This is a genomic window from Clostridium autoethanogenum DSM 10061, from assembly GCF_001484725.1.
In the GTDB taxonomy this organism is placed as follows: Bacteria; Bacillota; Clostridia; order Clostridiales; family Clostridiaceae; genus Clostridium_B; species Clostridium_B ljungdahlii.
Genome location: NZ_CP012395.1, coordinates 1211102 through 1268772 on the forward strand (window position 1 = coordinate 1211102; position 57671 = coordinate 1268772).

Annotated in this window: 57 protein-coding genes, 1 tRNA gene, 4 pseudogenes and 2 riboswitches (2 of these 64 running past the window's edge); of the genes and pseudogenes, 24 read left to right on the forward strand and 38 right to left on the reverse strand. The window is 30.3% G+C overall.

Features of this window, described 5'->3' with window-relative positions:
• The 9 genes from hemC to pdxR all read right to left on the reverse strand — a co-directional run.
• On the reverse strand, window positions 1–68 hold the 5' end (the start) of the coding sequence (gene hemC, locus CLAU_RS05355; protein ID WP_023162149.1) for a hydroxymethylbilane synthase. The gene continues 805 nt to the left of window position 1, outside the view; 68 of the gene's 873 nt are visible here — the first part of the coding sequence; its start codon is at window positions 66–68; the stop codon falls past the left edge of the window.
• Entirely contained in the window at window positions 65–727 is a 663-nt protein-coding gene (locus CLAU_RS05360) for an NAD(P)-dependent oxidoreductase (RefSeq protein WP_023162150.1), read from the reverse strand. The genes hemC and CLAU_RS05360 overlap by 4 nt, the downstream gene beginning before the upstream one ends.
• A gap of 21 nt (window positions 728–748) precedes the next feature.
• Complete coding sequence (locus CLAU_RS05365; protein ID WP_023162151.1) at window positions 749–1987, reverse strand: pyridoxal phosphate-dependent aminotransferase; 1239 nt, start codon at window positions 1985–1987, stop codon at window positions 749–751.
• 32 nt (window positions 1988–2019) lie between these two features.
• Window positions 2020–2973 (reverse strand): adenosylcobinamide-phosphate synthase CbiB, encoded by a 954-nt coding sequence (gene cbiB / locus CLAU_RS05370; protein ID WP_029702205.1) that lies wholly within the window; start codon window positions 2971–2973, stop codon window positions 2020–2022.
• Between the two features lie 50 nt (window positions 2974–3023).
• Window positions 3024–4541, reverse strand: coding sequence for a cobyric acid synthase (locus tag CLAU_RS05375; protein WP_023162153.1), 1518 nt, complete (start codon window positions 4539–4541; stop codon window positions 3024–3026).
• Window positions 4542–4717: 176 nt separating this feature from the next.
• Window positions 4718–4890, reverse strand: a riboswitch (cobalamin riboswitch).
• 111 nt (window positions 4891–5001) lie between these two features.
• Complete coding sequence (locus CLAU_RS05380; RefSeq protein WP_023162154.1) at window positions 5002–5727, reverse strand: energy-coupling factor ABC transporter ATP-binding protein; 726 nt, start codon at window positions 5725–5727, stop codon at window positions 5002–5004.
• Window positions 5724–6530 (reverse strand): energy-coupling factor transporter transmembrane component T family protein, encoded by an 807-nt coding sequence (locus tag CLAU_RS05385; RefSeq protein ID WP_023162155.1) that lies wholly within the window; start codon window positions 6528–6530, stop codon window positions 5724–5726. The genes CLAU_RS05380 and CLAU_RS05385 overlap by 4 nt, the downstream gene beginning before the upstream one ends.
• Before the next feature lie 100 nt (window positions 6531–6630).
• Window positions 6631–7179: an NUDIX domain-containing protein gene (locus CLAU_RS05390; RefSeq protein ID WP_023162156.1), complete on the reverse strand. Its 549-nt coding sequence runs from the start codon at window positions 7177–7179 to the stop codon at window positions 6631–6633.
• Window positions 7179–8627, reverse strand: coding sequence for a MocR-like pyridoxine biosynthesis transcription factor PdxR (pdxR, locus tag CLAU_RS05395; protein ID WP_023162157.1), 1449 nt, complete (start codon window positions 8625–8627; stop codon window positions 7179–7181). The genes CLAU_RS05390 and pdxR overlap by 1 nt, the downstream gene beginning before the upstream one ends.
• A gap of 204 nt (window positions 8628–8831) precedes the next feature.
• Between pdxR and CLAU_RS05400 the strand changes: the two genes are divergently transcribed.
• Both CLAU_RS05400 and CLAU_RS05405 read left to right on the forward strand, forming a co-directional pair.
• On the forward strand, window positions 8832–10994 hold the full coding sequence (locus tag CLAU_RS05400; RefSeq protein ID WP_013239837.1) for a YhgE/Pip domain-containing protein: 2163 nt from the start codon (window positions 8832–8834) through the stop codon (window positions 10992–10994).
• A gap of 51 nt (window positions 10995–11045) precedes the next feature.
• A complete protein-coding gene (locus CLAU_RS05405; RefSeq protein WP_013239838.1) occupies window positions 11046–13205 on the forward strand; it encodes a YhgE/Pip domain-containing protein in 2160 nt (719 codons plus the stop codon).
• 165 nt (window positions 13206–13370) lie between these two features.
• Here the strand turns inward: CLAU_RS05405 and CLAU_RS05410 are convergent, their stop codons facing one another.
• Window positions 13371–14402 carry a phosphatase domain-containing putative toxin gene (locus tag CLAU_RS05410; RefSeq protein WP_013239839.1) on the reverse strand — a complete coding sequence of 344 codons (1032 nt, stop codon included), beginning with the start codon at window positions 14400–14402 and terminating at the stop codon, window positions 13371–13373.
• Between the two features lie 523 nt (window positions 14403–14925).
• Window positions 14926–15747: a MetQ/NlpA family ABC transporter substrate-binding protein gene (locus CLAU_RS05415; RefSeq protein WP_013239840.1), complete on the reverse strand. Its 822-nt coding sequence runs from the start codon at window positions 15745–15747 to the stop codon at window positions 14926–14928.
• 135 nt (window positions 15748–15882) lie between these two features.
• Window positions 15883–15990, reverse strand: a riboswitch (SAM riboswitch).
• A 249-nt stretch (window positions 15991–16239) separates the two neighbouring features.
• On the opposite strand from CLAU_RS05415, the gene CLAU_RS05420 reads away from it, so the two are divergent.
• Together CLAU_RS05420 and alr are read left to right on the forward strand one after the other, a co-directional pair.
• Window positions 16240–17130 (forward strand): D-alanine--D-alanine ligase, encoded by an 891-nt coding sequence (locus CLAU_RS05420; RefSeq protein WP_013239841.1) that lies wholly within the window; start codon window positions 16240–16242, stop codon window positions 17128–17130.
• 165 nt (window positions 17131–17295) lie between these two features.
• Window positions 17296–18462, forward strand: coding sequence for an alanine racemase (gene alr, locus CLAU_RS05425; protein ID WP_013239842.1), 1167 nt, complete (start codon window positions 17296–17298; stop codon window positions 18460–18462).
• Between the two features lie 519 nt (window positions 18463–18981).
• On the opposite strand, the gene CLAU_RS05430 is transcribed toward alr, so the two are convergent.
• The 3 genes from CLAU_RS05430 to CLAU_RS05440 all read right to left on the reverse strand — a co-directional run bounded on the left by CLAU_RS05430 (window position 18982) and on the right by CLAU_RS05440 (window position 22921).
• Window positions 18982–20043: a DMT family transporter gene (locus tag CLAU_RS05430; protein WP_013239843.1), complete on the reverse strand. Its 1062-nt coding sequence runs from the start codon at window positions 20041–20043 to the stop codon at window positions 18982–18984.
• A gap of 23 nt (window positions 20044–20066) precedes the next feature.
• On the reverse strand, window positions 20067–20339 hold the full coding sequence (locus CLAU_RS05435; RefSeq protein ID WP_013239844.1) for a metal-sensing transcriptional repressor: 273 nt from the start codon (window positions 20337–20339) through the stop codon (window positions 20067–20069).
• Window positions 20340–20443: 104 nt separating this feature from the next.
• Window positions 20444–22921 carry an MBL fold metallo-hydrolase gene (locus CLAU_RS05440; RefSeq protein WP_013239845.1) on the reverse strand — a complete coding sequence of 826 codons (2478 nt, stop codon included), beginning with the start codon at window positions 22919–22921 and terminating at the stop codon, window positions 20444–20446.
• 150 nt (window positions 22922–23071) lie between these two features.
• Between CLAU_RS05440 and CLAU_RS05445 the strand changes: the two genes are divergently transcribed.
• Together CLAU_RS05445 and CLAU_RS05450 are read left to right on the forward strand one after the other, a co-directional pair.
• The gene (locus CLAU_RS05445; RefSeq protein WP_013239846.1) at window positions 23072–23578 is read left to right on the forward strand and encodes an amidase domain-containing protein; all 507 of its coding nucleotides are present in this window, start codon (window positions 23072–23074) and stop codon (window positions 23576–23578) included.
• Between the two features lie 76 nt (window positions 23579–23654).
• On the forward strand, window positions 23655–24374 hold the full coding sequence (locus CLAU_RS05450) for a DUF554 domain-containing protein (RefSeq protein ID WP_013239847.1): 720 nt from the start codon (window positions 23655–23657) through the stop codon (window positions 24372–24374).
• Window positions 24375–24982: 608 nt separating this feature from the next.
• Here CLAU_RS05450 and CLAU_RS05455 read toward each other — a convergent pair.
• Window positions 24983–25555: a nitroreductase family protein gene (locus CLAU_RS05455; protein WP_013239848.1), complete on the reverse strand. Its 573-nt coding sequence runs from the start codon at window positions 25553–25555 to the stop codon at window positions 24983–24985.
• Between the two features lie 170 nt (window positions 25556–25725).
• Here CLAU_RS05455 and CLAU_RS05460 point away from each other — a divergent pair, with 170 nt between their 5' ends.
• Window positions 25726–26706 (forward strand): D-isomer specific 2-hydroxyacid dehydrogenase family protein, encoded by a 981-nt coding sequence (locus CLAU_RS05460; protein WP_013239849.1) that lies wholly within the window; start codon window positions 25726–25728, stop codon window positions 26704–26706.
• Between the two features lie 120 nt (window positions 26707–26826).
• On the opposite strand, the gene CLAU_RS05465 is transcribed toward CLAU_RS05460, so the two are convergent.
• Complete coding sequence (locus tag CLAU_RS05465) at window positions 26827–27054, reverse strand: DUF3892 domain-containing protein (RefSeq protein WP_013239850.1); 228 nt, start codon at window positions 27052–27054, stop codon at window positions 26827–26829.
• A 392-nt stretch (window positions 27055–27446) separates the two neighbouring features.
• Here CLAU_RS05465 and CLAU_RS05470 point away from each other — a divergent pair, with 392 nt between their 5' ends.
• Window positions 27447–28202, forward strand: a complete 756-nt coding sequence (locus CLAU_RS05470) for a hypothetical protein (RefSeq protein ID WP_013239851.1) — start codon at window positions 27447–27449, stop codon at window positions 28200–28202.
• 55 nt (window positions 28203–28257) lie between these two features.
• On the opposite strand, the gene CLAU_RS05475 is transcribed toward CLAU_RS05470, so the two are convergent.
• Window positions 28258–28869 carry a DUF975 family protein gene (locus tag CLAU_RS05475; RefSeq protein ID WP_013239852.1) on the reverse strand — a complete coding sequence of 204 codons (612 nt, stop codon included), beginning with the start codon at window positions 28867–28869 and terminating at the stop codon, window positions 28258–28260.
• Window positions 28870–29062: 193 nt separating this feature from the next.
• On the opposite strand from CLAU_RS05475, the gene CLAU_RS05480 reads away from it, so the two are divergent.
• Entirely contained in the window at window positions 29063–30283 is a 1221-nt protein-coding gene (locus tag CLAU_RS05480; protein WP_023162158.1) for a multidrug efflux MFS transporter, read from the forward strand.
• 45 nt (window positions 30284–30328) lie between these two features.
• Here the strand turns inward: CLAU_RS05480 and CLAU_RS05485 are convergent, their stop codons facing one another.
• Window positions 30329–30889: a phosphatase PAP2 family protein gene (locus CLAU_RS05485; protein ID WP_013239854.1), complete on the reverse strand. Its 561-nt coding sequence runs from the start codon at window positions 30887–30889 to the stop codon at window positions 30329–30331.
• Between the two features lie 382 nt (window positions 30890–31271).
• Here CLAU_RS05485 and CLAU_RS05490 point away from each other — a divergent pair, with 382 nt between their 5' ends.
• The 5 genes and pseudogenes from CLAU_RS05490 to CLAU_RS21460 form a co-directional block, all read left to right on the forward strand.
• Window positions 31272–31628 (forward strand): winged helix-turn-helix transcriptional regulator, encoded by a 357-nt coding sequence (locus CLAU_RS05490; RefSeq protein WP_013239855.1) that lies wholly within the window; start codon window positions 31272–31274, stop codon window positions 31626–31628.
• Window positions 31629–31716: 88 nt separating this feature from the next.
• Window positions 31717–32133, forward strand: coding sequence for a pyridoxamine 5'-phosphate oxidase family protein (locus CLAU_RS05495; RefSeq protein ID WP_013239856.1), 417 nt, complete (start codon window positions 31717–31719; stop codon window positions 32131–32133).
• A 482-nt stretch (window positions 32134–32615) separates the two neighbouring features.
• Window positions 32616–32856 (forward strand): annotated as a pseudogene (locus CLAU_RS21455) (lysostaphin resistance A-like protein).
• A gap of 133 nt (window positions 32857–32989) precedes the next feature.
• The gene (locus CLAU_RS05505) at window positions 32990–33286 is read left to right on the forward strand and encodes a hypothetical protein (RefSeq protein ID WP_013239858.1); all 297 of its coding nucleotides are present in this window, start codon (window positions 32990–32992) and stop codon (window positions 33284–33286) included.
• Window positions 33287–33406: 120 nt separating this feature from the next.
• Window positions 33407–33673 (forward strand): annotated as a pseudogene (locus tag CLAU_RS21460) (transposase); the annotation flags it as partial.
• Window positions 33674–34438: 765 nt separating this feature from the next.
• Here CLAU_RS21460 and CLAU_RS21310 read toward each other — a convergent pair.
• A complete protein-coding gene (locus CLAU_RS21310; protein ID WP_023162160.1) occupies window positions 34439–34570 on the reverse strand; it encodes a hypothetical protein in 132 nt (43 codons plus the stop codon).
• Window positions 34539–34835, reverse strand: coding sequence for a hypothetical protein (locus CLAU_RS05515; protein ID WP_013239859.1), 297 nt, complete (start codon window positions 34833–34835; stop codon window positions 34539–34541). Before CLAU_RS05515 ends, CLAU_RS21310 begins: the two co-directional genes overlap by 32 nt.
• 870 nt (window positions 34836–35705) lie before the next feature.
• Here CLAU_RS05515 and CLAU_RS05520 point away from each other — a divergent pair.
• From CLAU_RS05520 to CLAU_RS19955, 9 genes and pseudogenes are all read left to right on the forward strand, one after another.
• On the forward strand, window positions 35706–36008 hold the full coding sequence (locus tag CLAU_RS05520; protein WP_081442083.1) for a DnaD domain-containing protein: 303 nt from the start codon (window positions 35706–35708) through the stop codon (window positions 36006–36008).
• Between the two features lie 122 nt (window positions 36009–36130).
• A pseudogene (locus CLAU_RS05525) lies at window positions 36131–36455 on the forward strand (TfoX/Sxy family protein).
• Window positions 36456–36526: 71 nt separating this feature from the next.
• Window positions 36527–36967 (forward strand): hypothetical protein, encoded by a 441-nt coding sequence (locus CLAU_RS05530; RefSeq protein ID WP_013239862.1) that lies wholly within the window; start codon window positions 36527–36529, stop codon window positions 36965–36967.
• Window positions 36968–37051: 84 nt separating this feature from the next.
• Window positions 37052–37480 carry an N-acetyltransferase gene (locus tag CLAU_RS05535; RefSeq protein WP_013239863.1) on the forward strand — a complete coding sequence of 143 codons (429 nt, stop codon included), beginning with the start codon at window positions 37052–37054 and terminating at the stop codon, window positions 37478–37480.
• Between the two features lie 40 nt (window positions 37481–37520).
• Complete coding sequence (locus CLAU_RS05540; protein ID WP_013239864.1) at window positions 37521–38291, forward strand: class I SAM-dependent methyltransferase; 771 nt, start codon at window positions 37521–37523, stop codon at window positions 38289–38291.
• Between the two features lie 602 nt (window positions 38292–38893).
• Window positions 38894–39115: a sigma-70 family RNA polymerase sigma factor gene (locus CLAU_RS05545; RefSeq protein ID WP_144289727.1), complete on the forward strand. Its 222-nt coding sequence runs from the start codon at window positions 38894–38896 to the stop codon at window positions 39113–39115.
• 217 nt (window positions 39116–39332) lie between these two features.
• A complete protein-coding gene (locus CLAU_RS19950) occupies window positions 39333–39497 on the forward strand; it encodes a YvrJ family protein (protein ID WP_023162161.1) in 165 nt (54 codons plus the stop codon).
• Between the two features lie 83 nt (window positions 39498–39580).
• Window positions 39581–39805 carry a DUF1659 domain-containing protein gene (locus CLAU_RS05550; protein ID WP_013239867.1) on the forward strand — a complete coding sequence of 75 codons (225 nt, stop codon included), beginning with the start codon at window positions 39581–39583 and terminating at the stop codon, window positions 39803–39805.
• Window positions 39806–39839: 34 nt separating this feature from the next.
• Entirely contained in the window at window positions 39840–40007 is a 168-nt protein-coding gene (locus CLAU_RS19955; RefSeq protein WP_013239868.1) for a DUF2922 domain-containing protein, read from the forward strand.
• 105 nt (window positions 40008–40112) lie between these two features.
• Here the strand turns inward: CLAU_RS19955 and CLAU_RS05555 are convergent, their stop codons facing one another.
• Window positions 40113–40412 (reverse strand): metalloprotease family protein, encoded by a 300-nt coding sequence (locus CLAU_RS05555; RefSeq protein WP_023162162.1) that lies wholly within the window; start codon window positions 40410–40412, stop codon window positions 40113–40115.
• Between the two features lie 699 nt (window positions 40413–41111).
• On the opposite strand from CLAU_RS05555, the gene CLAU_RS05560 reads away from it, so the two are divergent.
• Complete coding sequence (locus tag CLAU_RS05560; protein ID WP_013239870.1) at window positions 41112–42011, forward strand: DMT family transporter; 900 nt, start codon at window positions 41112–41114, stop codon at window positions 42009–42011.
• A gap of 714 nt (window positions 42012–42725) precedes the next feature.
• Here CLAU_RS05560 and CLAU_RS05565 read toward each other — a convergent pair.
• From CLAU_RS05565 to CLAU_RS05645, 17 genes and pseudogenes are all read right to left on the reverse strand, one after another.
• On the reverse strand, window positions 42726–42968 hold the full coding sequence (locus CLAU_RS05565; protein ID WP_049781900.1) for a hypothetical protein: 243 nt from the start codon (window positions 42966–42968) through the stop codon (window positions 42726–42728).
• A gap of 3 nt (window positions 42969–42971) precedes the next feature.
• Window positions 42972–43730, reverse strand: a pseudogene (locus CLAU_RS05570) (Abi family protein); the annotation flags it as partial.
• Between the two features lie 253 nt (window positions 43731–43983).
• A tRNA-Leu gene (locus CLAU_RS05575) sits at window positions 43984–44070 on the reverse strand.
• A 103-nt stretch (window positions 44071–44173) separates the two neighbouring features.
• On the reverse strand, window positions 44174–45205 hold the full coding sequence (locus tag CLAU_RS05580) for an epoxyqueuosine reductase (protein WP_023162163.1): 1032 nt from the start codon (window positions 45203–45205) through the stop codon (window positions 44174–44176).
• 99 nt (window positions 45206–45304) lie between these two features.
• On the reverse strand, window positions 45305–45946 hold the full coding sequence (locus CLAU_RS05585) for a DUF3786 domain-containing protein (protein ID WP_013239905.1): 642 nt from the start codon (window positions 45944–45946) through the stop codon (window positions 45305–45307).
• A gap of 142 nt (window positions 45947–46088) precedes the next feature.
• Entirely contained in the window at window positions 46089–46454 is a 366-nt protein-coding gene (locus tag CLAU_RS05590; protein ID WP_013239906.1) for a MarR family winged helix-turn-helix transcriptional regulator, read from the reverse strand.
• Window positions 46455–46559: 105 nt separating this feature from the next.
• Window positions 46560–47501, reverse strand: coding sequence for a hydroxyacid dehydrogenase (locus CLAU_RS05595; RefSeq protein ID WP_023162164.1), 942 nt, complete (start codon window positions 47499–47501; stop codon window positions 46560–46562).
• A gap of 6 nt (window positions 47502–47507) precedes the next feature.
• Window positions 47508–48950, reverse strand: coding sequence for an MFS transporter (locus CLAU_RS05600; RefSeq protein WP_023162165.1), 1443 nt, complete (start codon window positions 48948–48950; stop codon window positions 47508–47510).
• A gap of 393 nt (window positions 48951–49343) precedes the next feature.
• A complete protein-coding gene (locus CLAU_RS05605; protein WP_013239909.1) occupies window positions 49344–49724 on the reverse strand; it encodes a DUF2178 domain-containing protein in 381 nt (126 codons plus the stop codon).
• Window positions 49711–49926 (reverse strand): helix-turn-helix transcriptional regulator, encoded by a 216-nt coding sequence (locus CLAU_RS05610; protein WP_013239910.1) that lies wholly within the window; start codon window positions 49924–49926, stop codon window positions 49711–49713. The genes CLAU_RS05605 and CLAU_RS05610 overlap by 14 nt, the downstream gene beginning before the upstream one ends.
• A gap of 388 nt (window positions 49927–50314) precedes the next feature.
• The gene (locus tag CLAU_RS05615) at window positions 50315–50740 is read right to left on the reverse strand and encodes a YjdF family protein (RefSeq protein WP_013239911.1); all 426 of its coding nucleotides are present in this window, start codon (window positions 50738–50740) and stop codon (window positions 50315–50317) included.
• Between the two features lie 176 nt (window positions 50741–50916).
• Window positions 50917–52065 (reverse strand): MFS transporter, encoded by a 1149-nt coding sequence (locus tag CLAU_RS05620; RefSeq protein WP_023162166.1) that lies wholly within the window; start codon window positions 52063–52065, stop codon window positions 50917–50919.
• 255 nt (window positions 52066–52320) lie between these two features.
• Complete coding sequence (locus tag CLAU_RS05625) at window positions 52321–53892, reverse strand: HAL/PAL/TAL family ammonia-lyase (protein ID WP_013239913.1); 1572 nt, start codon at window positions 53890–53892, stop codon at window positions 52321–52323.
• A 22-nt stretch (window positions 53893–53914) separates the two neighbouring features.
• Window positions 53915–54457 carry a hypothetical protein gene (locus tag CLAU_RS05630; RefSeq protein ID WP_013239914.1) on the reverse strand — a complete coding sequence of 181 codons (543 nt, stop codon included), beginning with the start codon at window positions 54455–54457 and terminating at the stop codon, window positions 53915–53917.
• Window positions 54458–54479: 22 nt separating this feature from the next.
• Complete coding sequence (locus CLAU_RS05635; RefSeq protein ID WP_013239915.1) at window positions 54480–54716, reverse strand: hypothetical protein; 237 nt, start codon at window positions 54714–54716, stop codon at window positions 54480–54482.
• On the reverse strand, window positions 54716–56119 hold the full coding sequence (locus CLAU_RS05640; RefSeq protein ID WP_013239916.1) for a sodium:solute symporter family protein: 1404 nt from the start codon (window positions 56117–56119) through the stop codon (window positions 54716–54718). The genes CLAU_RS05635 and CLAU_RS05640 overlap by 1 nt, the downstream gene beginning before the upstream one ends.
• Before the next feature lie 202 nt (window positions 56120–56321).
• Window positions 56322–57671 carry the 3' portion of a sigma-54 interaction domain-containing protein gene (locus CLAU_RS05645; RefSeq protein WP_013239917.1) on the reverse strand. It continues 294 nt past the right edge of the window, so only the last 1350 of its 1644 coding nucleotides appear in the window; its start codon lies beyond the right edge, outside the window; it ends in the stop codon at window positions 56322–56324.

Genomic DNA, 57671 nt, shown 5'->3' on the forward strand with positions numbered 1-57671 from the left:
ATATCCATTACTATTTCAGTTTGAGTCTGGGCTAATTTGCTCTTTCTAGTTGCAATTTTAAAATTCAAATGTTATCACCATCCTGTGTTATCCTTAAATTTGCTGTTGTAAAAAACATATTTATTACATCTAATGCCTTTCCCTTTTTATAAAAAAAGTAAAAATCATCTGTACATATAAACTTCATAATTTTTTTCTTATCATTTATACTGCAAATACTGTTTCTTATATGAGAAGTAAATTCTACAAATTCATCATAGTCTTTTATATAATCTACCAGCTTATTTGCAATAAACACAGAAGTTACAGGTGATACTCCTTTTGTATTTATCCCAATTGAAATATTTTTAGTATTTCTCTGGCAGGGTGTAATGCAATTTCCATTTTCAGGTTTAGTTGCATCTATATATATTTTACATAACTTTCTACAATCCTCTGCTATACTGTAGTTTACTTTCACATCGTCTGTAGCTATTACTACAAGGTGCTTGTCTTCTATATACTTCTTTTCATACTCTGCATTAATTATATCTACATTAGGGAGACCGGCTATATTTTCAAAATCATCCATAAACTTTTTAGACAATATATAAACCTGGCATCCTTTTTTTGAAAAGGTTTTTGATTTAATGTAAGCTGCATGTCCTCCCCCTAATATAATCACTTTTATTTTAGGAGATAGCAGCGACACAAGCATATTATTATTTTCTAAATTGTTTATCTTCATCTCTCCTTCTCCCCTTAAAACTTAAGTAGTTACATCTTTACTTATTTTTTTTAACACCTGTAGTATTCTTTCATTTCTCCGCCTATCTTTTACCGCTAATCTTATAAATTTACTATCAAGTTCCTTAAAATTACTGCATCTTCTTATAAGAACATCTTCCTTTAAACATCTATCATATAGCTTCTGACAATCTTCATATTTCATTTTACATAATACAAAATTGCTGTAGCTATCATACACTTTTTCAAACAAAGGGATTTCTTTTAACTCATCTAACATAAATCTTCTCTCTTTTTCTATCCAGCAAATGGAGTCTTCTATGTATTTCTTATCTTTAAAAACATTCTCAGCTGCTGTTTCTGCAAAGGAGTTTATGTTCCATGGATTTTGTTTGGATTTTATACTTTTTATTAAATTTTCATTTTTACAAAGTCCATATCCCATTCTTATTCCCGGAAGTGCAAAAAATTTAGTAAGAGCTCTAATTAAAAATACACATTTATATTTCTGCACTTCTCTTAAAAAAGAACATCCTCTTTTTCCTGTAAACTCCACAAAAGCTTCATCTATAATTATAGTTTTATGATTTTCCTCACAGTAATCAAGTATTTCTTTAAACTTATCTTTATCTATTACGCCGCCATTTGGGTTATTTGGATTACCAATAATTAATGCTTCTGACTTTGCTATTTTTTGTCCGATATCTTTATAATCATACTCCATATTCTCTTTCAAATGTGAATGTATTATTTGGCAGTTCCATTTTGCTGCATTTTTTTCATATTCTATAAAAGAAGGTACTACAATACAGATGCTTTTAAAACAGCTGATTACAAAATCTATTATTTCTGCAGCTCCATTACCTAATACAATGTTTGTATCTTCCATGCTGCTTGATATTTTTTCTTCTTCAATGTAAACAGAGTTCTTGGCATCAGATGGAGTTTTTGACTCCACTTGATACTTAGAAATCGTTATCCAGGGACGTAGCTGCTCTTTATTCCCACTTGAAGAAGTGGGAATATTAGAGCAGGTAGTCATCGGATAAAAGTAATTTAAGGAGAAATTTATATACTCTTTTATTGAATTTTTAAGTTGTCTATACTCCACATCAGGATACTTTTCTACATCTTTTAATGCTTTCTCTATATTTTCTTTGAAACTTAAAGGTACTCCTAGTGGATTTATATTTGAACTGAAATCCAAAAGCTTTCTTCCCTTTAAAAGTCCCTCTGTATATATATCTCCACCATGTTCCATAATAACACATCCTATATCATTGATTTTCTAAATTACGCTCTGGGTAACCCAATTATAACTATTCCACATAAAATCATAAAAAGTATTTCGGTAAAATACATAATTATTATGCACTGTCCTATATGTTTAAAACTTAGTTCCATAAGTTTATCCCCTATAGTAGGTTTATATACTACTTGGCCAAAATAAACATTTGTGCCACCAAGCTGTATTCTCATAGCTCCAGCTGCTGCTGCCTCAGGATAAGCACAATTAGGACTCTTGTGGTTTTTCCTGTCCCTTATCATTATTTTAAAAGACTTAAAAGGATTTCCTTTTACTACAAAAGCAGATATACACATAAGTACCCCTGTAATTCTAGAAGGTATAAAATTAAATACGTCATCTACCTTTGCAGGAAAAAATCCTATATACCTGTACTTTTCATTCATATATCCAAGCATGGAATCCATAGTATTTATTCCCTTATAGAGCATAGCAAGTGGTGCTCCAAAAATAGCTGCATATATAAGTGGTGCTATTACTCCATCGGAAGTATTTTCCGCCACAGTTTCCACATCTGCCCTTATTATTTCCTGACTGCTTAAAGAGGATGTATCCCTTCCAACTATATAAGAAAGCTTGGTCCTTGCATCTTCAATATCTTCTTTTTTAAGGGCATAGGATACTTTTTTCGCCTCTACAGCAAGGCATCTAGCAGAAATAGTAGTCCAAATAATAAGTGTATTTAATATGTTGTATAAAATAATATTTTTTCTACAAAGCATCAGCACTGCAAAAGGAACAATAAAGCTAACCATTGCTACTAGAAAAACTATCAAGCCACCAAAGGCCTTTAAGCTCTCATTTTTTTTACAAAGCTTTCTTCCCTTTTTATCTAAATAAGATATAAGTTTTCCTATATATATAACGGGATGGGGAAACCAATAGGGATCTCCAATTATCCAATCAATTACAACTGCTATCACAATATCTATTAAATTCATAAATACAAAAGAACTGGACAAATTTAACCCCTCTTTTCTAAATTTAATTATTATCTTTTAATGCACATAATGCTATATATCTTATCTATATCTAAATTCTTTCGCACTATGCTTGCTAACTTATCCAATTCTCCTTCTCTGAGATTTTCATATGCTTTTGATTTTTTATACCCTAATCCTTTATTTTCTCTTATTTTATTCACAATGAATTCTCTAAAGTCAATTCCATCAAAAACTCCATGTATATAAGATCCAATTACATTTCCTGACATATTTATGGCACCATCTTCTGTGTCAACCTTTTCACCATTTTTATCAGTTATATTAAATAATGGTCTTGCATCTTTTCCATATTTGCATATCCCCATATGTATTTCATATCCGTATACATCCAATTTTCTATTAGTTAAGGATTCGCCATCCTTTTTCATTGGGAAGTCAATTTTACTTTTTGCATTTACTCTAGTTGTAACTTTTTCTTTTTCAAATATAGTTTCTATGTCTAAAAGTCCTATACCCTCTACTTTTCCTACATCTGTCTCCACTCCATAAGGATCTTCTATAACTTTACCAAGCATTTGGTATCCACCGCACAGTCCTATGACAAATCCAGTTTTACTATATTCTTTTATTCGATCTTCAAGGCCGCACTGCCTAATTTTAAGTAAATCTTCTATAGTATTTTTACTTCCTGGAATAATGACTAAATCCGGATTTCCAAACTCTTCTACAGATGTTATAAATCTTACGGAAACGTCTTCTTCGCTTTTAAGTGCATCTAAATCTGTAAAATTAGATATATGAGGTAGCTTTATTACAGCTATGTCAATAGGTGCTGTAACCTTTTTATTGAATTCTACAGCTCCATCTTCATCCTCAAGGGCCAATCTAAAATGAGGTATGACACCAAGGCAAGGTACCTTTACTATATCCTCAAGCATCTTAAGGCCAGGCTCCAGTATATCTTTGTCTCCTCTAAATTTATTTATTATAGTACCCTTTACTCTTTTTTTCTCATCCTCTGTAAAAAGCAACATTGTTCCTGCAATGGATGCAAATACTCCTCCTTTGTCTATGTCTCCTGCTAAAAGTACTGGTGCATCTACTGATTCTGCCATACCCATATTCACAATGTCTCTATCTCTTAAATTTATTTCTGCAGGACTTCCTGCCCCTTCCATTACTATTATGTCAAATTTCTTCTCCATTTTTTCAAAATGTTCTTTAAGCATATCCCTAAATTCCAGCTTCATATTATGATATTGCATAGCAGTGCTGTTGCCATACACTTTTCCGTTAACTATGATTTGGCATTTCTTATCTGAAGTTGGTTTTAATAATATAGGGTTCATATATGCTTCCGGCTGCAATCCAGCTGCATAAGCCTGAAGTACCTGAGCCCGTCCCATTTCTTTGCCATCTAATGTTATATAGGAATTCAATGACATATTTTGAGATTTAAAAGGACACACTGAATAACCATCTTGTTTAAATATTCTACAAAGGGCTGAAACAATTATACTTTTTCCTACAGAAGAACCAGTTCCCTGAATCATAATTTTTGCCATAACAATTACTCCTCCCAAAACTTCCTAAATATAATAAAAAGTTTACTTTTAATTAATACACACATATCTATATTAAAGCCAAAAGGCAGTAAGCTTTAGAAAGCTTACTGCCTTTAACATAAAAACCTCAGCTTAAGCTGAGGTTAAACACACTAAAAGTTTCTCTCCCTCCGAAAGCATATAATAACAATCAGGCAGGTCTCCTGGCTTATGATTCATATTTACTTTAACCTTCCTCTTTTACGAGTGGTAACTAAAGTTCATCATCACATACAGTAGCGGGGGCTGCTACGGAGTTTAACCGTATTCCCTTTTCACCTATAAAGGCACCTGAGTCTTCTATTTAATTTATACTCTAAGTTTATTATAATTAGAGTTTTATGTCAACTTGAAATGTCCAATATATTACATAAAGCAAATAAAAATTTCATGCAATTCTAAAGTTTTACAGTTAATAACACTATTTGATATTATATTTCACCAAAAATTCAGTATCTTCCATTACTTTGTTGTAAGAGTCATCCCTTATTATATGATGATCTTCAGAAAATACAAGAACTCGTTTAAAAAGTCCATTAACATATTCAAAATCATGTGTTGAACATATTATAGTTTTCCCTGCTTTATTTAATTTGATAAAAAGATCATTTAAGAATTTCTTTCCCTTAGGGTCTATTCCACTCATAGGTTCATCTAAAACCAGAACTTCAGGATTGAGAGCAAGTACAGCAGCTATAGCCACTCTCTTTTTTTCTCCCCCACTTATGTTATAAGGCTCCCTGTTTTCTAAATCTTTCACATTTAAAAGTTCTAGACAGTCATTTACCCTTTTATTTACTTCATCTTCATCCATTCCCATTTGCCTTGGTCCAAAAGCAACTTCCTCGTATACACTAGAGCAAAAAAGTTGTGCATCGGAGTTTTGGAATACAAACCCTACTTTTTTATGGAACTTCTTTGAGAAATTACCTTTTTCCAATTCATTTTTGCATATTTTCACATCACCAAAATAGTAATTTCCTTTTGTGGGAAATACCACTCCATTTAATAATTTTAAGAAGGTAGATTTACCGCTTCCATTTGCACCTATAAGTGCTATGGATTCTCCTTGTTCTATAGTTACATTTATATCTTTTAATACTTCATTATTTTTATATTTAAAAAAAGCGCCCTCAATTTTTATCATCTTAATCCCACCCTAGATATGTAAAAATACATAGTTATGATAAGTACATTAACTATTAAATATATTAGATCAAAAAACTTAAATTTAAATTTTTTGTGAGACACATACTCTCCTGTAAATCCCCTGCATTCCATAGCACAATACATTTCATCTCCCATTTCTTTTGATTTTAAAAATAAACTTCCAATTATCTTTGAAATAGAAGAATACTTTTTACTATTTCTTCCGATAGATCTAAGTTTTAGTGCATAAAACATGTCCAAAGAAAATTCACCCAATATATAAATGTATTTTAAAGTTATGTCAAATACCAAAATAAATATGTCTGGTATAAAAAACATCTTTAGTGCCTTAGTTATATCATGCCATTTAGTTGTATAAGATAAAACATTTATTGAAATTATAGTACCAGCTACTTTTAGTAAAAGCATTTCACTATTTCTAATGTTCCCCATAAGTATGGAAGGTATGAGCATTATAAATGTAAAAAATGGAATAGAAATGCTTAAAAGCAGTATCCTTTTTATATCTTGAACATCCAAAAAACTTAGAATTAGTAGAAAATAAACATCTACAAGCATTATATAGGTAAAATTTTTAGACAATGATAAAAATAATATATTTAGGATAGTAAAGGAAAGTTTTAACATAGGATTTAAATTGTACATAAAGCTATTATTTACTTTATTGTTTCTTTTAATAAGGGATAATAGATGTAATATAGAAAATATACTTTTATCTATAAATTTATCTTTATCCCCTTCGGGAACGTATTCATCTTTTTTAAAAAGCCAATCCTCCATAAATTACACCTTCAATTCTAATTTTTTAATTTTCACACTTCCTTGTTAAAAATATATCATACTAACAATTATTATTCAACCAAATACAAAAACATTCTTGTTAGTTTAATCCATAAAAAACATACCATACACCCATTCCTATAGCAGTTCCACTTGCCTGTTCTTTAATTAAAAAGTCTTTAAGTTCTTCTCTGTGAAGTGCAATTACCTGTATATCTTCCTCTGGCTCCAACTTCTGTATAGGAATTTGATTTTCAATTAAATCTTCATATATATCAACCCTTGCTAATGTAACTTTATCTGTTAAAAGCGCAGGATTTGAATAAAGCAAAGGACTCATTGACTTTACTTCTCCCTTATATCCAGTTTCTTCTTCTAACTCTCGTAGTGCATTTTCACCTATGTCATCTCCTTCTACAAGACCTGCTGGAAATCCAATAACGTATTTATCTATAGCAGCTCTGTATTGTTTGATAAATATATACTTATTGGATGGTACAAGTTTGCTAATTATTACTACTGTATTTGTAGTATTGGTTCTCTTTATTCTTTCCCACTTTAAGTCCTCATTATTTTTTCCCTTATAAGTTATTTCCTGTAATTGAATCCACTTTCCTTTATACAGTGTTTTTTCCGATATCTTTTTCATCAAGTCCATCCTCCTATTTTTTTAGCCTCCTGGCCTATTATCATAATTCCTTTTTTTATATCTTCTTCACTGACCCTTGAAAATCCAAGCCTAAAAGTATCATATCCCTCATCATTTACATAAAATACATCACCAGGAGTAAATATTACTCCTCTCTTACAGCACCTTTCTAAAAGCTGCCTGGAATTTATATGCTTTAGCTTTATAAATATATGCATACCACCCTCACCCAATATCTCTTCGCAAGGAATATACTCTCTTGCACACTTTAAGGTAAATTCATATTTTTCCTTATATACTCTTCGAGCTTTCTTTATGTACTTTTCAAAATTTCCCTGATTTAAGTAATCACAAAAAATTGCCTGATCCAAAGAAGATGTGTGAATATTTCTAGCCCTTTTATAACTCTCTAAATAGTTTATAAGCACTTTATCCGCAAGTATCCATCCTATCCTTATTCCAGGAAATAATACCTTTGAAAAGCTTCCTATATATATAATACTATTTCCACTACCGCTAAACGCAGCTATAGGTGATACATGTGTTCCTGAATACCTAAGCTCTTCATTAAATCCATCTTCAATTATAGGGACATTATAACTTTTAAGTATATTATACAATTTCACCCTATTTTCAGGAGGCATGACAATACCTGTAGGGTTTTGATAGGATGGAATAAAATATGATATCTTAAATTTATTTTTGCTAAGCTCTTCACTAAGATCTTTTAAACATACTCCATCTTTTTCAACTTTTACTCCAGTTATATTGAGTCCATGTAGTTTCATAATTTTAATTGCAGTATTATGAGTTGGATTTTCACACAGTATATTATCTCCCCTTTCCGTAAGACAAGATAATATTAAATCAAATCCTTCTGTAAATCCATTTGTTATGAGTATATCCTTTTCTTTTGTACAAACTCCTTTACTTTCCATATATTTAAGTAAATATTGAATAAGGGGTCTATAACCTTTAGCATACCCATAATTCAACACTTTTTCTCCTTCTATGGACATACGATTTAAAAAAGCTTTTTTAAATTCATCTACATTAAAAAGTTTTTCATCAGGAGCTATACTTTTAAAGGATATCATTCCTTTTTCCCATTTTGCTTCATGTTTTATTATATCTAATCTTTCGGAAAGTTTTCCATATTGATTTATTTTGTCTTCCCAATCTATACTCCACTTTTCCTGAAAATCTACTTTTACATCCGATACAAAGGTACCTCTTCCTTTTTTCATGTATACAAATCCTTCATCTTGCAAAAATTCATAAGCATACATTACACTATTTCTGCTTATTTTTAGCATTGAAGCCATCTCTCTTGTGGAAGGAAGTTTTTCTCCACTTCTAAGCATACCCTTAAGTATCATATCTTTAATATAATCTTTTAGCTGTATATATACAAGCCTATCTTTATTTATCTTAAGTTCCGAAAACATAACAAGTTTCACCTCAAATATATTCTTGCACAATTTTACTAATAAATAAAGAATAATATTAATAAATAAGTTATTGACATATAGTAAAAAAAATGTTTCAATAATACTGACTAGTCAGTTAATATTTAAATATTATATAATTTCATTATTGAGAATAATTTTCCATATATTTATTTTAGATATTTATTTTAGGAGGATTCATATATGCTAAGAAATATTATACAAGTTTTTAAAAGAGATATGAAAAGTATTGTTAAAAATAAAATGACAATGTTGATTGTTGCAGGTGTATGCATACTTCCATCTCTCTATGCATGGGTCAATATAAAAGCATGTTGGGATCCTTATGGAAATACAAGCAGCATTCCTGTAGCCATAGTTAATGAGGACAAGGGTACGAACTTTAACGGAAAAAATTTAAATACAGGAAATGAAATCGTAGAAAAATTAAAAGATAACCATAAAATAGGCTGGAAATTTGTAAACGCTAGAAACGCGGATATGGGTATCATAGATGGTACATACTATGCCATGATAAAGATTCCAGAAGATTTCTCAAGGAATATTACAAGCATAACATCAAATACTCCTAAAAAAGCTGAGATCATTTATAAAGTGAATACAAAAAATAGTCCTGTAGCTCTTAAAATAACTGATGCAGCAAGAAACACGCTAGCAGAACAAATAAAATCAAATTTTATATATACAGTAAATCAAACTATATTTTTTTCTTTGAACATTTTTGGTAAAAATGCAGAAAATGATAAACAAAACATTATAAATTTGAAGGATGCAATAATAAAATTAAGTGACAATATGGATGTTATAACAGATGTTCTTGGAGGCATAAGTGATGATTCAAATGATTTTAATTCAACGCTTTCTCAAATTAAATCAGGTATTCCTATGATAAATTCAAGAATAACTACTTTAGAAAATGGTAATGACACAAACAATTCATCTGTGCTATCCCTTCAGTCTTCCATGAACAATACCTTTGATAACATTGCATTTAATTTAAATACCTCAAAGACTGATATATATAGGATTCAAAATTCGATCTTAAATTTTAATTCAGTAGTTTCAAATTCCAAGTATTCAAATATAGATACCACTGTAACTAAAATCAATTATGAGATAGATATATTATATAATAAAATCAATTCAACCATTAACATTCTTGAAAAATTTAATAATTTTAAAAACGATGACAGTACATCAGAACTTATAAATTCATTAAAAAATACTAGGGATTCATTAAATACAGAGAAAAAGAAAATAAACGATATCCAAAAACAACTTGAAAGTTCAAATGAAATAAATAGGGATTTGATTAATTCAATAACAAATGACACTGCAAATTTAAATCAGCAATTAATAGATGAAACCAATGCATACAATGGGCAGGTAAGAAAAAGCTTAAATTCCACGGCGGCTGAACTTGTTGAGTCCACAGATAAAGCTTCTTCTGTTTTAAAATCTATACAAGATCTTACTTCCCATGGAGATAATTCCTTAGATGCGTTAATAAACGGAAGTGAGCTGACAGCAAATTCATCCAGCAAACTAAACAACAGATTATTGGAATTTAAGGATATTATTAACAATTTAGCAGATAAACTTAAACTAGTAACTAATAATGACATAATACAGATAATCACCATATTGCAAAATAACCCTGATTTTATGGGTAGCCTTGCATCAAGCCCATTTAATGTGAAGGAACAAAATATATACACTATTTCAAACTTTGGATCTTCCATGGCTCCAGCTTATACTACACTTTCAATCTGGATTGGATCTATTATTCTTGTATCCATTTTTAAAACAGATGCAGATAGATTTAAAGGTGATGAAAGATTGAGCTTTAAAGAAAGGTATCTTGGTAAAATGAGTACCTTTATAGTTTTTGCATTAGCACAGGGATTTATAGTTGCTATTGGGGATAAACTTTTGCTAAATGTCCAAATGGTAAATACATTTTTAATGATAATGGTAGCTCTAGTTTCATCTTTTACTTTTACTGTAATAACATACACCCTTGTTTCTATGTTTGGTAACTTGGGGAAGGCTATATCCATTGTTTGGCTTATAACTCAAATAGCAGGAAGTGGAGCAACCTATCCAATACAGCTTGATTCACTTATTTTTAGAATAATGCAGCCTTTATTTCCATTTACCTATTCAGTAAGTGGATTCAGAGAAGCTATCGCAGGACCTCTTATAAGTACTGTAGTTATGGATTTTACGTTTATGATTTTAATTTCAATGTGTTTTATACTATTAGGTATATTTTTAAAGAAACCTTTGCAAAATAAAATCTATAAGTTTAGAGCCAAGCTTTCACAATCTGGTATAGGAGATTAAAGCATTTGAAAGAAAATGCCTAAAACAATATTAATTTTAGGAGGAAATACATTGAAGGTAATATTCAAACTATTAAAAAGAGATTTTAAAAATATAATAAAAACTCCATCAGTGCTTGCTTTAATTTTATTATTGTGCGTCCTTCCATCTCTTTATGCTTGGATTAGCATTAAAGCCTCATGGAATCCTTATGCCAATACAAATAGAATGCCTATAGGTGTAGTAAACAATGACAGCGGTACAACTATTAACGGTAAAAATTTAAATGTTGGAAATGAAATAGTTAAAAATTTAAAGAAAAATAATTCTATAAATTGGATTTTTATAGATGACTGGCAGGGAAATTATAATCTTAATTCAGGAAAATATTATTCACTTATAGAGATACCTGCTGACTTTTCCAGCAAACTTTCCACTTTAATTACAGCATCACCTGAAAAGCCTAGTATAATCTATAAATCTAATGAAAAGCTAAATGGAATAGCCACTAAAATTACAGATTCAGCTAAAGATTCCTTAGCAGATACTATAAAAAGTTCTCTTACAAAATCCGTAAACATGGAAGCTCTTAAAATGCTAAACTCTACAGGTAAAAAGCTTGAAACAGACAAGCCTCAAATTTTACAATTAAAGGATGCTTTACCTCAAGCAATATCTACCTTAAATGATATAAAAGGTAATATGTCACAGGAAAATTCCAACTCCAAAAGTCTGCAGCAATATCTAAGTGGAGTTCAAACAGATTTGCCAAAATTGTCCAAAGAGATAACTAGTCTTCATAATATTGTAGAACAAAGTAGAACACTGACTTTATCTACCAAAGAATCTCTAAATTCTATGCAAAGTGATTTGAATAAAGATATAAATGAAATTGAATCAAAAGAAAATCAAGTTCAACTTTTGCTTAACAGCCTGCAAAATATAAATAATATGGATGCTGGCAAAAGTTCAGCTGCAAGTATTATAGAAAATATGAGTAATTTGAATAATTCTTTAATAGATAGTATAGATACTGATATTAAAATTCTAAATGAGATAAATGGATTTATAAATACTAATATAACAAGTGATCTTATAAACTCATTGAAGTCCCTAAGAAATTCGTTAAGCACTGAAAACAATTATTTGGCTGAGTTAAAGAATTTAATAAATAGCAACTCTTCACAAGATAGTATTAATCAAGTTATATATGAACTTTCATCATTAAGTAGTGAATCATCAGAAGATATAAGCAATATATCAAATATCTTTTATTCAGGAACATATGAATCCATGAATTTATTATCAGACACATTGACATCCAATTTAGATAGTATTGATTCAATACTTAATGCAACTGGGCAATTGGTACCCGAATTAAATCTTATGGCAAACTCAGGAATATCAAGCAGTAAAAATTTAGTTAATCAAAGAGATAGGTTAAGTAAAAAGCTAATAGATATTCAAAATAACTTAAACAAATTAAGTGATAAAATGAAGGACTTAAACGATGAAAACTTAACTTCAATAATAAATATAATGGAAAAAGATCCTAATAAAATATCAGATTTTATATCATCACCTATTGAATTGAAAAATGTTGAACTATATAATTCAGGTCTTTTTGGATATGGAATAACGCCTTTTTATACTACTCTTGCAATATGGGTGGGAGCTTTGTTGTTATGCTCCATGCTAACACTAAAATGTAAAGATCTCGAAAGTGGAGAAAATGTGAAATTGTTACATAAATACTTTGCCAAATTACTTCTATTTTTAATAATATCAATTATACAAACTACCATTATAACTTTAGGAGACATATATATAGTAGGGATAAAGCCAGAAAATTTATGGCTTATGATGGGATTTGCATTTACCTGCAGCTTTACTTTCACTATTATTATAGTTACATTAGTATCTATTATGGGTAACATTGGAAAAGCCGCTGCAGTTATAATAATGGTCTTTCAAATTGCAGGGGCAGGAGGACTTTATCCTGTAAAAACCTTGCCTCAAATATTTGGAGTACTAGAACCTCTTTGGCCTTTTACATATGCTATAAATGGATTCAGGGAAGCTATAGCAGGACCTATTTGGAGTAATGTGTATAAGGATTTCCTCACTTTAATGGCTTTTGCAGGTGCATTTTTGATTATTTCTGTCTTAAAAAAGCCTCTTCACAAATTAACTGATAAAGCAGAAAGTCAATTCAAAGAATCAGGTTTATAGTAATACCAACAATATATCAAGCAGACTTTTACTATAAAAACAAGCTATTTCCAATACTATCTTTATAATAAGACAATTAACACACAATATTCTTATTTTGTCTATCATCAGCAGGCAGTCCAATTTCATCTTAAATTTGGACTGCCTGTTTTTTAGAATATACCACTAAGTTCTAATCCATTGTGACCATGTAGTTTTAAAGTTGTCATCATTTTCAACACAATATATATAAAATCTTTCTATTAATTTAGCTCTTTGTTTGGATCGGTTCATTAGGTATAGTTCATCTCTAAGTAAGTTTTTTCCTCCTAGTAAGACCTGTCTATCCATTATATTTTGGAGACTAACATTTTTAGCGTTTTTCATTATATCATACATTACCATAAAAGTACCTGTTCTTCCTACTCCACCTTTACAATGAAAATGTAGCCAAGTATTTTTTGACAATGACTTAACGAATTTTATAAAATAATCAACCATGTCATTAGTAGGCTTTTCTTTATCTGTTACTGGTATACGCATATATGACATACCATAGCTTTGAACTAATTTTTCTTCATCTTCAACTTTTTTCGGTATTAATATTTTATCACCAATATATAGTGGTTTGTTTAATAAGATGCTTTGTAATCTCGTATTTTCATCAAATAAAACTTCTTCTTTAGTCAAGCCTTTATTAGCTTTGTTTCTGTTACCTGACCAACTTATCACTATACCGTTAATAAATCCATGTGATTCTTGTCTTAAGTCAACTATAATTATTGGCATAGCATCACCTAGGGATTGTTTAATTAATATAAGACTATTTTCAGAGAATTGGGAACTGCCAGATATATTTAAATTAGCTAATCCATTTAAGTTTATAACTTTATTACCTTTAAAATTAGTTAAATCAGTAGTTTTCCGAAAGTGTTTAGATAACTTTTTTATATTATTAGAATTTATAACAAGGTGCATATCATTATTTGGAGGTTCATAATAGCGTTCTTGTATCATTCCATCATTCATATGCAAGCCATATTTATAAAAAAATGGATTCCAATAAGCAGGTACTTTATATGGACAACAGTGTAAATAACAACAAAGATACAAATATTTATACAAATAAGCATACCAGCCATAACAGTTATGTTTAAAACTATCCTCAACTAAATTGTAATTTGTGGAGTCATTTGAAATTATTTTATTTTGTTTCATACATAATTCTCCATAAAAGTTCTTCACATTATATTGTATGATATTAACTCATATTGTTCTTAATTATTTCTACCAGTTTTATAATTTTGTTATAGAATTAATGTTTTTTATTACTGGATATAAAGACACATTTATCAATTAAATATTAATTATTATATGAAAATTATTCAACATAAATAATTTACTCTAACAAATCCTAAACTAAAAATCCAAAATATGTATTATTCATAACTAAAAAATAAACTTACACTTCTGACATTTTTACAACCACAAGCACGATTAAATATTTTGGCAAATCTTAGTAGAAAATATTTAAATGCGCCTATTTATTGTAAAAATATCTATACGTATAAGCTTATTTCAAGTTAGATTACTATATATAGTATTTTTAAGTAAAATTTGAACTTATACAATGTGAATATGCTGCCAAAATTGAAGCTACATTTTAAAATTTTTTTATAGTAGTGAAATTTAGCAACATACTCCGCTGTATATGTCAACTTTTTACTTACAACTTTATTTTCTAAAATGCTGGAACTATGCTTCCATTATATTTTTCCTGTATAAACTTCTTAATTGATGGATCGTTAACAGCCTTTGCTAATGCCTTAATATAAGGTTTGTCTTTATTTTCTTTTTTAACAGCAATTACATTAGCATAAGGTGAATCCTTAGATTCTATGGCAATAGCATCTTTAAGTGGATTTAACTTTGCTTGAAGTGCATAGTTTGTATTTATAACTGCCGCATCTACTTCTGTTAAAGTTCTTGGGAGTTGTGGTGCATCGAGTTCCTGGAATTTTAAGTTTTTCTTGTTTTCAGTTATATCTAATTTTGAAATAAGATCTCCACTCTTTACTTTTATAATTCCTTCATGAGCCAATAACTTTAATGCTCTTGCGCCATTTGTAGGATCATTTGGTATTGCAATTTCAGCACCATTTTTCAAGTCTTTTAAACTCTTGATTTTATTAGAATAAACCCCCATAGGTTCAAGATGTACTTTTGCTACATAATCTAAATTTGTATTATTCTTTTTATTGAATTCATTTAAATATGGAATATGTTGAAAAAAGTTTGCATCTATATCTCCTGAATCCAAAGCCTTATTAGGTGTTACATAATCTGTAAACTGAACTATTTGTAAATCGTATCCTTGTTTCTTTAGTATAGGTTTTACCTTTTCTAGTATTTCGGCATGAGGCTGTGGAGATGCCCCTACTTTTATTACTTTTTTGTCATCACCTTTACTACTGCTTGAAGAACTTGTACTGCTTTGCGCACCACATCCAGCTAATGCCAAGATCAATGTTAACGATAAAATAACTGTAATTAATTTTTTCATTTTGATTCCCTCCAATTATAAAATAATAGACAATTTCTAAGCATTAAGCTGAGATATAAAATTTTCATATCATATTTTCAATTCAAAATCAAATAAAGCTCGAGGAACAACCTCGAGCTAAAAATCTCAATGATCCTCTCATCTTCCAGCTTATGCTGCAGGAATTAGCACCACTATACTATTAAAAATAGCATTGGTTGCCGGGCTTCATAGGGCCAGTCCCTCCACCTCTCTTGATAAGTTAATATTAAATTTTGTTAACTTGTGATTTACATTATAACAGCGAAATTTAAAGATGTCAACAGTAACATTTTCTGTTCTCAAAGATTTTTTACTTTACTTTTAACTTAATATTCTTCCCTATCCATAAAGCCACATTTAGGATAAACTAGTTATCCTGTGGTTCTTTATTTTATATGGAAAATGTATAAAATAAATATTAGACATAGTAATTGAAAAATATTAAATAACAAGTTCAGTGGAGGAATTAACATGAAAATAGGAGTTATAATGGGTGGAATATCTTCTGAAAGAGAGGTTTCACTAAATTCAGGTAAAGAAATAGTAAACTGCTTAGATAAAAATAAATATGAAGTTGTACCCATTGTTATAGATAAAAAGAGAGATGTTCTTGAAAAAGTAAAAGATATAGATTTTGCCTTTATTGCACTTCACGGTAAATTTGGTGAAGATGGTACTATACAATCAGTACTTGAAACCATGGATATACCTTACTCAGGATGCGGACCTTTGACAAGTGCCATTTGCATGGACAAAGACATGAGTAAAAAAGTGTTAAAATCTGCAGACATAAATACTGCCAAATGGATTTGTGTTAAATCTATAGAAGAAATTGATTATGATAAATTGGATGAAATAGGCTATCCTGTAGTTGTAAAACCTAACTGTGGTGGTTCAAGTGTTGCTACTAATATAGTTAAGAAAAAAGAAGATATTGAAAATAATGTAAAGTTAGCTCTAGATTATGACACTGAAGTTGTTATTGAAAAATATATACAGGGAGATGAAATAACATGCTGTATGTTAAAAGGTAAAACTCTTCCTGTAATTGCAATAAAGCCTAATGCAGAATTCTTTGACTATACTGCAAAATATGCAGATGGTGGTTCTGATGAAATAGTTGTAGAACTTGAAAAATCCCTTCAGGAAAAAGTTGAAAAAATATGTGTTCAATGCTGGGAAGTTCTCAAATGCAAAAGTTATGCAAGGGTAGATATAATAGTTGAAAATGGTATTCCTTATGTACTTGAACTAAACACTTTACCAGGCCTTACAAAAAATAGCCTATTTCCTAAGAGTGCTCGTGGAATTGATATGTCCTTTACCCAACTATTGGATAAAGTAATTCAATATTCACTCTAATTTGAAATTACATTCATAGACATCAATAAATTTTTACTAATTGAAAATTATATTTAAGTTAAGAATTAATAATCATCTATAACTATTAATTCTTAACTCTTAATTTTTAATTATACATTATTGTTGAGTGGATAATATCTATCAATATCGAAAGGAGAATGTGTTTTGTTTAAAGATTACAGACCTGTATGGGAAGAAATTAATTTAGACAATCTTGTATATAATATACGTCAAATAAAGCTGAAAGTTGGTAATAATAAAGGACTGATAGGTGTTGTTAAAGCTAATGCCTATGGCCATGGAGCTTTAGAAGTATCACAAGTTTTATTAGAAAATGGAGTAAATAGATTGGCCGTATCTGAGTTAGATGAAGCAATAGAACTTAGAGAAAATGGAATTAAAGCTCCCATAATGATACTTGGCATAGTCCCAGATACTTTTTTGAATGACATAATAGATTATAATGTAGAGCCAGTGGTGCCTTCTTATGAATATGCAAGTAAATTATCAAAAGTAGCTAAAAATAAATGGAAAACTGCAAAAATACACGTTGCAGTAGATACTGGAATGGGAAGAATAGGATTCCAGCCAAATGAAAATAGCATAGAAGAAATATACAACATAAGCAAACTTCCAAATATAGAAATACAAAGCTTATTTTCTCATTTTTCCACTTCAGATGAAAAAGACAAAACATATTCACAGGAACAATTTGAAAAGTACAAAACATTTTACAATGAGCTCATAAATAGAAAGATAAAAATAAGCATGAGAGATATTGCAAATAGTGCAGCTATAATGGAATTACAAGACACTTATTGTGATGCAGTTAGACCAGGAATAATAATTTATGGATATTACCCTTCAGATGACGTAGATAGAAATGATCTAAGCATAAAACCTGTAATGAGTTTAAAAGCTAAAGTAGCTTATGTAAAGACATTAGAAGCTGGAAAATACGTTGGCTATGGAAGGAAGTTCAAATCTGAAAGAAAAAGTGTAATAGCTACACTTCCAATAGGATATGCAGATGGCTATACTAGAATGCTTTCAGGAAAGGCAAAAGTAATAGTCAATGGTAAATTTGCACCAGTAGTTGGTAACATCTGTATGGATCAGTGCATGATAGATGTTACAGATGCAGGTGAAGTAAATGTAGGCGATGAAGTAATACTCATGGGTGAAAAAAACGGATTGAAATTTGATGCGGAAGATATAGCTAAAACAATTGGAACTATAAGTTATGAAATACTCTGCTCCATAAGTAGAAGAGTTCCAAGGGTATATATAAAAGACGGAAAAATAATCAAAATTAGAAATTACCTGAAATAAATATAGAGTTTCTAAACGAAAAATCAACTTATGCTACGGGATATTTTTTACAACCTTCAGCTCATTAAATATTTTGATAAGGCTAAGTAAAAAATTTTGAAAAATACTGAGAACTTTTGAAAACTCGTACCTCAAACAATTCAAAAGTTCTAGATTTTTCAAGAAATTTTTTTCTAAGTCTTATATGCAAAATATTTAAAAGAGCTTCATTATTGTAAAAATATGCCTACGTATAAGTTGATTTTTTAGTTAGAACGCCTGTAAGTTTTCAATTGAAATTTAAACTTATACATAAAATGTAATGACAAAATTGAAAGCACCTTTAAAAACTTTTCCATAAGTCTTAGCGAGGCATTTTAGAAAATCTTAGGAGCTTAGATATGTTTGAGGTACGAGTTTAGCTAAGGTTCTTAGATTTTCTAAATGCTGAGCTTTAGACTTGTCAAAAGTTTTTATGGTGTTGAAATTTGTCATTACATGGCCTGTATAAGTTAACTTTCAATCTAGAAACTCTATTTTTTAGTGAGCATGTCTATGATGCAAGTCTGGAGTATGTGGATGACAATGTTCCATTCTCTCATGAACGTGATAGTGCGTATGATACACGCTATCAGGTATACCAGGATGATGATGATTGTGATGTCCATCTGTATGACAATGCCTGTGTTCATGGGCCATATACAAATGAACGTGCATATGGCTGTGATTTTCCCTTATAATAAGAACCGTTCCTGCAATCATAAGAGGAAGTGCAAGTGCAAAAGTAACACCTGGAACTTCTCCTAGTAAAATAAAAGACAATATAGTACTTATAAAAGGTGCTGCACTGAAAAAAGCACTAGTTCTAGCACTGCCTAAATTTCTCATTGCAAACACAAACAAAACTGTACTAAATCCATAGCTTAAAAATCCAAGCAGCAATGCCATAAAAATTATTTTAAAGTCCGGCAAATGATTTCCTAAAATAATTGACAAAATTAGTGAAAATGTTCCTGCTCCCAATCCTTTAACCATAACTATAGTATAAGGATTTTTAGCAGATATGTTTCTTGTAAAATTATTATCTATCCCCCAACATACGCAGGCCAATATTATTCCCAAAGCCCCTAAAGATATTCCCCACTGGCCAGTAAAATTCCAGGATAAAATTACACTAGCAGAGAGTATACATATTATAGCCGCACCAATTCTCTTGCCGATGTTCTCTTTAAAAAATAGTGCTGCAATAATTGTGGTAGCTACACCTTCAAAATTCAAAAGAAGTGATGCAGTAGATGCTGGCGTTACTTTTAAGCTTATCATTTGAATTATAGGCCCTAAAATCCCCCCAAAAATAACAGCCCCTAAAAGCCATGGAAAGTCTCTTTTAGTTAATCCTGCTTCCTCTATATCTTTTTTGTATAAAATTTTTTCTAATATCTGAAATATTAAAAGTCCTACACCACTTCCAATATACAAGAGAGCAGCCAAAAGAACTGGATCTATTCGTCCAAGAAGGATCTTTGAAATAGGTGCACTGGCTCCAAAAAGTAGTGCAGAAAAAAAAGCTTGAAATATTGGATATAATTTGGTATTCCTCATTTATAACACTCCCAATTTAAAAATTATTCCCAAAATTTATCAATGGCATTATTCAAATTATCTAAGACCTCTGTATCATTTTTTTCAACTGCATCCTTCACACAATGATTGATATGATCTTTCAATATTACTTTTCCTGTATTATTAAGTGCAGATCTTACTGCAGATATTTGAATAATAACTTCACTACAGTCTCTTCCTTCTTCTACCATACGCTTTACAGCCTCCAGATGTCCAATTATCCTGGATAATCTATTTACAACTGCTTTATTATTTGGATGATTGTGTTTTTCCATATAAACATCTCCTTATCCCCCTATAGGGGTTATTTAAATTATAATACATCATACTTTTATTGTAAATAGTGTTAAAAAAACAAGCCCCTTGTGGGGTCTGATCTCTACCATTTTAACATGCATCCAGTTTTATACTCAAATTCTTTCTTTACATCCTCCATATTTTCTACATTATCATCTTCTAATTTTAACTCCACACTTAAATTACTGCTATTAAAAGACGGATTTTTTTTCAAATCTATACCTTTACTTTTACAAAGTATAGATGCAATTTGCAATATTTCATTCTGATTTGCACTATTTGATACTTTCATATTCCACCCTGTAAGATGAACTAATTCCTCTATGTTTTTTTCATATTTCTTACCAATTATAGGACTTATAAATGTAAGTTCTATGTATCTTCCTTTAGAATTTGACTTTATACTTTTTTTGTAAGGCCTAAACTGTTCTCTTTCAAAAGTTTCATCTATTATATTTAAAGCTTTATTTTGTTCCATCATTTCGCACTCATCTTCAGCTTTAATAAGCATACTATCTTTTAGATCTATTCCTGGAGATTGTATTAATACTTGAAGTCCTGTAATGTTCTCAATTTCAGCTAATTTTTCTTTTTCCACATTACATTTAGAATTCAACATAACTACAACCTGGTTTTCTCCTAATCTATAAGATATTTTTTTAATAGATATATTCTGTAAATTTATCCTTACGACTTCGGAAACTGCATTTATATTTACAGAATTATTTATTTCTACCTTCCACTTAACCTCTTCCTCAAATTTTTTTATTTTCCCGTATATACTCTTATCCACTACACCTGGAAAATCAAAATTTAAAATCACCTTTTTCTGATCACATATAAAACTAATTTTCTTTGTATTAAATTTATTAAAATATTTGTCTGCAGCTTCTTTTAATTCATTTAATTTAATCTCATTATTTTTTAAACTCTGAGAGACCTTATCCTCAGAATTGATTTTAAATAAAAACAATCTCCTTGTGTCACTTTCGAAATAAGGACATTCTACTATAATTCTTTGAAAATCTTCTAAAGCATTTTTGCCCTTGTTATTTCCCTTCCATATAAATATAAGTTCTTCTAATGTAAAAAGTCTTTCACCGTAATTATAACGCACAAACTCCCATAACCTTTTCACATTATTTTCATCCATTTCTTCACAAGAGTTCATAACTTTATCAATATTTTTTTTCCACTGTTTTCTTGGGTTTTTTATATTTATTTCATAAACTTCACTACACCTAGGTGCATATACTCTTCCTCTTACATCTTTGGAAAGCTCTTTTGATAAATTTTCCACTACCTCTTCATTTCCATGAACTAGAAATATATTTTTAGGTGTTAAAAAATCTATAAGAGATTTTATTTCATATTTGTCACTGTGGGCAGAAAGTCCTACTTTTTCTACCTTGCAATTTACAGGAACAGTTTTTTCATTTATATAAAGTTTTTTGTCCTTTTCCTCATCCAAAAGATTTAATAGCTTTCTTCCAGGGGATTCCTCATCCTGATATCCCGTTATAACTATGTACCCATTTTCCATAGGGGCTATTTTTTCTGCATAATATTGACTGTATCCTCCTGTAAGCATTCCTGAACTTGACACTATTACACAAGGCTCGTCATCTTTTAGTACCTCTTCTCTAAGTTTATTATTATCTACTGCAATTATATTGTCATCATAAAAAGGTTCAATTCCTCTGAGTATCTTTTTTCCTAAAGAATTTTTAAGGTACAGTGGATTTAATTTGTAGGTCCTGTTTATATCCTTTATCATACCATCCACATAAACTTTAGTATCTTTTAATATATTTTTATTTACTGCTTTTTTTATAATAAGAAGCACTTCCTGAGCCCTTCCAAGAGCAAAAGCAGGAATAAGCATTTTTCCTTTTTTCTCTATGCAGTCATTTATTGTATCAATAAGTTTTTCCTCTTCCACTTCTCTATTTGAATGAAGTCTATCTCCATAAGTGGATTCAAAGATTGCTGCATCTGGTCTTAGTTTTGGAACTTTCAACCCTTCCACAGTTTTTTGTGAAAATATTGAGAAATCCCCAGAATAAAATAATGATCCCTCTGGAGTCGTAATATAAATACAAGCGGCTCCTGCTATATGACCTGCTGTATAAAAAGTGAGTTTTATATTTTCAAATATAGAAAATTCCACCATGTAATTTATAGGAAACACCCGGTTTAACATGCTTATAACGTCTCCTTCAGCATAAAGTGGAATTTCTCCTTCTCTATTCTTCATTATTTTCAAACTATCATACAAAAGTACTTTCATTAAATCCTTTGTCATTCTAGTTGTATATATTCTAGCCCCTGGATATTCCTTACTTATTATAGGCAGAGAACCTATGTGATCCATATGGGCATGACTTACAATTATAACATCTACTCCTCCCTGATCTTGAATTGATTTAAAATCAGGCAGGGTATCTTTAGAGGAACTCTGTCTTATGCCGCAATCAAGAAGTATATTTTTATTATATATGTTCAAAAGGATACAACTTCCACCTACTTCTCTAGCTCCTCCTAAAAATGAAATGTTCATGTTGGCCTATCACCTCTCCTTTTTATCCTTTACAACTCTATAATTATTATATCCTATAGAATTGTAAAGTAAAAATTAGATTTGTTATTTTACGCACTTGCATAAGATTTATACATAAAATATATTGTAATTAATTTTATAGGAGAAATCATGAGTTATAGAGATATTTCATCCTACTCTAGAATTTCAGCTGTAAATTATGCAGTAAAGTACGCTCTCACCCCCAATCCAAACTATAAATACTTTTCCATATACCAAACTATCGGCGGTGACTGCACAAATTTCACTTCACAGTGCTTGCATTCAGGAGGAGCGCCTATGGTCTTTTCAGGTAAAAACACCTGGTGGTATAACATTAGAACTAATAAATGGTCAGTTTCCTGGACTGTAGCAGGTTCTCTTTACTGGTATTTAAAAATTAACGCTGAAAAAAATTCCTACGGCATAAAAGGAAGAGAAGTGCCTTCTATTTCTTCTCTTGAGATAGGCGACCTGATATTTTATCGAAATAGTAAAGGTACAATAGCCCATTCTGCCATCATTACTTCTTTCCGTAACGGCCACCCACTCATATCTCAGCATACTTTTAATGCATTAAACATAACTTACGTAAAAGATTGGGCATCTAAAATGCACTTTATGAAAATATGGTTATAAGATTTTGTTTACAATGCCTATTATAAAAGTATATAATATCCCTATGTAGATAAGAAAAATAGGTGGTTTGATAAACATGATAGCAGTTATAGTAAACTTTATTTCCATAATAATAGGAAGTATAATCGGAATATTTTTAAAAAATGGTATACCAAAAAAAGTTAAAGAAAGTGTTTTTAGTGGACTTGCTTTATGTGTTCTATACATTGGAATTTCAGGTTCTTTAAAGACAAATAACGTACTTACTCTAATAATATCCATAGTAATAGGTACAATTTTAGGAGAACTAATAGATATAGACAAACATATAACAAGTCTAGGAAACTTAATAGAAAGTAAATTTAAAACTAAAGGTGGAAAGATATCAGAAGGGTTCGTAACATCAAGCCTTTTATTTTGTGTTGGAGCCATGGCAATAGTCGGATCTCTAGAAGCAGGTCTTGACGGAAATTACAAAACACTTTTTGCAAAATCAGTAATAGATGGAGTTTCCGCAATTATTTTTTCTTCTTCTTTAGGTATTGGTGTAATGATTTCATCCGTAAGTGTACTTGTATATCAGGGTGCTATAACCCTTGGAGCAGTGTTTTTAAAAAGTGTTCTGACGAGCTCAGTTATTGCTGATATGACTGGAATAGGAAGTCTTCTCATTATTGGACTTGCCCTAAATATGCTCAACATAACTAAAATAAAAATAGCAAATTTGCTACCTTCAGTTTTTATGCCAATTTTTGCATACATAATTTATACTAACTTTCATCGTTTTTTATCCTATATTCCATTTTTAACATTGTAAATAAAAATTTCACGTATACTAGCAAATTTGAACTAAAAAGTTTCGTACGATGTTACTTTTAAAAATAAATATATATGAAGATATATACTTTACTGCATATTTTCTAACTTAAAACTCAACTTATATGCAGGAATATATTTACAATAATGAAATTTTTTTAAATATTTTGTATATAAGTCTTAGAAAAAAATTCGTAAAAACTTAGAACTTTTGAATTGTCTGAGGTACGAGTTTTCAAAAGTTCTTAGCTTTTTTAGAATTTTTTACTTAGACTTATCAAAATATTTAATGAACTGAAGGTTGTAAAAGATATCCGGAGTATAAATTGAGTTTTAAGAGCAACACTGTACGTGGTATTCTAGCTTGAAATTTGAACTTATACATGAAATATAATGACAAAATTGAAATCACATTTAAAAACTTTTTTAAATAAGTCTTAGCTTGGTATTTTAGAAAACCTTAGGAACTTAGATATGTTTGAGGTACGAGTTGATCTAAGTTCCTTTAGGTTTTCAAAATACCAAGCTTTAGACTTATTAAAAGTTTTTATAGTGATGAAATTTGTCATTATATGATATTGTATAAGTGAACTTTCAACCTAGAAATATCTAAATGTCTAAAATTATATCTTCTAAACTTCTTTTTGGTACATGATGGACTTTATTCTCGTCTCTCCAGTACTTCACATCATTATTTGAATCCATAGCTTCTATAACCACTTGTTCCTTTGGCTTTCCAAGAGCTACTACCAATATAATTTCATATTTTTCATCCAAATTAAGATTTGATTTTAATTCTTTTTTATTCACATTTCCCAGCATACATCCGCCAAATCCTTTTTCTACAGCTCCTAGTAAAATAGTTTGAGCTGCTATTCCAGGATCAAATGATGGGCTTTTACTAATAGATGTGTCATTAAGTATAACAACATAACCACTTGGTTTTTCACCTTCTTCAGGTCCATCCCAGTCCTTTAAATATCCTGCCCAACCCAAAGTCTTAAATATTTTTTCATTATTATCTTCTGTATTTGATATAACATATTTTAGTGGCTGCAAATTTGAACCTGATGCTGATAATCTGGCAAGGTTCACCAAATATTTTAAAGTTTCCACAGTTATTTTTTCATTCTGATAGAATCTTCTACAGGATCTATTTTTTAAAACTAGTTCTTTTATCATATTCATCCCTCCAAGCTAATAACTTAATATCATTACAATTATCATATCTCTAAACAAATTGAATATCAATCAAATATAGTAAATATAAAGGTAATATTGAATTATATATAATGTTACTATAAAATTATATATAGTAAATATTATTCATAAAAAGGGGGAGCTAGAATACAATGAAAGTTTTGGCATATAGTCATAGACAAGATGAAACTGAATATTTCAAAAAATTCAGTAAAAAATACGACGTGGAGGTTGTATTGTGTGATGATCCACCAACTATGGAAAATGCAGACTTGGCCAAGGGATTTGACTGCATCAGCATTATCACAACTAAAATTTCAGATAAATTAGTAGAAAAATTTCATGAAATTGGAGTAAAATTTATATCTACAAGAACAATAGGATATGACCATATAGACATAAAAAAGGCAAAAGAGCTAGGTGTCCATATAGGCAATGTAAACTATTCACCAAATAGTGTAGCCGATTATACAATTATGATGATTCTTATGGCTATAAGAAAAACGAAAGCTATTATAGAACGAAGTAATGTACAGGATTATTCTTTAAAAGGTGTTCAAGGTAAAGAGCTTCACAATTTAACTGTAGGTGTTATTGGTACAGGAAGAATTGGCCGTGCAGTTATAAGTCGCTTAAGTGGATTTGGCTGCAAAATATTAGCTTATGATTTATATGAGAATGAAGAAATAAAGAAGTATGTTACATATGTTACACTAGAAGATCTCTTTAAAAACAGTGACATTATTACAATGCATGCACCTGCAACAGATGACAATTATCACATGATAAATAAGGATTCCATAGCACTTATGAAAGATGGTACATTTATTATCAATATAGCCCGAGGCTCACTTATCAATACTGAAGATCTTATAGATGCCATTGAAAATAAAAAAATTGGTGGTGCAGCTATAGACGTTATTGAAAATGAATTCGGACTTTGCTATAACGATTTAAAATGTGAGATACTAGATAAAAGGGAAATGGCAATTTTAAAATCTTTTCCAAATGTAATTGTAACACCTCACACAGCTTTTTATACAGATCAAGCTGTAAGTGATATGGTAGAACATTCTATTTTAAGTTGTGTTTTATTCATGGAAGGCAAAGAAAATCCATGGCAAATTGAATAAACAAAAGTTCTTATGCACTCTTCTTTTTTTGATAAAAGAAGAGTGCATTGATTTTAATGTTTTTTTATCTTATTTATAGAATATAGAAATCTTAGCAACTAGACTTAAACCATAATCAAGTTAAAATCTTGGTAAATCCTTTAAATTTTCAACATCCATAACATCAGGGTCAGCTACTAAATATTCTCCTCCATCTTTACCTTTAAATACGCCAACTCCTTCAATTATGTGCTCCCTTGCCATCATTATAGCATGATTTAAAGGAAGCACCTCACCATTTTCAAGTAATACATCTGTAATCTTACCCTCATGATCTTTCCTTACTTTAATTATTTTTGAATTTTTCATTATATACCTCCTGATTAGATATATCATTAATATATATTTTGAGAGAAAACTCAACTACTTATACAAAATATTTTTACATTATATTTACACAATTATAACTTTTGTGGTTGCAATTAAAGTTATAATTGAACCAAATCTTGTTATTGACAGTACAAAATGCAAGTCATATATTTATCCGATGACTACCCGCTCTAATACTTTCCCTCTTTTCCAAGTGGGAGTAAAGAGCGGATACGTCCCTGGATAACGATTTTTCCTAAAGGATAACGCCTTCTAAGTGCTGAAGCACTAAGAATCCTGTTAATAAGCATCAGGTGGAGTTAAACCTCCATCTGATACTAAGAACTCTGTTTATAACATGATTTGCAAATATATCACTTTGGAGGAATTTTATGAAAAAAAATATTATTAAAAGTTCCATAGTATTTATGGTGATTTTTGCTTTATTTTTTATAGCATCAGATAAATCAACTGTTCATGCATTAAATTGCTATACAGTAAGCTTGTCAAATTTTAAAGAGGTATCCCAAAACATTTATGTACAGCCAAATACTTCTGATAAAGATATAAATAATATATTGAGTACCATTTCCAAATCTAAAAACATTGTGGCCAATTTATATGGAAGTTTCAATGCTAAACCTGTCTTTATAATTAGCAAAGATTCAACAGCCTTAAAAAAATTTGGTGTTGAAAATAAAACAGGAGCTACACAAAAAACTATACTAGGTAGCTACATAGTTCTGGGACCAGAGGGATTAAATACTAATGTAATTTCTCACGAACTCACTCACAGCGAGTTAGCCTACAGGATTCATAAAAGTAAAAGTACAAAAATACCTGTGTGGTTTGATGAGGGAATGGCAATGCAAGTAGATAATAGACCTAAATACTCTGAGGGACAATGGATAAAGGAAACTCAAAATGGTACAAAAATACCTGATATGAAAACTTTAAATTCATATACCCAATTTTATGCAGCTGATTTAGATACAAGAGTGTTAAATTACACTTTGGCAAAGCATGAAGTACATAGATGGTTATCTATTGTAGGCCAAAAAGGTCTATCACAGTTAATTGATGATGTTAATAATGGTAATGATTTTTATAAGTCTTATAACACCATTGAAAAAGAAAATAGTAAATAATAGCTGATCAGGACTAGCATAAGTACTAGTCCTGGTCAATAAATTAAATAATTTACTATTCTTGGTTATTCAATATTGGTACAAGCTTTACATCCTGATAGAAGTTTGCAGTAGCCGCTTGCATATAAGGACATACAAAAATAAACCCTATGCCAAAAGTAACAACTGAAAGTATTATCCATCCTAAAAAGCTGATCAATAAGCAAAATAACTCCCATTTGTGTCCATACATCATTTTCTTGCTTTCATCAAGTGCCTCAAGTACAGGAATATCTGGGTTTTCACTAAGAACATACATAGCCATAGAGTACCTCAATGATGCTATTAATCCCGGTATAATAAGCAGCAGTGACCATAAAAAAATAAATATGCTCATAATAATATATAGTATTATTGCAGAACCTAGATTTTTAAACCCATCGAACAAATCCTCCACTTGAAACTTCTCGGATTTTACAAGTTTTATAAAGCATCCTACAACACCAAGTGTAAGTGGTCCAACAATCAAAAAAGAAATAATGATACCTGCATGTGGTATAAAATTTATACCAATAATAATTAGTGAATACACAAGGCACACCAAAACACACTTACCCCAGTTACCCTTTAACTGATCTCTAGATACTTTCCTCAGCTGATAGCTAGTACGAACAGAAGCATTACTCATTTTTAATCCCCTTTCAAATACATATATTTTGCTCTACATATTACTGCAAAAAGTTACAGCTATATTAACTTATGATCTATCAAATAAAACTGTTAATTTATTTAAATGTAATTCAAATTTATTCTTTCAAAATTGAGCAGTATGATATATCATATAACTAACGTTGGTAATTTTGAAAGAAGGCTTGACATCATTGAAAATTTGGAAAAGAAACCTAATTGTATGTTGGTTAGGAGCATTTGTAACTGCCTTGGGACTAAGCCAAATAGCCCCAATAATGCCCCTTTACATCAAACAACTTGGTATTCATGACATCTCTACTATTGAACAAATATCTGGAGTTGCCTTTGGAGTTACTTTTGTAGTTTTAGCAATATTTTCACCAATTTGGGGATATGCAGCTGATAAAATTGGTAGAAAACCAATGCTCTTACGTGCAAGTATTGGAATGTCTATTGTAATTTCAACTATGGGACTTGCACAAAATATATATCAACTTATTGGTTTAAGAATGCTCCAAGGAGTTGTAGCAGGTTACAGTACAGCTTGTATGACATTAATTGCAACTCAAACCGAAAAAGAACATTCTGGTTGGGCATTAGGTGTGCTGTCCACAGCTTCTATTTCTGGTTCACTACTTGGGCCACTTATTGGAGGATATCTTGATGAAATTTTGGGACTGCAATTTACTTTTTTCTTTACTGGCATCCTTATGCTAATTGTTTTTATTCTAACTTTAATATTTGTAAAAGAAAACTTTATAAAATCCAATAAAAAAGTACTCAGTACAAAAGAAGTTTGGAAACAACTTCCTGATTGTCACTTAACTATTGTTTTATTTGCTACTTCTTTTATTTTACAGCTTGCCTTTTATTCTATAGAACCCATAATAACAGTATATATATCTCAATTATCTCGCAGCTCAGCCCATATTGCCTTAATTTCTGGAATGGCATTTTCTGCTTCTGGCCTTGCTAGCATTATTGCAGCTCCAAGGCTTGGAAAACTGTCAGATAAAATTGGACCTCAAAAGGTTATGCTTGCGTCTCTTATTATAGCTGGTTTAATATTTATACCTCAAGCTTTTGTAAAAAATTCTTGGCAGCTTATCATATTAAGATTTTCATTGGGTTTTGTAACAGCAGGACTAGCACCATCAATTAATACACTGGTAAAGAAAATAACACCAGAAGCCCTTACTGGAAGAATGTTTGGTTTTAACATGAGCGCATTTTATTTAGGTACCTTTTCCGGTTCTTTACTTGGTGGACAAATAGCCTCATATTTTGGTATGAAATATGTATTTTTCATTACTAGCGCACTACTTCTTTTAAATGGTTTATTGGTTTATGAAAAAATCTGTAAAAAACTAGATTCAAATGCTGCTGCTCCATTAAAAGAGCATATGGTTTAAAAATCAGTTTTGAGTTTATTAAAAACTATAAAAAAAAGCTCAAGCCTATATGCTAGACTTAAGCTTTTTTAATAAATATGATTTAATTCTTTTAAATAAATATATTGTTATTTTGCTAGATACAAGTCCTAATACTATTCCAGCAAGCACATCTGTAGGATAATGCACATATAAATATATTCTTGAAAAAGCTATTAAAATTGCTACAGTAAAAATTACTGGTGCATATTTTTTGAAATACCTGGATAATATGCTTGCTGCTGCAAAAGATGCCGTAGTATGTCCTGATGGAAATGAATAGGAAGCTGGCTTTGCAACTAAAAGCTTTATAGTTGGGTCAAAATAAAAAGGCCTTGTACGTTTAACTATATGTTTTATCAATCCTTCACCAAGTATTGATCCTATTATAATAGCTGTTAAAACCATAATTCCAACTTTTCTATATTTCTTACTTGCTATAAGTACTATGGAAATTGCAATCCATATAAGCCCCTTATTACCAAGTGAAGTAAATGCAATCATAACCTTGTCTAAAATCTGATTATGCATATTATTTGCTATATACGAAAGAATGTATTCATCAAATTTGTATATTAATGTAACCATCTCTATCTCCCTGCTGTTTCTATTTAATATGTACAACTTACTAATAATACTACATTTCAAATTTAAAATCCACTAGCGTATGGAACTAAATATCAAATATATAGGGTTTTATTTTTAAAGTTTGTGTCTCCCACATATTTATAGATATAATATAAATATATACAGCAAGTAAATACGAATCTATTCCATATCTGAAAAGTGGCTTACAAGGAGGTTAAAAGAAATGGCAAGATGAATTATTATTTTTGGTTCATCTGGCTCTGGAAAAACAACATTGGAAAAATTAGTTGTAAAAAAACTTTATTTTCCCATATTTTGATATAAAAATTTCAATTTAAGATTAAATACTATAAACAGTAATTTGCAGTTAGGATGGATGATAATGAAATTAAGAAATGAATATACTTGTCCTTTAGAATTAACCCATGATATTATTCGTGGAAAATGGAAACCGATTATATTATGGCAACTCGGAAAAGGAGCTTCTTCTTTAGCATATTTACAAGAAGATATAAAAGGAATTGGACAAAAAATGTTACTTCAACATTTGAGTGAATTACAGGATTTTGGTATGGTTCAGAAGAAGCAATTTAGTGGCTATCCATTGAAAGTAGAGTATTCGTTGACTGAAAAGGGAAAACGAATGTTAGATGTTGTAGTTACTATGCAAAAAATCGGAATTGAGCTTATGAAAGAAGATGGCAAAGAAGCTTTTTTGAAAGAAAAGGGATTAATTTGAATCTATGCATACAAAAAAGTGTGTAATGTACAACCGAATATGTTCCTGTTAAAATAAAAGAAAATATAAGCAGGAGGTATTTTTAACAATGAAAAATCCAGAGAAAACAATCGGTAATTTGATTGATAAAAGTAATGTGACAATTATTAGTTATATAGATAATGGGGGATTCCCTATTAGTAAGGCAATGTTATCCCCGCGAGAGCGTGAAGGAATTAAAACATTTTGGTTTTCAACAAACACATCATCAAATAAAGTCAGATATTTTCGGAAAAATCCTAAAGCAAGTGTATACTTTGTTAATAAGCGATTTTTTCGAGGAGTAAGCCTTGTTGGAATAGTAGAAGTCCTTGAAACACTAGAAGCAAAGGAAAGATTATGGCAGGATGGTGATACAATTTACTATAAACAAGGTGCAACTGACCCTGATTATTGTGTGTTAAAATTTACGGCAAAGAAAGGACGCTATTATAGTAATTTCAAATCTGAAGATTTTGATATCTGAACAAATTCCAATTTCAAGTTAAGCATTATAAGTTAGTAATTTGACGGGAAAATGAATGTATGAATAAAATAGGATTAAAAATAACCACAGCATTTTTATGGGTGGCCATATACTTCATAGTTATGCTTATATATACTTTTTTTGATATTGCTATATGGCGAAAAATTACAATAAAGTATTCAAATTGTTTAAATATTGTTTTTATTATAGCATGTGTTATTACATTTATAATTCTACTTTGTAATAGAACAGGATATAAAGTTAGAATTTTTAAGAATGTAACAATTATAAATATTTTCTTAGCAGTTGGTTGTTCTGTGTTATTTTATTTTCTTTTAGATAAGTGCTTTGACCAAATATTTGAAAGCCTTTATCCTGCCAGTGAGCAGGCATATCAAAATACAATACAATCGTTATTAAAAACGCCAATTACGAGTTTGCTGCAAGTGTGTATTATTGCACCTGTTATTGAAGAAATACTTATGAGAGGATTTGTATTAGGTGGATTAAAAGATTCTTATGGAAATAGCATTATTAATATCAGCAGTTTTATTTGCAGTTCTTCATTTTAACATGGTTCAGACAATTTCCGCTTTTATTTGCGGAATTATACTCGGGATTCTTTTTATTAAAACAGATTCAATTTTGAGCTGTATACTTGCACACAGTGGCTATAATCTAATTTTATTTGCCATGATGATTATGCCTTATATAAAAAGATAATTTTCATTGGTAGCTGTGAACCAAATTATGAATCGTTGAAAATTGAATAGTACAGTGTATAATATAATTAATATAATTTAATACAAAATAGTAATTTTTTATGATATATTAATAAATTTGCAGGAGGATAATTATGGTGGAAATGACTAATTCTAAAAAGTGGGGAATAGGAAGTTTATCACTAATAATTGCTATATTCTCTATCATGTTCTCATTCACTTTTATTAATGGAAAATATATAGGAGAGCATATTTTAAATGGACTTGGAGTATCTTTTCCAATAGGAATAATTTCTTTGGCTCTATTTTGTGCATCAATACTTATTGGACATAAATACAAGAATGATTACTTAGCCAAATCAGGGAAAATAGTATCTATAATATTTATTCTTTTAATAATTATATTGTCAATAATAAGTTCATTGTTTTAAAATTTAACGTAACAATTAAAAAGTGAATAATTTACTGACCTTTACCCACTTTGATAGACACGAGGAACTCGTGTTATATTAAAAGTTAAAAGAATGGTAGGTTTATGAAAAAAACAATATAGTGCAGAATTTAAAATTGAAGTAATAAAAAGATTAGAGAAATCTGAAGAATCATTAAATAAGATAGCAACAGAATTAAGAGTAAGACCAAAAACAATGCATGTATGTGTAAATAAGTATAGAGAATCACCTGATACACCTTTTCCTGGCAGTGGACATCTTAAACCTGAAGATGAGAAATTAAGAAGATTAACAAAAGAATTAGTAATCAACGCATTAAATGACGCATATCAACGTGGAGGAAGACCAAAATTCCATATTTATTAACAGAAATATTATTAAAGAAATTATTGTTATTTTCCAAAATACATCCCTGTCTAAAATATACTGCAAATAGGTACTTCAACTATATGATTAATTTATGGTAATTCCCATAGCAACAACCTTTTATATAATAGTTTAATGTTTAAGCTATTGATTTCCCTATGATTAAATCATTCTGTGTAAGTACTGTTAATAAATTTCAATTTACTTTTTATCACATTATATTTTAAGGTGAAAATGCTAGTGCAGTTATTTATAGTATAATTGAATCTTCAAAAGCTAATGGACTTATAATAGAAAAATATCTTGTCTATTTATTTAATAGAATTGCTAATTCAGAAATTATAGATGCGGAGTTATTAGGATAGATTATGCCTTGGTCAAGCAACCTTTCGGCTTTTGTGAGGATTGAAAAGAATAAATAGAATGATTTTCCTATAAATTAAGTATTAAATTTTTAAACCCTGTTAATAGTAAGATTTTCTCTACTACAGGTTTTATTTTAGCATTAAATAATTTTTATTGCTATGCGTCAATTCTTTGACGCTTACGTTAAGACCTCCTATTGCATCTCCTAATACTGCCTTCATATGTTATCTACTACAAAAAATGAACCAGTCTACTTAAATTTCAGCTGATTCATTTCATTTTCTCGCTATATTGCTAATATTACGTAGTTATATTAATATAAAAAATGCTTACGCTTTATTTAACATAAATTTATATAATTCCTATTCCATATTTCTTAATATTAATTTTATTTTCAATCTACATTGCTTCCCATAGTCCTTCTTTTAAAAACTCACCTTCATATTTCTCAATTTCTTTCAAATCATCTTTATATATATCAAGTGCCTTTTTTAACTCTTTATTTACTATCTGAATTAGTAGTTGAAGCAAGTTTATCTGACCCTCTAAATTTCTTGAGTCTTGACTTATCAAGACTATGACCAATGATTGCTATAATAAATATAGCCACCGCAGTTGCCTGTCCTGCTACATAAGCATTTGTAACAAAACCAATGATTGCTATAATTAATACTGCTAGCCCTGTCAATATCTTATGCCTTGCGAAAAAAATTCTATGATCTTTGCCACAATTAGAGCATACACTTCCCTTTTCTATTTCTTTACCACATGCTTTACAATTTGTTAATTTACTCATTTACGTCCTCCTGTATTTTGCTTTTTTACATCTTCATTTGTTTTTCATCATAATTATAACAAAAAATTCATGTTTTTACAATAATGTATATAAACTGTAAATGTTTACAATTAATTTCAATTATAAAAATATAATATAATAATTAAAAAAATTTCTATAATTTTAAGAAAACGCTGGAAGATAGAGAATAAATAATTTAAACGTCAGAAGAACTAGCAAGGGGATATCCTCCATGCATGTAGTTGAAACGAACAGGCTATGAATAACAATTATCTTATGACACAAATATCAGATATGATAAAACAACTGTATGAGTGGTATTACCTGAAAGCAAATGATATAAAAAAGAGACAAAAAAATATATCTTCTGACCTACTAAAAAAGCTTTAAACATCCAATAGAAACAGAAGATATACTTAGCATGGATATGCATAGTATAAAAATGAATTTAAATTTGATCCTCCTTCACCTGCTAACTTGAGAGCTGACTCACCTTAGCCTGCACACGCAAAGGTACATCTAAAATCATTATTACCGTGACTATTATATCTTACATCATATTTTCCTGTTTCATATATATCTTTTCGATTCCTTATACAATGCTGACCAAACTTTAATCGGGGCGTGTCTGAAAAACAAATATTGCATAATGTGTAATTAAAGAGTATTTTTAAAAAGATTTAATCTGTTTTATTTCTTATGTTAGCAAATATCTAAAAAGAGCCCCTTACAAGCCCCTTGGGAGGGGCTTACAAGGAGCCTATAAGTAAGGAAGTAATAAGCAAAAAATAATAAATAATAAATAATAAGTAAGAAGTAAGGAGTAATAAGAGTGCAGATGAACCTGTACCTTTTGACACCTACAGTACTGTGCTGGCATTTTTTGAGGAAAATATATACCCTGTAGGAGAAGCTGTTAGGGAGAAAATCCGCATGTGGAGCGGTGTTATAGATTGTGATGTGATTATTCTGGCAGTAGAGGAAGCTTTAAAGTACAATGTCAGGAATATAAACTACGTTGATAGAATACTGCAGAGCTGGAGTAAGAAGGGCTTAAAGACTGCCAATGATGTTAAGAGGTATAAGAGCATATGGGAGTCCAGAAATACTGAACATAGGGAAAAGTATAGGCAGTATGATTTTAAGGAGCTTGAGAGGAAGCTTTTTGGATAGGATGATGGATAGATTTATACTTTTGATGCATTTTTGTATTAAATGGTGCTATTATGGTGTTAAACGCTGATTTAGTATATAAGAATCTTAATAGAAATAGTAATTTGGAGAGAGGATAGAATATGGCTTCTAGTCGAGAATATTTAGATTTTATTATTGGGAAATTAGATACACTAGACAATGTTTCTTCTAGAAAAATGATGGGAGAATATATTTTATATTTTCGAGGAAAGATTTTTCGGGGAATATATGATAACCGCCTTTTGGTTAAGATAACCAAGGCGAGTAGACAGTTGATGTTAGAGGCAATTGAGGAGTTGCCTTATGATGGTGGAAAACCAATGCTTTTGGTTGATGATGTTGATAATAAAGAGTTCCTATATCAAATGATTAACGAAGATGTATGAAGAACTTCCTACTCCAAAAGTAAAAAAGAGAAAGAGATAAATTCCAATTTAAGGATGAGTCCTATAAATAGTAATTTGCAAATTTGAATATTTGTCTAAGAAGGTGAAATTGTGGAGAGTGTCTCAGAATTGATTGAAAGATTATACTCTAAAGATAATAAAGCTGCATACCAAGCATTACAGATATTAGAAAGTGAAAGTGAAAAATCTAATGCTGTTTATAAGTTTTTTGATAGGTTTGCTGAAATGATTGAAAATAGCAATTCATATATACGAACCAGAGGCATTGTCTTAATATCTGTTAATGCTAAATGGGATACGGAAAACAAAGTTGACGAAATTATAGATGATTATTTAAAACATATTTTAGATGAAAAGCCAATTACAGCAAGACAATGTATTAAGTCATTGCCAAGTATTGCAAAATACAAATCAGATTTAGTTGAATGTATACGAGAAGCTTTATTGAAAGTAGATGTGACTATATATGGTGATAGTATGCAAACATTGATATATAAAGATATTTCATCTTCACTAAAGAAAATCAAATGACAAATTCCAATTTTAAGTTCATTATTAATTCCAACTTAAAACTAAGTATTATGAATAATAATTTGTATAATAAGGAGACTAACTATGATTAGAGATTTTAGAACAACGGATATTGATAGAGTAATGCATTTATGGCTTAGCACAAATATTTTGGCACATAATTTTATTGACAGCGAATATTGGCAAAATAATTTTGAGTCAGTTAAGGAAATGATGCCAAAAGCATCAATTTATGTATATGAACAGAATGGTGAGATACAAGCATTTATTGGTTTAATGAAAAGTTTTATAGCAGGAATATTTGTTTCAAGTGATTTTCAATCAAAAGGAATTGGAAAATTATTGCTTGATTATTCAAAAGGTAAGCATAATGAATTATCTTTATGTGTTTATAAAAAGAATGATCGTGCCCTACGATTCTATTTAAAAGAAGGTTTTACAGCTTCTGCAGAGCAAGTAGATGAAAATACTGGTGAAATAGAGTTTGTCATGAGATGGAAAAATTCAGTATAATGAGGAAATCATAAATTTCAATTTGTAAGGGTGAAATTATATGGATTTAAGATTAAAATTTAATGAAGATGAATATAACTATGATAAATATAGGCCGACATATCCAGAAGAATTGTTTTCAGACATTATTAATTATTCTCGCATATCAAGTGGGTATGAAGCCTTAGAAATTGGCATTGGTACAGGACAAGCAACTTTACCAATTCTACAATCTGGGTGCAGAGTAACTGCAATAGAATTAGGAAATAATCTTACAAGATATGTTAAAAACAAATTCAAAAATTATATGAATTTCAATGTTATTAATGCCGATTTTATTGAATATACGATTAAAACTGAAGCTTTCAACTTAGTGTATTGTGCAACAGCATTTCATTGGATTCCATTAGAACAAGGATATGTAAAAGTAAGAAATATATTAAAAGATGATGGAACTATAGCACTATTTTGGAATCATCCATTTCCAAATAGACAAGATGATATAAGTAATATTGTAAATAGAAAAATATATAATAAATATCGTCCCTCTGACAAAGAAGTGAGAGAATTTAATGAAAGTGATTGCCAACGACGTATTAATGAATTAGAACGATTTGGGTTTAAAGATATTATTTATAGATTATATCATCGAAAAAGAACTCTTACGTCCAATGGATATATTCATTTATTAAATACATATTCAGACCATAGGGTACTACCAGTAGAAGTAAAAAATAATTTTGAAATGGATATGAAAAATGCAATCGATGAAATTGGCGGTAAAATAAATATATATGATACTATAGATTTATACTTAGCAAAAAAGAAGTAACTTCCTAATCTGTGTTTGCCAAATTCCAACTTAATGAGGTGAAATAAATAAGCATAGAAGCAATTTACAATAGAAGGAGTACACAAAAGTATAAGTCTAAAGAAATACCAATAGACATTCTTAATAAAATATTGGATGCTGCAAGAACTGGTTGGAGCTGTATCATTTGGATATCCTGATAATAAACCAAATTCAAGACCGAGAGAAACACCGAATAGAACTATAATGATACTTAGAACTATTTCTTTATTACTAGATCAAAGCATTTTAGTTTTGAAAATACATTAGGAGAAAATTTAAAAAGTTTATCTAAAGATGAAATAGTAGCTCTTGTTGCAGCACTTGAAGAAGGTCAAATAACTAATACTAGACTTCAGATATTAATAAATAAAAACTCTATTGAGGTAAATAAAATATTAAGCTCATTAATAGATAAAAAATTATTAAAAACGGAAGGGCAGCGAAGAGGCACAATATATTTATTATCTAATATGTTTAATCACAGCAGTTATTTAAATGAGAACTCCATAAATAACAGTGAAGATATACAAAAAAAATTAGTTGACATAGTGAAAAATGTAAAAAGAGTAAATTTAAGTCTTATGGAGGATATTATATTAGAATTATGTGAAGTTAAACCTATAAAATTAAGTGAATTGGTAAAATTATTGAATAGAAATGATGTAGGTCTTAGAAGTAATTATTTAAATAAAATGGAAGGCAGGACACTTAAGGAAACCGCTGAAATACTTAACATAAAATATAGACATGCTATAGAAATAAAAAAATCTGCCCTAAATAAACTGAAAAAATATCTGAAATAGCATATATATTTTTATCTGATGACTAGCAGTCCTAATACTCCTTTGGTTACATTTATTTTTATGCTTATTATATTGCAGGAGTAAAGAACTGCGCGTCCCTAGATAACAATTTCTAAGATTCAGGTGAAGTTAAAAAAAATCACACTATAAATTGAATACACGAACTTCATCTGAATTAAGAAATTTGTTTATAATGGCAAGAGGGAGGGTGATATTTATGTATGACCAGCTGGTTAGTTTAATCAGCACCATAGGGTTCCCAATAGCAGTTAGCATATACTTGCTCATAAGGTTTGAAAATAAGATTGACCTTTTAGTCAAATCTATTGAAGACCTAAGAGAAGATATATCAGCCGTTATAAAAAACCAGGAGAAGAAATAGGTAAAAGCCTATTTCTTTTTTTCTGCACTAATTTTAAGAAAGGCATATATATAAGTAAAAGTTAAAGAAAGGGGAGAATTGTTATGGCAGCAAAGTCAATAAAGCTTTCAAGTACGCTTTCTATTGTAGAAAAGACAGGACTCAATAAACAGGGTAAAGAGATACTTAAGAAAGTTACACTGGGCAAAATTGCTATGGATGCAGCAGATCAGGATGTATATGATGTAGTAAAAACTGTAGGTGACATACTGACTTATCCTGTAAATGAGATTCAAAAAGTGGACAACACCGTAATTACTAACGCCTAGTGAGTAGGCAAAAATCAGGAAAGGAGGAGTTTAAATGGCAAACAGACTTAATATGAGGTTTACTACAGAGGAAGAAGGCAAATATTTTTCCTTGAGTGTGGACAATGTAAAAGAAGATGAAAATGGACAGCCTTCAGTTACCAAGGAACAGGTTGCATCTCTCATGAACCTTATAATTGCAAAAAAATATTTGTTACATTAATACTAGTATAAAAAAGGTTGGTATCATAAAAGTGATGCCAATCTTCTTTATACTATAACATCAAAACCATAGGGTTTATCTATAATTTTTGCATTCCTATCATATTTAAGAAGATACAGTGACATGTATATATCCTGCACTTCCAAGTAAGTTTATTATAAAAAATATTTCTCCAAGCCATGTAGGAAGGAATAAACACGTTAGTGATATTAGTAATAAAGGTAATAAAAGTATTATAGTAAATTTAAAAATATCTATTGGTAATCCTGAAGTTTCCATTGTATAAGCATATGGTAGTTTAAATTCAAATCTTATTTTTACACCAAATAATTTATATGCTAATCCATGCAGTATTTCATGAATTACAGAATTTATGATTGAGAGAATAATTATAAATTCTGACATATTCAATAGTAAGATACCCGTTGGAAACAGAATAAACTCTTAATCCATTAAATTAAAGCACATAGATGCTATTAACTTGTATAAACATATAGGGATCAATATTTGTATAATAAAACATATTACGTGTTTTTTATATGTTAACTTAAAAGACATATAGCTTTTCACATCATCATAGATTATTGACTTCAATTTTTTTACTATTCGTAAAATGAAATAAATACGTACTAACCATTAAAATTGCGAACGCTGTTCTTTGGTAAGTAAATAATGAGGTATTAAAACTATGAATGTATTTTGGGTTAATACAAAAATTAGTGAAATACTGCAAAAAAGGTGTTATAATTTGTACAATGATTGAATAAAAATCATAATTTATCGTGAGAAATATTATACATAGCATATATGATGGACAAGAAGTCTGAATAAATTTGATATTTTGCCTAGTTTTGCTTTACTCGAAGCTGCAATAACACTATTGAATAAAATTAATGCTTTATAGAAATTTTTAATAGGAGGAATACAGAGTGTATAATATTATAATAAAAAAGCTTTCCCCACCACGAATACCAAGACAGTAGAATCTATCATTACTGTTAGGTATTTGTAAAAAGTTCTCTAATAAACAATAGATTCTACTGTATGGGAAGTTTTATATTCTATTATATAAAATATCATATTAGTAGAAAGTGGGAACTTAAAATGAAATTAAAAATATATTTTATATTATCAATGATGATCTTTGGTACAATTGGAATCTTTGTCAGATACATTGACTTAGCTTCAAGCGAAATAGCTCTTCTCAGAGGTTTTATAGGAAGCTTATTTCTGTTAACTATTACTATAGTTAACAAGCAAAAAATATCTTGGACAAATATTAAGAATAATATTCCTGTATTGTTATTATCGAGTTTTGCATTGGGATTTAATTGGATCTTTCTTTTTCAGGCATATAAACATACAACTATTGCAAATGCTTCTTCAAGTTATTACTTTGCTCCGGTTTTCGTCATTGTTATGTCGCCTATTGTACTGAAAGAAAAAATTTCACTTAAAAAAGCTGCATGTATAAGCATTTCGGTATTTGGAATGTTTTTAATTGTACAAAATAGAGGAAATGGCGGTACAGAATATAATCATTTATTGGGTATCTGCTATGGAATCACTGCAGCGGTATTTTATGCAACATTGATGTTGACTAACAAGTTCATTAAAAATATGAATGGTTTGGAAATAACACTGTTACAGTTGTCATTAGCAACTGTAATGCTTATACCTTATGTTTTTGTAACGGAGAGGGTTAACCTATTTCAAATAACGGGGCTTTCAGTTGCATGTATTATCATATTGGGAATAATTCATACAGGACTTGGATTTTATCTATTCTTTTATGGAATGAAAGGGTTAAGGGGACAAAGTATTGCAGCCTTGAGCTATATAGATCCAATAACATCATTATTTACTTCATTTATTATTTTCGGTGAGAATATGACAGTGTTTCAGATTATAGGTGCTGTACTGCTTTTAGGCTCAACATTTATAAGTGAAATAAGTAAAAACTATGATTGTTCTTCTAAAAAAAATAAAGGTTATATTGAGTGATCTGAAAATAAGCAAGTGTCGAGAAATTCTTATTTTATAACTCAATTATAAAAATTAAACAATTTACTGGAACACTGCATTATTCAATTTTGAATTTTGGAGTGTTCTTAGTTACTTTTTTTTAATTATATTTTGATATTTGTATATAAGGATGAATAGATAAATTTATAGTATAAAGATTTTATGTAGCACTGGCCAAGCTTTAACTTTTCTCGCACTCAGACAAAAAGCTTGGCCAGTAGCTTTGATTTTAATGGGATGCTCCGGACCAAATCCAGGAAGTAATGCTCCTCGGTCTTATACTAGGCTCGGATTTCCTCGCATGGAAGCTTTGGACAAACACTTTCTTTTTCACTTATTTTATACCTCAATAATCTCTAAATTGTAGTCTCTCTTCTGCAGCTTTATAAAACTAGCTTTTATACCTTTCACAAAATAAAATTAGCATATATTTATAAGATAAACAACGTAGTTCAAATATGGATATATTATTATACATGCTATTTTACAGCATTGATTTGTTTTTTATATAGCATTATATCAGCTTTTAAACTAAGCAGATACTTTATATTATTCTACTCTTTTTTGCCACTGATAAGAATTTATATAAATTATTGTATAAATTCTACTTTATATATAATATATATCTTCTTCTCCCCTATATACTTTTAAATAATAAATAGCTGTATGTTTTCTTCAAGCACCAGCACTTTTTTAGTCCTCGTCATCCTTAGAACAGTTAAAAAAATAAAAGGAAGGCTTCTTGCTTAAATCTATAAATCTCGCCCATTTTTGTATTGCCTTATCTAAATCATTTATAAGCCTGTCCAACTCATCTTTATATGGAAGTAAATATTTAATAGCCACAACGTTGGCAAACAATTTATTTTTTTCTATCTTATAATTTGATAAATCCTCATGAATAGCAGGAACTAGATTAAACTTTCTATTATACAATCTACCATAATGTGCGCATATATTTCTTAGAATTGATGATGATCTTAACCAGCTGACCACAATTTTATGATTAACACCAATAAAATCATTAGCTATCTTACTTCTATCCTAAGTTTTTAAATTAGCATATAGTCTTGATAACATACCAAAAGTCATTATTTCCGTTGCAACCCATATAGGTAAACTCCCATGATAATTATTTATATAGTGTTCTATAAATAATTCTCTTTTATTACTTTTCTTTTCTCTTTCTAACTCTTGTAAAAACTTCTTATGATATTTTCTATTTTTGTCAACCATTTTAAAATTATCCGCATACATATATCCATCAGGTCCATATTTATGACCTACAACATATGCTATACTTGTCCTCATAGAAATTTCTACAGTTTCAAGTGCATCCATTAAAATATTCCTCATTCTTTTATCAAAACTATATATGCCAAATATTGATTCTATAGTATATCCTTTCATATAATGCTCACCACATTTTATATGTAAAGCATACCCCGTAAGTCTATAATAATTAACCGTACTCAATATTTTTCTAGCTTTCTCTTTATCATTTATAATTATGTTTCTACTTCTAAGAATTTCAATCTGTTCGTCAAACGTTCTTGGTGGTTTTAAATTCACTTCATTTTTCATAGAAATTCTCCTATATGTAAAAAGCTCCGCCAGTTTCGCATTGTTAAGAGACTTGACGAGTTCTGTTACTATTGAAGCATAACAATTTTGCAAATTCGTATACTTATTTTTCATTTAAATATTTCAATTACGTTAAATTATATTCATATATCTCGATATATCTTTTTTTATCTTTTAGCACTCCTCTCAATTACTCCTCTAATTTCATCTTTTAAATTTTTTAAGTTCTAACGCAAGATCATTTTTTTGTTATTTTGTTTTAATCTGTTTTAATTTGTGATATTTTTTTGGAGGACATTTGGAGGACATAAACCCAAAAAGAGCACTTTGGAATAAATTCCAAAATGCTCTTAAACGTTGATATTCATGGTGCCGGAGGCGGGAGTCGAACCCGCATGTTGTCACCAACGACGGATTTTGAATCCGTTGCGTCTGCCAATTCCACCACTTCGGCATATCTGTATCCGCTGTTAATTTCTATACTTTAGCGGTTAACATATAATATGATAACAGGTGCTAGCACATTTGTCAAGTTAGAATTTTTAAAAAAATAATAATTATTGTAAACAAAGTTCCTTACAAATTGAGTAAGCCATTTCACGTACCTTATAATTTTCATTATTGCAGGCATTTATAATAAGTGGTCTATAAGTTTCCTTATAGTTATTACGCATATAGCACAATACATCTACTTTCCATTTCCAAAGTTCTTCTGATGATAAATAGAAAAATTTTGGTTGGACTTTCTTACGATAAAAGTCTTCTTCCATATTTAAAATATTCTCTGGAGTTAATACAGAAGATAATTCTGCAAGGCCAGGAAATTCTTCTTCTTCCTTCCACTTTCCTTTGTTCATAGGACATACGTCCTGACAAATATCACAACCATAAATGCAATTTCCAAATGTTCTACTTAATGGTTCCTGGGGCAAATTACGCCCACCAAAGGTTGTCAAAAAAGAAATACATGTAGTTGGTGACATAGTATAGGGATCAGAAAGAGATTTTGTAGGACAGGATGCCATGCAGCGATTGCAGTTCTTTGGACACTGTAAAACATCATTTGTTTCCTTTAACTCCATTTCTCTGTCAGTTACCCAAGCTTCAAGATGAACCCATGAACCAGATTCTGTGTATAAGAAGTTATTTCTGCGAACAATACCAATTCCAGCTTGCAAAGCTGCCCAGCGCATTCCAACCACTCCAAATTTTTGATTTGTCTCTACCTTTAAACCAAGTTCCTGCATATATTTTTCCAATGCTCGATTATTCTGATATTCTTTTGTATTTTTATCAACACGTATATCAAATAAATATGACTTACCTATGTGTCCCTTTACTACCTCTGGAATTTTATATTTTCCATATTGTACCGCAAGTACTACTACAGACTTCGCCCATGGATATGTTGCCAATGTATTAACTAAGCGCTGCTGATTTTGATAAAACATCTTTGATTTTGGAACTTTTTCAATACGTTCTTCAAATTTTTTAGCATATCCATCCATCAAACCAATCGGAATAATACCACATTTTTCGTAGCCCAGTTCGTAAGCCTTTTTTTGAATCATTTGTTCAATTATATTCATATTGACTACCACCTTTTATAAATTTGGCTTAATATATTTATTTTTTAACTTCATATTGTTAAATTATTTAAGCATTTTTTCACTACTATAGTTTATTAATCATTCTGATATTTGTTTAGCAATTTCAATCACTTCATCAATTAGCAAAGAGGATAACAAGGCCACATCTTCTGGATGTAGCTCTTTCACCACCGAAGGATCATACAACATATTAGAATTAGCCTCCAATTCATCATCTGCTAGCCATAAAACTAGAATTATTGGAATGTTCGGGAACACATCAATTTTTAAAGCTATATCTCCATATGATATCTTTTTTGCACCAAGAATATGTCCAACTTTTAAGAAAAGATCTCCTTTATGCCCAAAGAATTGTGATAATTTATTTGTAGTAATACCACCTGAAACATTATATAAAACAGCTCCATCTAATTCTCTGTATGGTACCCATTTATTTTGGTGGGTGGCTTTAGTACATCTGTGAAAATAACTAATTATCAACATTTTTTTCATTACATTATCTCTAAATAAATTTCTTTGTGTATCATTTTTTAATACAATTCTTCCCTGTGGATAAGAAATTATATATTCTCTGTTTAAATAAGTTAAAGTAAATTCCTTTTTTTCAAAATTATATTTAGCACCGCTTTTATTTGCCATTTCTTCTGGGTCATGCTTAGCAAATTCTATACAAAGATTTTCATAGCATAGATCATAATTGTTTTTATTATAATTTTGCATAATAATAATCTCCCGTTTTCATAATTACCTAGCTTTCATATATGCAGTTTGGTTTAAAAATTAACTTTTTTATCCCATTTAAAAACTTTAAACTTAAGTATATACCAGTTAGCGTGTATATACACGATAACTGGTAAAAAATTTAAGAAACTAAAGCCTCAATTTTAGAAAGTAATGTCGTAAAAGTGGATATATTATCTTTGCCAAGATACTCTTCTAAAAAACTTTGTGCCTTCTCCCAAAGTTCTTCTGAATATTTATAAGTTTCAATTCCTTTATCTGTTAATCTAAGTTGTCTATTTCTAGTTTTTTCTGTTGATATATCTTCTACAAATCCACTTTTTTCTAAAGGTTTAAGATTTCTCACAAGGGTAGTTCTATCTAATCTTATGACTACAGCTAAGTCACTTACACTTACTGGTCCTAATTGGTTTATATGTCTAAGTAATGCTAACTGGCTTATCTTCAAGTTACTTGGTACAAGAAATTCATCGTAAACTTTAGTCATTACTTGTGAAGCCCTTCTAATATTAAGACAATTACACGGTGATGGTTTCTTCTCATAAATGTTTCTCTCCTATGTAAAGCAAATACACCCCTAGAAACATCAAACTCAATTTACTGGCCAGGAAGGCTCTCTTCCGCTTAACACTTCATCTATACCAATGGCTGGATGAAGAGACATCCTTATACCTGCTTCTTCTGTATGTGCTGCAGTATGAGGCGTTACAATTACATTTTCAAGTTTAAAAAGAGGATTATCTTTCGATGGTTCTTCTCCTTTAAATACATCAATAGCAGCTCCAGCAATTTTATTTTGCAAAAGTGCTTCAAGCAAGGCATCTTCATCAACTACTTCTCCCCGTGCCGTATTTATAAGAAATGCTTTAGGCTTCATAATAGACAGCTCCCTTTTTCCTATCATACCCTTTGTTTTCTCTGTAAGTGGAACATGCAAGCTTACAAAATCAGAATTTTTAAGTACATAATCTAAATCTCCAGTAAGTTTTATATTATCGATTTGATTTGCAGCTATATTTCGCTTGAATCCTATAACTTTCATGCCAAATCCCTTTGAAGCCTTTAAAGCAACAAGCTCTCCTATACTTCCAACTCCTATAATTCCTAGGGTTTTACCTTCAAGATCCATTCCAAAACTTTTTCTTATTTGAAAATTCCCATCTCTAAGTTCTCTATCATAAATAAGTAATCTTTTAGCAAGTAATAGTATAAGGCCCATAGTATACTCAGCCACACTATTCTTATTGGATTCAGGAGAATTGGTGACTCTTATTCCAAGACTTGATGCAGCTTCAACATCTATATTATCTACTCCCACACCAAACTTAGATATGACTTTCAACTTTGTTCCTGATTTCATAATTTTTTCAGTAATATTTGCCATTCTAACTAATATTGCATCACAGTCCTTTACTTCCTCTACCAAAACATTTTCTGAAATATCAGAAGCCATCTTTAATTCATAACCATGACTTCTAAGATACTCCTTGCCTTCTTCATATATATTTTCCGTAATCAAAACTTTATAACTCATACTAAATCACCCCTTCATATATAATCCCCTTAATTTTTTACTATAGTAAAGCCTTAATGCAGTTATCAAAACTCCAAATAAGCACATAATACCAACACTTATATATACTGATCTCATGCCATAAATAAAAACATCATCTCTGCCTTTTATGTAATCCACCACTCTGTACCCAATTTTATGACTCATTCTATTGTAAAGTAATAAAGTGGAAAGAGATGTACCTAGAACAAATCCTAAGTTTCTAATAAGGGCATTTACACTTCCTGCTATTCCAAGCTTATCTCTACTAACAGTAGACATAACTAGCGAATTATTAGGAGATTGAAACATTCCATTTCCTAGAGTCATAATTACTATATAACCTATAATCAAAAGTACAGAAGACCTTTCATTTAAACTAGATAAGAAAAACAACCCTAAACTCGTAAAACTAAGTCCAAATAAGGTAAGTATCTCGGATCCAATTTTATCTGACATATATCCACTAAAAGGAGCCACTACAGATAAAACAATAGGAGATACCATCATGAGCATCCCAGATGCTGCCGGTGAAAATTTCAATGTATCCTGAAAGTAAAAAGGAAGTATTATATTTGATGCACTAATTGCAATAAATGAAATAAAAGCACATATTATACTTATTGAAAATAAACTGTTTTTAAAAATACTCAATTGCAAAATTGGCATGCTTATTTTATGTTCTAATATAATAAACAATACAAAAGTTATAAATGAAATTACAAAAGCTGAAATTATAAATATATTGTCATACCCCTTTACCTGACCTTGTCCCAATGCTCCAAACAGCGAAACTGTAGCTACTACAAATAGTAAAGCTCCTTTTATATCTAGTTTTTCATCAGAAGTAGTATGTGCTTTAGGAAATATCTTTAATGTAAGTATAAATACAATTATTCCTATTGGTATGTTTATTAAAAATATATATTCCCAGCTTATAGCGGAAACAATAATGCCCCCAATTGGAGGACCTGCCATAGAACCCAATGCCACAAATGTACCTAAAACTCCAAGTGCCCTCCCCCTCTCGTTAGCCGGAAAAACGTGAGTTATGATTCCTTGATTAGTAGCCATGGTAGCTGATGCTCCTACTGCCTGTATAACTCTTGCTGTTACAAGTAAGGGCAGTGAACTTGTGAGCCCACACAGCAGTGAACCCATTATAAAAAGAACGACTCCAAATTTAAAAACTTTTGTCTTTCCTATCATGTCTCCAAGCCTTCCAAATATTAAAATAGTTGCTGCAACAGTTATTAAAAAACTGGTAACAACCCATGTAATACCTGACATTCCTACATTTAATTTAGATGCCATATCCGGCAGTGCTACATTTACAATGCTGCCGTCAAGTGTTGACATAAATGTAGCAGAAACAACTGTAATCAGAATCAGCCACTTTTTTTTATTCATTTCACTTTCAATTTTTTTCAACCTTCACTCATCCTCTCACAAATGCTTTTTCATTTTTTTAATCTTTCAAGTTTTTTATCCGATGACTACCTGATCTAATACTCTCACGCACTCTGTGAAAGCGACTATCACCAAATCAAAGATTTGGGATATCTACTTTTCTCCAAGTGTACGTTGCGAGCAGCTACGTCTCTGGATAACAATTTTTTCTAAAGGATAACGCCTTCTAAGTGCTGAAACACTAAGAATCCTGTTAATAAGCATCAGGTGGAGTCAAAACTCCATCTGATGCCAAAAACTCTGTTTATAAAAATAAGCCTGTATACATCTATATATGTTATTAGTTAGTTTGTTCAAAGTTAACGCCTTATTATTCATAGTCAATAAGTTTTTACTTTCACTATCTGTTGTTTTTTACATTTCCTTATGATACTTAGAAAAAGACACCATATAGGATGCAAAAATAACCAAATATGCTGCAATTGCAAGGAAAATTGTAAGTAAATTAACTCTCAAAAAAACGTATGAAATTACAAGAATACCAAATACTATTTCCATAATATCAAAAGCCTTTGCCTTAGCTCTATTTTCAATAGCAATGTTCCGTTCATCTTTATCTTTTTCTTTCACAAGAAATTTATGATATATGCCATTAGTAATTGAAGCTACCGCCATTGCCATAAGAATTAAAGGTATGGTTTTAGACGTATATCCACCTACAAAAAACATACCGATTGCTGAACTAATTAGCATTACAACTACTGCCACGATAAATACATAATTAAAAGTTTTCATTTTCTGAACTCTCCTCATAAATAAATATTTCTTCAATACTCACATTAAAAAATTTAGAAATCTTAAAAGCTAGCAATATAGATGGATTATAGCGTCCATTTTCAAGGGATCCAATTGTTTGTCTTGATACCTCCAGTTTTTGTGCTAGCTCCTCTTGTGTGATGCCATGTTGTTTTCTAATTTTTTCAAGCCTGTTTTTCAAATTAATGCCTCCAATCACAATGAAAAGTGACTTTGTAATATTAGAATATTACTGTTTTTTTGCAATGTCAAGTTTGCTTTCCATCGTTGTTATAAACAGAGTTCTTGGCATAAGGTTGAGTTTTGACTCCAACTTATGCTTAGAAATCGTTATCCAGGCGCGTAGCAGTGCTTATCCCACCACTTTGATAGAAAAGCGAATATACCAAATCTTTGATTTGGTATAGTCGCTTTCACTGTGCGCGATGGGGCGTGTTAGCAATGGTAGCGATCGGATAAAAAAAGGGTTTTAAAAAATCAAACCCTTTCGTAGATACCATCTTAGCAAAAATAGCCATAAGATAATTTTAAAAACCACACCAAACAAATTAAATTATTGACAATTCTAGTTAATGTCCCCTGTGCTTCATTAATTTTTTCTGCTGCCTTAATTTAAATTTTTTCTCTTTTTCTTCTTCCTTTTTTTCTCTTGAGACCTTTTTTATTTTTAGTTTAAAATCTTCATATTGCTGCTTCATGGCAATTTGGGCTTTTGTACCTATACCATTGTCTTTAGTCTCTTTTTTAATTTTTCTCTGAAGTCTTTTAGGATTTATCTTTTTATCAATGCTTTTATCAGAATAATTGATATCCAACGGTTTACTAAACTTTAAATCATTAAAATTTTTTAGTATATAGTCGTATACTTCATAGTCTTTTGGTTCAGCACCAAATACAACCCTTGAAAGATATATTGTATCAGAATCCCACCTTTTAAACACGCCAACCCAAAATGGCTCTTCAAAAAATACTGTTAGCTTAATATTAGCTGTCATTTTATATTCCTCCTGTTTAACAAATAAAAAATCTAGAGAATGGACAACCCCAGGAGGGCAGGTTACTGCTAACTTATAAAGTACAAGCCAAGTTTTGGACTACCAACCAAAACTGTGTTTTTATCTCTATTAACATAATAGCAAAAATCATCTAAAATGCAATGTTTTTTCAAAACCTAAACTTTACCAGGTTTAAAAATTCTATAGTACACAGAAATTAATGCTATGTATATGTAAAACAATATTTGTATTATAAATACATAAGTTATTTTTATACCACCTGCAAAACCTATTATATAGGTTAAAAATGTAGCTCCCAAGTTATTGAAAATCATAGTAACAGCAGATGCAGAAGGTATATTTTTTTCAGTAACATGCTGCACAATATATCCTTGCAGTGCAGGATACATAATTGATATTGATATTCCTATAATTGCAAATCCTGTTAAAGCTTGAAGCTTACTTTTTCCAAATAGTAAAATAATAATTCCTAAAATTGATATTAAAGGTGATATGGAAAGGAATCTAAGTTGTCCAACCCTTTCTAAAAATTTATCTCCTAAACTCCTTCCTATAGTAAACAAGATCCAAAAGCTTAAAAGTATATTTGGTACTTCGATTTTACTAATTCCATAATATTTTTCAAGAAAAGTTCCTGTCCAATTTGTAGTTGAGATCTCCGCTCCGACATAGAAAAATACCGCAATACAAAGCAATAAAATCATAGGGTTTTTTAATATAGAAAAAGAAGTGTTACATTTAGAATTACTTTTATAAAATGTCCTTCTATCCATTTTTGACACAAGAATAATATAAAAAGATATAAGTAATATATGAATAATATATGTGTAATTAAATTTTATACCCATCTTTAATATAAATCTGTCTATTGGCAAAATTAAAATTCCACCTAATCCAAAGCATGCATTTGCAAAACTAAATTTTTGATATTTTTGTGGAAGAAGTGAAAGCATCGTACTCAAATACAAGCATGCCATCCCGGTTGCCAATCCTGCCATAAAATATCCAGTTAAAATAACATAAAATGATTTGGAAAATACAATTATAAGACTTGCAAAAATTTCAAATACAATTCCCAGATACAGTCCATTTTTAATTCCCAGCCACGGCATAAGTTTTGCCCCTACAATATTTGTTATAAGTGCGGCACAATATACTACTGATGGTATAAATGCAATGACATATGATGACACATTATACGTACTTTTTATAGTTGTTATAAAAGGTGATAATGTATTAGAAAACAGTGACAATAAAAAATATCCTATAAAAATAGTTACCATAGCTTTAAAGTTTTTTTCCATTAAATTTCTCCTACAAAAAATTTTTGAATTAGTTTTACTTTCCACCTTGTTTTTCAAAACATAAATCCAATTATTATACAAAGTTCATTATAGTATATAAAATTAACTTTTAAAACGAGATCTTTTTATAATTCTATTTGATACTGACTTTTCATATACATCCCTTTCTGGATTATAACATTTTTCTTATAATATAATAAGGGCATGAAAGTTTCCTGCTTACTTTCATGCCCTTATTATATTAAGGCCTACATTTTAAATTTCCAAAACACCTATTACATCTTCAACTTCTTCTAAAATATTGCCTTCATGTATTTGATTATTTATATACTCAATATAAGGATATAAATGCTCATCATCTTCTATCTTAGGAACAACTTTTCTAATCAAATCATACACCGATTTTGTTGCCGTAGACATCTTTAGTGGTTTTAGAAACTCAACAGCTTGAAGTGCATTTAATAACTCAATGGATAATATGTTTTCCAATAATCCCACACACTTATACGCTTTCCTTGAAGCATTGTAACCCATGCTCACATAATCTTCTTGATTTGCACATGTTGGAGTGTTATCAATACTTGCTGGTGTTGACAATATACGCATCTCCCCTAAAAGTCCTGCAGCCGTATATTGTGGAATCATAAAACCATTATTAAGTCCAGTCTTCTCAATTAAAAATGCCGGCAATTCGCTTATATGATGATTTACAAGCCTATCTATTCTTCTTTCTGACATTTTGGCAATGCTTGTCATAGCAATGCATGAGGAATCTGCTTCAATTCCAACATATGATCCATCTGCATTACAACCCATAAGTGCAACACCATCATCTTTAATTGGATATATAACAGGATTATCACAGCAGGAATTGATTTCAGTAATTATTGTTTTTGCAGCATCTTTTAGAGTTTTTTTAGCTGCTCCATGCAGCTGAGGTATACATCTTAAAGAAAGCGCATCCTGAAGTCTATAATCTTTATATTTTATGGCAATTTCACTGTCTTTAAGTATCCTTAGAATATTTCTAGCTGTCATGTTCTGTTCCTCATGGGGTCTTACAGACTGCAGTCTAGGGTCAAATGCTCTTGTAGTTCCCCTTAAAGCCTCAAGGCTTATTGCTCCGATAATATCTGCAGTTTTTGCAGCCTTTATTCCATCGTATATTGCCAATGCAGCTAGGGCAGTAACCGAAGTAGTTCCGGAAACCAAAGCAAGTCCTTCCTTACAACCTAATTCAACTGGTTTTATCCCTTCCAATTGTAATGCCTCATAACCATCTATTAGTTTGCCATTATAAAAAGCCTTACCTTCACCTATAAGAACTAAGCTGATATGTGCTTCTACTGAAAGATATCCTACTGACCCATGACAGGGCGCAAATGGAACTATATTACTATTTAAAATGCTAGCTATAGTTTCAATAGTATCCAGTTTTACTCCTGAATAACCTTGTCCCATATTCAAAATCATCATTAATAGAATTGCCCTAACACACTCCCCTTCTAATGCTTCCCCTATTGAACAAGCATGGGATCTCAGTATATTTTTCTGAAGAATAATTGCATCTTCAGGCTCAATAATCTTATCACAGTTATCACCAAATCCTGTAGTTAAACCATATATAACTCTTTTCTCCTTTAAAAATTTCTCTACCAGTCCTCTCGATTTAGTAACTCTTTCTCTAAAAGCATCTGATAATATAACTGTTGCCTTATACCTTGATATTGCTATAAACTCCTCAAGAGTAATATCTTTACATCCTATAACTACCTGCTTTAACTTTTTTGCATATTGAATACAGTCTTTCTCATCTTCATATTCCAATAGTATCACCTCTTCATCTTAGTTACATACTCCTATGTGATCCACATCCATCAGCTGCAATAGGCATATATCGAACCTTATTGCCTTCTGCCACATCACCATAAAGAGCAACCCAATATGGTCTAAAAACACTTTCTATTTTTAAAACTTTGAATTCTGGTATTCCTCCGACATGCCTGTGCACAACTTTTAATGCAAGCTTTCTTGCTTTTAATATAAGATAATCATCATCTTTATCAGACAGTTGAATAGCATTACTATCAACTTCCTTTAATTCAATTATGTCAGGCATACTATCTACCCATGAAACAGATCCTGTTGATCCATTGGCAAGCAAAGTAATTGTTTGTTTTTTTTCATGAGCTTTTTTTGATACCATTCTTTCAATAACTGTTGGTTTATGGATAATTTCAAGGGTCACAAGTTTAAATTCAACAAAATGTTTTCTAACCTCAGAAAGCTTTTTATTTAAAAATATAACTTTCCATAAAACTCCTCCCATAGCTTGAGCTCTTTTCTCTGCTTCTTGTTTTTCAACTTTAATAGGGAATGCTCTTATATCCATAATATCTACTCCTAATAAAAATTTATTTTTCCTTATTGCCTTTAGACTTTCTAGAAAATTTAAATATTATTCCAAGATAATTTATAAAAATTAAAGTTACAGCAATCATAATCCCATAGGGAATTAACCTTCCCACTATAAAGTCATTATGAGCTGAAATTGCATAATAAATTACCCCTACTACTATAAAATAAAGCAATACAAGAAACCCATCAATTCCAAACCAGGAAATTTCAAGTTTATCATTTTTCTTTGACATTATACTACCTCCTTAGCTACTTTTTCAGGAATAGACTTACCAAACTTATTGCCTAAAATCCATGCTATTAAAGACAATGGCAGTGCAACAACAAGTGCTTCCACATTGAAAGCCTTAATAGGAAATAACTTAAAATATGCAAATGCAAATCCCCCTACAAGTATCCCAAGATAACCTCCTAATGCCGTTTTCTTACCTTTCCAAACAAGTCCACCAACTATTGGGACAAATCCTGCTGCCATCCAGATACTGCTTACAAATATAAATGCATCTTGTGCTGTAGTAAATTTAAATGCAATTGATAATGCTGCTACTGATTCTATTATTATACCTATTCTTGTAAGTAGAACCAGTTTGTCCTGCGTAACATTTCCTTTAATCCTACCGTATATATCATTTGCAAGAGTTGCTCCACCTGAAAGGTAATATCCATCTAATGCAGAAATTATTGAACCTGCAAGACCAATTATAAATAATGCCCTTACTCCTTGAGGTAAACTTCCTAATACAAGTTTTATATATCCTTCTCCAGGTACCATATTTGGATACCTTACCTTAACAATGAGTCCTGTAAGAGTTAATACAATATCAAAACAAACCCACAAAACAAAGCATGATAGAAGTGCACGTCTTCCTGATTTTGGTGAATCTGATGCAGAAAATCTTTGGTAAAATGTTGGATCGGCATAAACTCCAAATGAAAGTACACAGAGCATTAAAGCTTTCATAGGCGTAAGTCCACCTAATGGATCCATTAACGCTGGAGTTTTAGATAATGCATGCTGAAGTCCAGCCCATCCGCCAACACTATCCCATTGTCCAGGCAGCACCATTGTAAGTCCAAAACACATACACCAAAACATTAACATATCAGTAACTGCAACTCCCATAAGTCCCCCTAAAACTGCAATTACAATAACCATTACAATACATACTATACCTGCCGTAAAATTATTAATTCCCCAGGCAACCTTTCCTATAAACCCAAATGACGTTAACTGACCTATTTGAGTGCAGTACGTAAGCATTAATATAGCACCAAGGACTGCAACTCCCTTGCCATATGCACTCTCCAATAAATCTGGAACTGTAATGTCTGTTCTAATATGTATTTTAGGTCCTACCCAAAGTGCTAATGGCATACGTCCTAAATGGGAGGTAACACACCAAATAACCCAAACAGATAATCCATACATTGCTGAATACTCAACTGTTCCAATTGTTCCAACTCCACCATACCAAGTTGCAACTAGTGCTCCAACAGTAAGAGACCATGGAAGACTCCTATTACCTAGATAAAAACTCTCCATATCTTTTACTGCCCTTGAAAAATACCAGCCAATAAAAATTAGTAGAATTGAGCATAAAATGATAACTACATTGTCAAAGCTTGATAATAACATAATCCAACACCTACCTTATTTTATATTTTGTATCTAATTAATAAAATAATTTATAGCAAAAGTCATGCCAGCTTCAGTATTGTGTGAATATATTAAAAATGCTGAAAATATCAGGTTTTATTCTAGCTTATTGCATTTTCATATCCTATGATTTTAAAAAAGATGCATAATGATTTTGCAAAAGTGCAAAATCATTATGCATCTATAATCCATATTTTTTCATTCTATATTGCAGACTTTGTCTCTTCATTCCCAAGTATTTTGCTGTATTTGTCACATTATTCTTATTTTTTCTAAGAGCAGTTTTTATTACTTCTCTCTCATATTCATTAAGTATCTGTTCCAGTGTTTTATGCTGCAAACCTTTTTTGCAGTCCCTGTTAGCTTTCTTTTTCATATATTGGGGTAAATCACTTATATATATAGTATCCTCAGTTATAGTGTTAAATATATATTCAATACAATGCTGCAGCTCCCTTACGTTTCCCGGCCAATCATATTCTTTAAATACTTTGATAACTTCATCTGACATTACATTTATATTTTTTGAATAATTACGGCATAATTTTTTCATAAATAATTGTGCCAGTAGTTCAATATCTTTTTTTCTTTCCCGAAGTGGAGGAATGTTAATCGTTATTGTACTTATTCTATAATATAAATCACTTCTCATCTTGCCATTTTTAATCAATGAAAATGGTTTTTCATTGGTAGATGAAATGATCCTTACATTACTTTCAATATCTTTGCTTCCTCCTACCCTTCTAAAACTTTTCTCCTGCAAAACCCTAAGAAGTTTAGACTGCATTTGAAGACTCATTGAATTAATTTCATCTAAAAATAATGTACCGCCCTCAGCCTGTTCAAATAGTCCCTTCTTATCATAACTTCCAGTAAAGGCTCCCTTTTCTGTACCAAACAATATACCCTCTACTAAATTTTCAGGAATAGCAGCACAGTTTACTGCAATGAATTCCTTATATTTTCTTTTACTTGCAGAATGAATACTCTGTGCAAACAATTCCTTGCCAGTACCAGTCTCCCCATATATAAGTACAGAACAATCTCTTTCAGCAACATTACATGCTAAATTAATTGCTTCAAGAAAATTTTCATCTTTTCCAATTATATCATCAAAATTATAATATTTTAATGCATAGTACTTTTTTGGCGACTTTAAATATTTATTACTTTTTTTAGTATCTATAAAATTCTTAAAAATTGCAGCTTTCTCCCTATACTTTTGGAAAACTGACACATCTTGTACTAACCCAACAGCTCCAATTAAATTACTTCCTAGAAATAAAGGATAACCTGAATTCATTGTTGAAATTATTTCACCTTTATTATTCTTAAAATTATCACATCTATCTACTATAGCTTCTCCCTTTTTCATTGTATTTAAAATCGTACTATAATCTTCCTCTAAACTATAAATATCCAATAAATGCTTTCCAATTATATTTCTTCTATCCATCTTTTCAATTTTCTCATTAAATTTATTGCAAAATACAAGATGTGCATTCTTATCATATATCTGCATTCCTTCTGA

Bases quoted from the DNA above. Each gene is read 5' to 3' on its own strand.
- CLAU_RS05470 (WP_013239851.1), top strand. From the start codon at position 27,447: ATGAAAAAAAATATTATTAAAAGTTCCATAGTATTTATGGTGATTTTT.
- CLAU_RS19950 (WP_023162161.1), top strand. From the start codon at position 39,333: ATGTATGACCAGCTGGTTAGTTTAATCAGCACCATAGGGTTCCCAATA.
- CLAU_RS05390 (WP_023162156.1), bottom strand. From the start codon at position 7,179: ATGAAAAAGATATCGGAAAAAACACTGTATAAAGGAAAGTGGATTCAA.
- CLAU_RS05430 (WP_013239843.1), bottom strand. From the start codon at position 20,043: ATGAGGAATACCAAATTATATCCAATATTTCAAGCTTTTTTTTCTGCA.
- CLAU_RS05380 (WP_023162154.1), bottom strand. From the start codon at position 5,727: ATGATAAAAATTGAGGGCGCTTTTTTTAAATATAAAAATAATGAAGTA.
- CLAU_RS05485 (WP_013239854.1), bottom strand. From the start codon at position 30,889: ATGGTTACATTAATATACAAATTTGATGAATACATTCTTTCGTATATA.
- CLAU_RS05545 (WP_144289727.1), top strand. From the start codon at position 38,894: ATGGAGGATATTATATTAGAATTATGTGAAGTTAAACCTATAAAATTA.
- CLAU_RS05630 (WP_013239914.1), bottom strand. From the start codon at position 54,457: ATGGATATAAGAGCATTCCCTATTAAAGTTGAAAAACAAGAAGCAGAG.
- CLAU_RS05465 (WP_013239850.1), bottom strand. From the start codon at position 27,054: ATGAAAAATTCAAAAATAATTAAAGTAAGGAAAGATCATGAGGGTAAG.
- CLAU_RS05440 (WP_013239845.1), bottom strand. From the start codon at position 22,921: ATGAACATTTCATTTTTAGGAGGAGCTAGAGAAGTAGGTGGAAGTTGT.
- CLAU_RS05435 (WP_013239844.1), bottom strand. From the start codon at position 20,339: ATGGAAAAACACAATCATCCAAATAATAAAGCAGTTGTAAATAGATTA.
- CLAU_RS05385 (WP_023162155.1), bottom strand. From the start codon at position 6,530: ATGGAGGATTGGCTTTTTAAAAAAGATGAATACGTTCCCGAAGGGGAT.
- CLAU_RS05535 (WP_013239863.1), top strand. From the start codon at position 37,052: ATGATTAGAGATTTTAGAACAACGGATATTGATAGAGTAATGCATTTA.
- CLAU_RS05460 (WP_013239849.1), top strand. From the start codon at position 25,726: ATGAAAGTTTTGGCATATAGTCATAGACAAGATGAAACTGAATATTTC.
- CLAU_RS05560 (WP_013239870.1), top strand. From the start codon at position 41,112: ATGAAATTAAAAATATATTTTATATTATCAATGATGATCTTTGGTACA.
- CLAU_RS05640 (WP_013239916.1), bottom strand. From the start codon at position 56,119: ATGTTATTATCAAGCTTTGACAATGTAGTTATCATTTTATGCTCAATT.
- cbiB (WP_029702205.1), bottom strand. From the start codon at position 2,973: ATGAATTTAATAGATATTGTGATAGCAGTTGTAATTGATTGGATAATT.
- CLAU_RS05515 (WP_013239859.1), bottom strand. From the start codon at position 34,835: ATGAGTAAATTAACAAATTGTAAAGCATGTGGTAAAGAAATAGAAAAG.
- CLAU_RS05365 (WP_023162151.1), bottom strand. From the start codon at position 1,987: ATGGAACATGGTGGAGATATATATACAGAGGGACTTTTAAAGGGAAGA.
- CLAU_RS05495 (WP_013239856.1), top strand. From the start codon at position 31,717: ATGAAAAATCCAGAGAAAACAATCGGTAATTTGATTGATAAAAGTAAT.
- CLAU_RS05360 (WP_023162150.1), bottom strand. From the start codon at position 727: ATGAAGATAAACAATTTAGAAAATAATAATATGCTTGTGTCGCTGCTA.
- CLAU_RS05620 (WP_023162166.1), bottom strand. From the start codon at position 52,065: ATGGAAAAAAACTTTAAAGCTATGGTAACTATTTTTATAGGATATTTT.
- CLAU_RS05580 (WP_023162163.1), bottom strand. From the start codon at position 45,205: ATGAATATAATTGAACAAATGATTCAAAAAAAGGCTTACGAACTGGGC.
- CLAU_RS05555 (WP_023162162.1), bottom strand. From the start codon at position 40,412: ATGTCAGAATTTATAATTATTCTCTCAATCATAAATTCTGTAATTCAT.
- CLAU_RS05375 (WP_023162153.1), bottom strand. From the start codon at position 4,541: ATGGCAAAAATTATGATTCAGGGAACTGGTTCTTCTGTAGGAAAAAGT.
- CLAU_RS05605 (WP_013239909.1), bottom strand. From the start codon at position 49,724: ATGAAAACTTTTAATTATGTATTTATCGTGGCAGTAGTTGTAATGCTA.
- CLAU_RS05490 (WP_013239855.1), top strand. From the start codon at position 31,272: ATGAAATTAAGAAATGAATATACTTGTCCTTTAGAATTAACCCATGAT.
- CLAU_RS05540 (WP_013239864.1), top strand. From the start codon at position 37,521: ATGGATTTAAGATTAAAATTTAATGAAGATGAATATAACTATGATAAA.
- CLAU_RS05550 (WP_013239867.1), top strand. From the start codon at position 39,581: ATGGCAGCAAAGTCAATAAAGCTTTCAAGTACGCTTTCTATTGTAGAA.
- CLAU_RS05415 (WP_013239840.1), bottom strand. From the start codon at position 15,747: ATGAAAAAATTAATTACAGTTATTTTATCGTTAACATTGATCTTGGCA.
- CLAU_RS05475 (WP_013239852.1), bottom strand. From the start codon at position 28,869: ATGAGTAATGCTTCTGTTCGTACTAGCTATCAGCTGAGGAAAGTATCT.
- CLAU_RS05585 (WP_013239905.1), bottom strand. From the start codon at position 45,946: ATGCAAAATTATAATAAAAACAATTATGATCTATGCTATGAAAATCTT.
- CLAU_RS05635 (WP_013239915.1), bottom strand. From the start codon at position 54,716: ATGTCAAAGAAAAATGATAAACTTGAAATTTCCTGGTTTGGAATTGAT.
- CLAU_RS05455 (WP_013239848.1), bottom strand. From the start codon at position 25,555: ATGATAAAAGAACTAGTTTTAAAAAATAGATCCTGTAGAAGATTCTAT.
- CLAU_RS05410 (WP_013239839.1), bottom strand. From the start codon at position 14,402: ATGAAACAAAATAAAATAATTTCAAATGACTCCACAAATTACAATTTA.
- CLAU_RS05505 (WP_013239858.1), top strand. From the start codon at position 32,990: ATGGTGGAAATGACTAATTCTAAAAAGTGGGGAATAGGAAGTTTATCA.
- pdxR (WP_023162157.1), bottom strand. From the start codon at position 8,627: ATGTTTTCGGAACTTAAGATAAATAAAGATAGGCTTGTATATATACAG.
- CLAU_RS05400 (WP_013239837.1), top strand. From the start codon at position 8,832: ATGCTAAGAAATATTATACAAGTTTTTAAAAGAGATATGAAAAGTATT.
- CLAU_RS05590 (WP_013239906.1), bottom strand. From the start codon at position 46,454: ATGACTAAAGTTTACGATGAATTTCTTGTACCAAGTAACTTGAAGATA.
- CLAU_RS05595 (WP_023162164.1), bottom strand. From the start codon at position 47,501: ATGAGTTATAAAGTTTTGATTACGGAAAATATATATGAAGAAGGCAAG.
- CLAU_RS05615 (WP_013239911.1), bottom strand. From the start codon at position 50,740: ATGACAGCTAATATTAAGCTAACAGTATTTTTTGAAGAGCCATTTTGG.
- CLAU_RS19955 (WP_013239868.1), top strand. From the start codon at position 39,840: ATGGCAAACAGACTTAATATGAGGTTTACTACAGAGGAAGAAGGCAAA.
- CLAU_RS05445 (WP_013239846.1), top strand. From the start codon at position 23,072: ATGAGTTATAGAGATATTTCATCCTACTCTAGAATTTCAGCTGTAAAT.
- CLAU_RS05450 (WP_013239847.1), top strand. From the start codon at position 23,655: ATGATAGCAGTTATAGTAAACTTTATTTCCATAATAATAGGAAGTATA.
- CLAU_RS05420 (WP_013239841.1), top strand. From the start codon at position 16,240: ATGAAAATAGGAGTTATAATGGGTGGAATATCTTCTGAAAGAGAGGTT.